The following is a 54,629-nucleotide window of genomic DNA, read 5'->3' as shown; positions in this document are numbered from 1 at the left end:
GGATCTCGGTCACGCCGGCAATGCCTTCCAGGCCGCGCTCGAGCGCGGCGCGCAGGTGTGCACCCACGCGGGTGGCGTTCTCGAGCAGCCCGTCTTCTTCCATGATGCGCAGCGTCTCGACGCCCGCACGCATTGCCAGCGGGTTGCCGCCGAAGGTGGTGCCGTGGTTGCCGGGCTGGAAGATGTTCGCGGCCCGCGGGCCGGCGACGACCGCGCCGATCGGCACGCCCGAGCCCAGGCCCTTGGCCAGGGGCATCACGTCGGGCAGGATGCCGGCCCACTGGTGCGCGAACCACTTGCCGGTGCGGCCCATGCCGCACTGCACCTCGTCGATCATGAGCAGCCAGTCGTTCGCGTCGCAGAGGGCGCGCACCTCTCGCAGGTACTCGGCGCGCATCGGGTTCACGCCGCCTTCGCCCTGGATGGTCTCGAAGAACACCGCCACCACGTCGGGGTTGCCTTCGGTGGCCTGGCGCAGCGCGTCGATATCGTTCAGAGGCACGCGGATGAAGCCCTCGACCAGCGGCTCGAAGCCCTTCTGCACCTTGGCGTTGCCGGTGGCGGACAGGGTGGCGATGCTGCGGCCGTGGAATGCCTTTTCGTACACGACGATCTGCGGACGCGTGATGCCCTTGTCGTGGCCGAACTTGCGGGCCAGCTTGAGCGCGGCTTCGTTCGCTTCCAGACCGCTGGAGCAGAAGAACACGTTGGTGAGGCCCGACAGCTCCACCAGCCTGGCCGCGAGGCGCTCCTGGTCGGGCACGTGGTAGTAGTTGCTGCTGTGGATGATCTTCGTGAGCTGGTCCTGCAGTGCGGGCACCAGCTTGGGGTGGTTGTGCCCCAGCGTGTTCACGGCAATTCCGGCCAGCGCGTCGAGGTACTCTCGCCCGTTGACATCCCACACGCGCACGCCCTGGCCGTGCGACAGCGCGATCGGCACCCGAGCGTAGGTGTTCATGACGTGCGGCGATGCAGCCTCGATCAAAGCCATTCGATCCTCCAGAAATGAAAAGCGGCTCAACGCGTGAGCCGTTGAGGGCCGATTTTAGGCACACGTAACAGGCGCGCTGGTTGATGATTGCGCATCACTGCGATGCCTGCGCCACCCAGCGTCCGGGCCAGCCCGAAGTCTTATATAAGATAGAATACTCGTGCGCCGCAGCGCGAGGCGATCCCTGGCTGCGAAGCGCGGTCCACCTTTGCGATCCGATGGTCTCCAGCACTCCCAAAGAAGTCTTCATTCAAGGCATCACGAGCCAGGGGCGCACCTTCCGGCCCAGCGACTGGGCCGAGCGGCTGGCAGGGGTGATGAGCTCGTTCCGTCCGGGCGGCGCCACTCCGGGTAGCCACCTGAGCTATTCACCGTGGTGCGTGCCGACGGTGATCGGCGGCGTCAAGTGCGTGGTCGTCAACAGCCAGCTGCGCGAGCACGAGCCCATGGCCTGGGACTTCGTGATGAACTTCGCCCGCGACAACGACCTGCAGGTGGGCGAGGCCTGCTTGCTGCCCGAGCGTCGTCCGACGAGCTGAGTTCCCTCGGGGCGGCAGCAGGGGCGCCACCCCGACGAGCACTTTCGCGAACCCCTCGGCCAACAAAAAACCGCCCGAAGGCGGTTCTTGCTTTTTTGCTTGCTGGCAGCGCACCCGTTTCAAACGGCAGGCTCTCGTGCAAAGAGCCCGGGCGGGTGCCTGAATGGCGTCAGGCGGCGGCTTGGGCGGGTGCCAGGGCTTTCACCTTGGCGGACAGGCGGCTCTTGTCGCGGGCGGCCTTGTTCTTGTGGAAGATCTGCTTGTCGGCCACCGTGTCGAGCACGGACTGGGCCTTGGCGAACAGCTCGGTGGCCTTGGCCTTGTCGCCGGCGGCGACGGCCTTCTCGACGTTCTTGACCGCGGTGCGGTAGCGCGAACGCAGCGAGGTGTTGGCAGCGTTGAGTTTGACGTCCTGGCGGGCGCGTTTACGGCCCGACGCGAGGCGCGGGTTCTTTTTCTTGGGCTTGGTGGAAGCCATGTGAATGTTCCTTTGTGTCTGAGGATGTTGCCAGCAAAGCCCGCGATTGTATTCCAGCGCCAAGTCCTGGGGCATCTTGGGGGATGCCCCAGCTAAACTCAACCGGGTGAGCCTATTCAAAGCCGCCTCCACCGTCTCGCTGCTGACGCTTCTGTCCCGCATCACCGGCCTGGCGCGCGACCTGACCATGGCGGCCCTGTTCGGCGCGAACGCGATGACCGACGCGTTCAACGTCGCGTTCCGCATCCCCAACCTGTTCCGTCGCATCTTCGGCGAAGGCGCTTTCAGCCAGGCGTTCGTGCCGGCCCTGGCGCGTGCACAGGCACAGGAAGGCGAGGCGGGCGTGCAGGAGCTGATCGACCACGTCGCGACGCTGCTGGCCTGGATGCTGCTCGCGACATGCATCGTGGGGGTGATCGGCGCGCCCGCGCTGGTGTTCGCCATGGCCAGCGGCCTGCTGGTGGAGCCGCAGGTCAAGGACGCGGCGGTGTTCATGACCCGTGTCATGTTCCCCTACATCGGCTTCATGTCGCTCGTCGCGCTGGCCGCCGGCATCCTGAACACCTGGAAGCGCTTTGCCGTGCCGGCATCCACGCCGGTGCTGCTGAACCTCGCCATGATCGCTTCGGCCTGGCTGGGTACGCCATGGCTCGTCGCGCGCGGCATCGAACCCATCTACGCCCTGGCTGGCGGCGTGATGCTGGGCGGGCTGCTGCAACTGGCGGTGCAGGTGCCGGCCTTGCGGCGCATCGGCCACCTGCCGCGGATCGGGCTGAGCGCAACGCGCGTGCGCGCTGCCTGGCGGCACCCCGGAACCCGGCACGTGGGCTCGATGATGCTGCCGGCCCTGCTCGGTGTCGGGGTGGCGCAGATCTCCCTGCTGATCAACACGCAGATCGCGTCGTGGCTCCCGGCGGGGAGCGTCACCTGGCTCAGCTATGCCGACCGGCTGATGGAGTTTCCCACCGCACTGCTCGGCGTGGCTCTGGGAGTCGTGCTGATGCCGCAACTCGCTGCCGCCCGTGCCGCGGACGACTCCGAACGCTATTCCGCGATGCTCGACTGGGGGCTGCGCCTGGTGGTGCTGCTGGCGGTTCCGAGCTCCGTCGCGCTGCTGGTGTTCGGCGTGCCGCTGGTCGCCTCGCTGTTCCACTACGGCGCGTTCACGCAGCGCGACGTGCTGATGGTCTCGACGGCGCTCACGGGCTATGGCGCCGGCCTGCTCGGGCTGGTCGCCATCAAGGTGCTGGCGCCGGGCTATTACGCCAGCCAGGACATGCGCACGCCGGTGCGCATCGCCATCGTGGTGCTGGTGGCCACGCAGCTGATGAACGTCGCCTTCGTGCCGCTGTTCGGCCATGCTGGACTGGCCCTGTCCATCGGCCTGGGGGCGCTGCTCAACGCCGGGTGGCTGATGGTGGGGCTGTTGCGCCGGCGCAGCTGGGTGCCGAGCCCGGGCTGGGGACGCTTTCTGCTGCAGGTGCTTGCGGCGAGCGCGCTGCTCGCGGTGTTCCTGATGTGGGCTGCGGCAGGTGTCGATTGGGTGCTGCTGCGCGCCGACATCGTGCGCCGGCTGCTGATGCTGGCGGGCGTTCTGCTGGTAGCGGGCCTGGTCTACTTCGGCGCCCTGGCCGCGGCGGGACTGAAGCTGCGCCAGTTTGTAACCCGGTGATACGCGGGCGCGCGTCTTGCTTGACGAGGTGCGGCGGCGGCATTACAACGATTCGATGCAGCTGAACCTCACGCCACCGACGCCACTCGAGTACTTCAGCTCGCTGGTGCAGAGCGATGACCAGCTGCCGCTGCTCGAAGCCGCTGCCAGCATCGCGCAGGACGAATACCCCGAGCTCGATGTGCAGCAGATCCTCGACGAGGTCGATCAGCTGCTCGGGCGGCTCAAGCGACGCATTCCCGCGGATGCACCGGCGCTGCACCGGCTGCGCGCGCTCAACCAGTTCTTCTTCCGCGACCTCAGCTTCGGCGGCAACGTCAACGACTACTGCGACCCCGACAACAGCCACCTCAACGTCGTGCTGCGCACCCGGCGTGGCATCCAGATTTCCCTGGCCGTGCTGTGGCTCGAGCTCGCCCAGGGCGTCGGCCTTCATGCGCGCGGCGTGTGCTTCCCGGGGCACTTCATGGTCAAGGTGAACCTGCCCAAGGGACAGGTGGTGATCGATCCCTTCACCGGCCAGTCGCTCTCGCGCGAAGAGCTTTCCGAACGCCTGGAGCCCTACAAGCGCCGCAGCGGCCTGACCGGTGAATTCGAGGTGCCGCTCGGGCTGTACCTGCAATCGGCGCCGCCGCGCGACGTCATCGCCCGCATGCTGCGCAACCTGAAGGAGATCCACCGCGCACAGGAAGACTGGCAGCGCCTGATTGCGGTGCAGAACCGTTTGATCATCCTGCTGCCCGAAGCCTGGGCCGAGTATCGGGACCGCGGCATCGCCCACGCCGAGCAAGGCCATGCGCAGCATGCCGTCGCCGACCTGGAGGCCTACCTCGCCCACGCGCCCGACGCGCTCGACATCGACGCCGTGGCCGAGCGCCTCGCCGGGCTGCGGCGCGCCAGGTACTGAGCGGCTCGCCCGCGGGTCAGCGCACCTCTACGGGGGCGCCCGCGCCGCGCTCGGCGATCACACCGATTTCGTGCACCGACTCTCCCTGCGCGCGCAGCGTCTCGGCGGTGGCGCCGGCATGGCTGCGATCGACCACCACCACCATTCCGATGCCGTTGTTGAACGTGCGGTTCATCTCCTGCTCGTCGATCGCGGCGGTGCGCTGCAGCCAGGTAAAAAGCTCGGAGCGGGGCCAGCTGCCGGCGCGCAGGTGCGCCGCCGTGCCTTCGGGCAGCACCCGCGGGATGTTCTCCAGCAGCCCGCCGCCGGTGATGTGGGCCAGCGCCTTGATCGGGTGCTGCGCCAGGGCCGCGAGCACGCTCTTCACGTACAAGCGCGTGGGCGCCATCACCGCCTCACGGAACGGTCGCCCGTCGAGCGTCGTGGGCAGCCCGGCGCCGGCGCGCTCGATGCACTTGCGCACCAGCGAGAAACCGTTGGAGTGCACACCCGACGAGGCGAGGCCCAGCACCACGTCACCCGGGCGTACGTCGCGGCCCGTAAGGATCTTCGACTTCTCCACCGCCCCCACGCAGAAGCCCGCCAGGTCGTACTCGCCGGCCGGGTACATGCCCGGCATCTCCGCGGTTTCTCCCCCGATGAGCGCGCAACCCGAGAGCTCGCAGCCACGGGCGATGCCGCCGACCACGGCAGCCGCGGTGTCCACGTCGAGCTTGCCGCAGGCGAAGTAGTCGAGGAAGAAGAGCGGCTCGGCACCCTGCACCAGCACGTCGTTCACGCTCATGGCCACCAGATCGATGCCCACCGTGTCGTGCATGCCCCACTCGAACGCGAGCTTGAGCTTGGTGCCCACGCCGTCGGTCCCGCTGACCAGCACCGGCTCGCGATAGCGTTTGGGCACCTCGAAGAGGGCGCCGAATCCGCCGATGCCCGCCAGCACCCCTTCGCGCATCGTTTTGCGCGCGAGCGGCTTGATGCGCTCGACCAGCGCGTCGCCGGCATCGATATCGACGCCGGCGTCCTTGTAGGAGAGGGGGGCTTGTGTCATGGCACGGAGTGGGGTGGCGGGCGTGGCGCGGCCGGCGGATCGCCGGAGTGGCGGGGGTGGCCCGATAGAATTTGCGGGATTTTACTGACCGTCCCACTCCCTGCGACGCCGACCCCGCCCCCGTGGCGCGGCGGCCGCCCTGCGAACGCATGAAACAGATCGCGCTGGACATCGGCCTTGCCCGCGGACCGACCCTGGCCAGCTTCTGCCCTGGCCCGAACGAGGCGGCGCTGGCCCACCTGCGCCTGTGGAGCGGCAGCCCCACCCGCTCGCCGGTGCCCACCTACCTCTGGGGCGAGAGCGCCAGCGGCAAGACGCACCTGCTCAAGGCTGTCGCCGAGGAACTGCGCGATAGCGGCGCGGCCGTCGGGTGGCTCTCGGCCGGCACCAGCGAGCCACCGCCTTTCGACGAGCGCTGGGCCGTGGTGCTGATGGACGACGTGCACCTCTACACCGCCGCGCAGCAGCATGCCGCCTTCACCTGGTTCATCGAGGCCCAGACGCTGCAGCGGGGCGTGCTCGCCGCGGGCGCGCTGCCGCCGGCGGACCTGCAGCTGCGCGAGGATCTGCGCACCCGCCTGGGTTGGGGCCACGTGTTCCAGTTGCAGGCGCTCACGGAGCCCGAACGACGTGCCGTGCTGCGCCAGGCCGCCGACGCGCGGGGCGTGTTCCTGGCCGACGAAGTCATGGACTACATGCTCAAGCGCTTCTCGCGCGACCTCGGCAGCCTCATGCAACTGCTCGAGCATCTCGACCTGTACGCCCTGCAGACGCAGCGCGCGCTCACCATTCCGCTGATCCGGTCGATGCTGGAAAACGAGTGACACCCTGCCGCCGGCGCCCCCGATGAAACTTGCCCTCTTCGACCTCGACCACACGCTGCTGCCGATCGACTCCGACTACGCCTGGGGCGTATTCACCCAGGAGATCGGCTGGTGCGACCCTGCGCAGTTCCAGGCCCGCAACGACGCGTTCTTCGCGCAGTACCAGGCGGGCACCCTGGACGTGCACGAGTACGTGCGTTTCGCGACCGAGGCCCTGTGCGCGCGCGGACCGAAGGAAGCCGAGGCGGCGCACCTGCGCTTCATGGAATCGGTGGTCCGCCCCGCCATCCTGCCGCAGGCGCGCGCGCTGGTCGATGCGCACCGCGCGGCGGGCGACCAGCTCCTGATCATCACGGCGACCAACGAATTCGTGACGCGCCCCATCGCCGATGCCCTCGGCATCTCCGAGCTGATCGCCGTGCGCCTCGCGCGCGGCGCAGACGGCTGGTACACGGGCGAGATCGACGGCGTGCCGTCGATGCGCGAAGGCAAGGTCGCCCGCTTCGAGGAGTGGCTGGCGGCCCGCGGGCTCGGCTGGGACGACGTGGACACCACCTTCTATTCCGACAGCCTCAACGATCTGCCGCTGCTGGAGAAGGTCCGCCACCCGGTCGCCACCAACCCCGACGCACGGCTGCGCCGGATCGCCCGTGAGCGCGGCTGGCGCATACTCGATCTGTTCAACGAGACCCAATGATCAAGAAATTCATCGACCGGCTGCTGGGTGCAGCCGGCACCGCAAAGAAGCCGAAATTCGGCACCCGCCGCGAGATCGGACGCGAGGAACACGGCATCGACGTGTCGCTGGTCGACGAGCGCGCCTTGAACGTGGTGCACACCCTCAAGGAAGCCGGCCACGAGGCCTACATCGTCGGCGGCGCGGTGCGTGACCTGCTTCTCGGACTGCGACCCAAGGACTTCGACGTGGCCACCAGCGCCACGCCCGAGCAGGTCAAGGGGCTGTTTCGCCGGGCCTTCATCATCGGGCGGCGCTTTCGCATCGTGCACGTGGTCTATGGGCGCGGCCGCGAGCACGAGGTGATCGAGGTCTCCACCTTCCGCGCACACATGGACAACGCCAGCGCCGAGGCGGTGCCCGGCAACGAGCGCACCAGCAGGAGCGAGCTCGCCGGCATGAAGCACGCCGTCGATGCGAGCGGCCGCGTGCTGCGCGACAACGTCTGGGGCCCGCAGGACGAGGACGCCACGCGCCGCGACTTCACCGTCAACGCCATGTACTACGACCCCGAGGCGCAGATCGTGGTCGACTACCACGGCGGCATGCCCGATGCGCGCAAGAAGCTGCTGCGCATGATCGGCGACCCTACGACCCGGTATCGCGAAGACCCGGTGCGCATCATTCGCGCAGTGCGTTTCGCAGCCAAGCTCGCCCCGCTGGGCTTCCGGCTCGAGCCCAAGACCGGCGTGCCCTTGCGGCCGTGCCTGCCGCTGCTGGCCGAGGTACCGCAATCCCGGCTGTTCGACGAGATGCTCAAGCTGCTGCAGACCGGCCACGCACTGGACACCATCGGGCAGCTCAAGGGGCTCGGCCTGGCCGATGGCATCTACCCCTTGCTCACCCTGGTGGTCGAGCGGGCCGAGCAGCCCTTCGTGCGCGCCGCCCTGCAGGACACCGACCGGCGCGTGGGTGAGGGCAAGCCCGTCGCGCCGAGTTTCCTGCTCGCCTGCGTGCTCTGGGCCGATGTGCGCGACGGCTGGGCCCGCCGCATGGCCGACCGCCAGGCCCAGTTTCCGGCGCTGCAGGACGCCATCGAAGACGTATTCGATGCGCGTATCGGCGATGTGTCCGGCCGGGGCAAGCTGGCTGGCGACATGCGCGAGATCTGGATGATGCAGCCGCGTTTCGAGAAGCGCACCGGCAGCACGCCCTTCGGGCTGGTCGATCAGCCGCGCTTCCGTGCCGCCTTCGACTTCATGCGCCTGCGCGCCGACGTGGGCGAGATTGACGTGGTGCTCGCCGACTGGTGGCAGGAGTTCAGCACCGCCAGCGATGCGGTGCGCGAGGACATGGTGGCCCAGCAGCGCGACGAGCAGAGCAAGCGGGGGCCGCGCCGCGTGCGCCCGGCGCGGCTCGCGACCGAATCCGCACCGGCTGCGGCGCGGGTCGCATCGCAGGGGGGCGACGCACGCCGCGGCGATGCCCGCGCCAGCGAAGCCGAAGACGAAGCCCAAGGCGAGGGCGAGGGCGAGCGCGAGGCGGTGCCGGCGGACGGCAGCGACGCACCCGCGCGCAAGCGCCGGCGGCGCCGGCGCAAGCCTTCCGGTGGTGGCGGGGCTTCCGCCGATGCGGGCGGTGGCGAGAACGGCTGACCACGTCGCCAGAGCGGGCTGATGTGACGCAGTCACCGCCACCGCCACCGCCAGGCGAAGCGAACGCAGCGGGCGCCCCGCGCAGCGCGCTGGTGTGCAATTCACCCGTGCGCGAAGCACCGGCGGTCGATTCGCTGCCGCCCGACCGGTCGCCGCCGGATTCGACGCCGCACGAGGCGTCACCGCCCGAGGCGGCGCCGCGCGATCCCGTGCTCGCGTATGTCGCGCTTGGAGCCAACCTGGGGGACGCCCGCGCTGCACTCGAGCGCGCCATCGTGGCGCTCGACTCCTTGCCCCACACCCGCCTGCTGGCCCGCTCCGCGCTCTATCGCACCGCGCCGGTGCAGGCGCTGGGGCCCGATTTCGTGAACGCCGTCGCCGCCGTGTCCACGCGGCTGACTGCGCCGCGGCTGCTCGAAGGACTGCAGGCGCTGGAGCAGCTTGCCGGCCGCGAACGCCCGTATTCCAACGCGCCGCGCACCCTGGACCTCGACCTGCTGCTCTATGGCGATGCACGCATCGAGAGCGCGTCTCTGGTGGTGCCGCATCCGCGGATGCTGGAGCGTGCCTTCGTGCTGGTGCCGCTGGCCGAGATCGCGCCCGAGCGCGTGTGCGCGGAGCATCTGGTGGCGGTGCGGCCGCAGCGGGTGCAGCGGCTGGACTGAAACCTCTCCACCGACCCGCTTGCTGCCTGCGCCGCAGGCCGGAGTTCGAGTCATGCGCTGCATGAGGGCGCCGATGCGGTTACCGGGCGCGGCTTGCAGCATGGGAGTCCAAGACCTGGCCGGCCTTGGAGCGCGCTGCGGCGGCCGCCGCCACAACGCCTGTCAGAACCAGTCCACGAATCCCGACTGCTGCGCGTTCTGCGGGTTGGAGCCGGCGTCGCGCACGCGCTGCAGGGCTGTGGGCGTGTCCAGTCCCAGTGCCTTCAGCACGCATGCCGCCGCGCTGCCCGTACGTCCCAGGCCGGCGGCGCAGTGCAGCAGCACGGACTCGCCGCGCTGGAGCGTGACGGCCACATCGCGCACGCCTTCGCGGAACTCCTCGACGTTCTCCGGCAGGCCGAAGTTGCGCATCGCGAGCTGCGTCCAGCGAAAGGGCAGGCGCCCGCCCACCACCGCCGCGTGGTAGGGCGCTGCGAGCTCCGCCATTTCAGTGCGGGGTGTGAGGCAGACCACCTGGCCGATGCGCGCCGCGCGGGCTTCTTCCAGAAAGGCGCTCCAGGGCTCGAAGCGGCCCGGCATGGACCCCAGCCAGAGCGCTCCGGAAACGTTCGGCGGCAGTTGGACGCGGCGCAGGGTCATGGCGATCAGCGTCCGGCGCTGCTGCGCTGCTGTGCGACGTCCAGCTCGCGCACGGCGCCGGCCCGGTTGCCCCAGGCGGTGCGCACGAAGCTCAGTACCGCAGCGACGTCGGCGTCGCTCAACTCGAGTGCGAACGGGGGCATGCCGAACGGCCGCGGATTGCCCTCGGTTGCGGGAGGAAAGCCGCCGTAGATCACGGCCTGTACCAGGTTCGCGGTGTTGTGCATGGTGACGGCGCGGTTGCCTGCGAGTGCGGGGTATGCGCCAGGCACGCCTTGTCCCTGCTCGCCGTGGCAGCTGGCGCAGTGCTCGCCGTAGAGCCGCGCGCCGCGCTGTGCGAGCTGCGCGCTGACCGGCGCCGGTGCGGGCGCTGTGCCCTCCTGTGCCGGTGGCACCGACTGCAGGAACACCGCCATGGCGCGCAGATCCGCCGGGGTGAGGTGCTGCGTGCTGTGCAGCACGACCTCGGCCATCGGGCCGAGGGTGCTGGCGCCGGTGGTACGGCCGGTGCCCAGGAGCTCGACGATGCGCTCGCGCTCCCAGTGCGCCACGCCGGCCTCCTGCGGCGATGCGAGCGACGGCGCGTACCAGCTCTGCATGGGGATCACCCCGCCGGACAGGTCGAGCAGGTCGCTGCCGCCGAGCGCGTCGCGGGCGCTATGGCACGCAGCGCAGTGCCCGAGCCCGCGCACCAGGTATGCGCCGCGGTTCCATTCGGGGCTGCGTGCCGGATCGTCCCGGTGCACGCCGGGGCGGAAGTAGAGTGCCCGCCACGCCGCCAGGGCCGCCTGCGTGCCGAAGGGCCACCGCAGCGCGTGCGGGATGTTCTCGCGTTCGACCGGGTCCAGCGTGCGCAGATAGGCGAACAGCGCGTCCGAATCGTCGCGGCTGACCTGGGTGTAATGCGTGTAGGGAAAGGCCGGAACCAGCATGCTTCCGTCGCGTGAGCGCCCGTGGTGCAGCGCGCGCCAGAAGTCGTCCTCGGTCCAGGCGCCAAGGCCCGCGCCGGCCGGTGTGAGATTGCTGCCGTAGACGGTGCCGAACGGCGTCTCGAGCGGCCTTCCACCGGCGTAGGGTGCGCCGCCTCGCGCGGTGTGGCAGCTCATGCAGTTGCCGGCGCGGGCGAGATAGGCGCCACGCGCCGCCAGGGTCTCGCTCGCCCGCGCGGACGAAGCGTCGGCACCAGAACCAGTGCCAGAGCCCGGCGTGTTGATGACACCAGCTCCTGTCGCTGCACCGGCAGCGGTGGCGGGCGCTGCGCCATGCAGCTGGGCGCCCGCCGGCGCGTCGCTTTCGCTGAGCCAGAACAGCCAGCCGAACACGCCCGCGAACACCAGCAACGCGAGGAACACCACCAGGAACAGCCGCTTCATGGCGCCGGCCTCCCTGCCGGCAGCACGGCGCTGCCGCAGGCGATCGAAGGGGGCTGCGGCAGCTGTGCCACCGGCTTGGCGTCGGCGGGCACGGGCTGGGCCGCGAGCCAGGTGGTCACCGCCTGCAGGTCCTGCGGCTCGAGGCGCTTGGCCAGCGCGGCCATGCAGTCCGGCGCGTGGGCGCGGCGCTGGCCGCTGCGCCAGGCACCGAGCTGTGCCTTCAGGTAATCGGGTGGCAGCCCCAGCAGCCCGGGCGTGTTGGGCTGCACCCCCGTCAGTGCCGGACCATGGCACTGCGCACAGGAAGGCAGGCCTTTGCGCGTGTCGCCTTCGAGCGCGAGAACGCGTCCGCGCTCGAGCACCGACTGCGGCTCACGCGCCGGCACCGGCTCGGGGTAGGGCAGGTCGAGCGCCGCGAAGTACCGGGCGATCTCGAAGAGGTACTCGTCGGACAGCGGGTCGAGCAGCCGCGTCATGAGACCGTAGTGCCGCCGTCCATCCCGGAAGTGCAGGAGTTGGTTGAAGAGGTAGCCGGCGGGCTTGCCCGCGATGCGCGGGTAGTAGCCGTCGGGTCCGGCGCGACCCTGCGCTCCGTGGCAGGCGGTGCACGCCAGCGTGCGCTGGGCCATGGTGTCTTCGAAAGAAGCCGCGGCGTGCACGAGCGAGGCGGCTGACCAGAGGAGCAGGAGAGCAAGGATCTTCACGGGACAAGCATCATAGGCTGGGCATCTCCAACTCCCGCCCCCACGCCCCCACGCCCCCGCGCCCCCGCGCCCCCGCGCCTGCCCACCGCCGGCGCTGGGCGCCCGGCGCTGGATTCCCCTCGACCGCATGCTCCCTGAGCGCGACGCTCTGACCGGCGCCCCCGCCGCGGGCCGCTCTCCTACAGCTGCGTGCCGACGGGCTGCCTAGAGTGCCTGCATTCCGTCTCATCCCAGGAGGCCTGTATGCCCAAGAAGCCCGCGTCCGCTCCCGATGTGATTCCCCCGCGCGAAAAGCCCGAACCGGTCGTTGGCAGCGACTCCGAAGGCTCCAACGCGGTGCAGCACGAGCCCAATCCGAAGGCCGACCGGGAGCGCGAGCCCACCATGGACGATGGTCGCAAGCTGCGCGGTCCCTATCCGACCGGCAACGTCTGAGCGCATGACCGCCGCGCCGCAGGCCCGCGTCCCCCGCGCCTGACCACACCAGCCGCGACCCATAATCGCCGCACCTTCATTTCGGCAGCTGCGCTGCACCGCCATGGCCTCCAGCTTTTTCGCCCTGTTCGACGACATCGCCAGCCTGCTGGACGACGTGTCGGCCATGACCAAGGTGGCCGCAAAAAAAACCGCCGGCGTGCTGGGAGACGACCTCGCCTTGAACGCCCAGCAGGTGAGCGGCGTGCGCACCGAGCGCGAGTTGCCGGTGGTCTGGGCCGTGGCCAAGGGCTCCTTCGTGAACAAGCTCATCCTCGTGCCCGCGGCTCTCGCGATCAGCGCGCTCGCACCCTGGGCCGTGCTGCCGCTGATGATGGTGGGCGGCGCCTACCTGTGCTTCGAAGGGTTCGAGAAGCTCGCGCACCGGTTCCTGCACAGCCGCGCGGAAGACGAGGCGCACCACGGCCAGCTTGCGCGTGCGCTGGCCGACCCCGCAGTAAACGTTGTGGCGCTCGAGAAGGACAAGATCCGCGGCGCAGTGCGTACCGATTTCATCCTCTCGGCCGAGATCATCGTGATCTCGCTGGGCACCGTGGCGCAGGCGAGCTTCGGCCAGCGTGTCGCGGTGCTGGCCGGCATCGCCGTGCTGATGACGGTCGGTGTGTACGGCCTGGTCGCCGGCATCGTGAAGCTCGACGACCTCGGGTTGTGGCTCAGCCGCCGTGCACATGGCGCGGCGCAAGCGCTGGGCCGCGGCATCTTGTACACGGCTCCCTGGCTCATGAAGGCGCTGTCGGTCGCAGGCACGGCGGCCATGTTCCTGGTGGGCGGCTCCATCCTGTTGCACGGCATTCCGCCGCTGGAGCACCTGCTCCACGGGTGGCTCCATGCGCTGGGCGGCTTCCTGGCGGTGCTGGGCACGATGCTGGCGGAGGGCCTGATCGGCGTGCTTGCGGGCGCGTGCGTGCTGGCCCTCGTCGGCCTGGGGCGCCGCCTCGTTCCCCGGCGCGCGGCTGCGTGAGCGATCAGCCTCTCGTGCAGTGGTCGGAGGGCGGCGACGGTCCGCCGCACCAGGCGCGCTGGCGCTCGGAAGCCGGCTGGGCACCTCCTGCGCGCCTGCTCTGCGCGGACGACAGGCTCGCCGCCGATGCCGCGTACCGGCTGGCCTGTGAAGGCACGGGCCTGGTCTGGCACGGGGACTTCCAGAACGCGCGCCACCTCCTGCAGGCGCTGGCTCGGCGCATCGACCGCAAGCCGCGCCGGCCGTCGGCCCCGCCCGCTTCGGCGGCTTCCCCTTCGGATGCCTTTCACCGGCACCGGCAGGCGCAGGGCCGCAGGGCTCGGCTGCTGGGCATGGTGCTCATCGAGGTGCAGGGGGATGGCCGGATCGCCCTGCGCCGCGCGCCTGATCTGCGGCCCGCGCTGCACGAGGCCTGGGGGCCGCCGACCGGTGAGCCGCAGCTGGTGGCGCTGCGCGAACTGCTGGGGGTGGTCGGGGCGCACGAGTGGCGCAAGAAGGGCGTCGAAGTGCCGGCGCTCGGGCCTGCCCCGGACAACCGCATCCACCCGCACTACGGCGTGTTCTCGCCGGTTCGCGGCGAATACCTGGACCTTCTGGCGCATGCGCCCCTGCCGGCCGACCGCAGGCTGGCGTGGGACATCGGCACGGGCACCGGCGTGGTGGCCGCGCTGCTGGCACGGCGCGGCGTGCAGCACGTGCTGGCGACCGACAACAACCCCCGCGCGCTGGCCTGCGCGAGCGAGAACGTGGCGCGCCTCGGACTGCGCGAGCGTGTCGAGGTCGTCGAGGCCGACCTGTTTCCGCAGGGTGCCGGGACGGCGCCGCTGATCGTGTGCAACCCGCCGTGGCTGCCGGCGCGGCCCGCTTCCTTGCTCGAAAGCGCCGTGTACGACCCCGACGGCCGCATGCTGCGGGGCTTCCTGTCGGGTCTGCGGGTGCGCCTCGACGCTGGGGGGGAGGGCTGGCTGATCCTGTCCGACCTGGCCGAGCACCTGGGCCTGCGCACCCGCGACGAGCTGCTGCGCCTCATCGCCGAAGGCGGCTTGCGCGTGGCCGAGCGACGGGATATTCGTCCACGCCATCCAAAGGCAGCCGACCCGGACGATGCGCTCGCCGCGGCACGGTCGCGCGAACTCACCTCTCTCTGGCGTCTCGCGCCCGGCTGAGGCCGGGAACGCCGAGCGCGACCGCCTCGATCAGCCGACGCTGCCAGCCCGTCGGTGCGCTGTCGGCCGGCTCAGGAGCATCCGAACGCCTCGCGGCCTCTGAGCGTGGGTCCTACGATGCGCCGGCAGCGGGGCGGCTAAGGTGCCGCCGATCATGGATTTCTCCGCACCCTGGATCGACTTCGTGCAGTGGCCCGCAATGGTCGCCACCATCCTTGCCGCCTGGCTGGTCGCCTCGACACGCAAGACCCGGCGCAACGTCGGCTTCTGGATCTTCCTGCTCAGTAATGCGATGTGGGTGGTCTGGGGGCTTCACGCCGGCGCCTGGGCCCTCATCGGCCTGCAGATCGCACTGGCTCTGCTGAACATCCGCGGCGTACGCAAGACGGAAGACCCGGCGCCCGAACCAGCGTCCGGCTGACGTCGCCCAGTTCGGGGCCTTGCGCAGATCTCATTTCACGCAATTCGTGACAGGGCCGTTCCTACAGACCGTACCGCCTTTGCCGCACCCGGCGACACCGCCCCCGACCGTACGCTTTTCCCATGCCTTCAGTGCCCGCCCATGCGCGCACTGGTTCTTTTTCCGAGAGGCGCGGCACATGAAGCATCACCCTACACAGCACGCCCGCACGAGCAGCCCGTGGACCGATTTCCTCGGCGGCACGCGCCAGGGTTTCCTGCTGGCGGCGGCTGCCGTGGTGCTGGCTCTGCCGCCGGGCAATCAGAGTGCGGCCATTGCTTCCACTCCAACCTCTGCCTGGTCGATGCAGCAGGCCCGTCAGGCTGCTACTGCCTCGATGGGCGCGCCGCCCGCTGCGGAGCCCGCGCCGCGCGAGCTGATCCGGCTCGCGCAGTTCGGCGACTCGCCAGCCACGCCCGAAGCGCGACACGTGGCCAACTGGGCGCTGCACTCCGGCGACCACCAAAACCGCTCCGTGGTGGTGGTCGATAAGAAGGACGCACGGGTCTTCGTCTTCGACAAGGACGGGCGGCTGCTGGGCGCCACGCCCGCCCTGCTCGGGTCTGCCATCGGCGACCACACCGTGCCCGGCGTGGGCGACAAGCCCATTGCCCAGGTGCTTCCGGAAGAGCGCACCACGCCGGCCGGGCGGTTCATTGCAGAGCCCGGAATGAACGCCAACGGCGAGGATGTCGTGTGGGTCGATTACGACGCGGCGGTGTCGATGCACCGCGTGCGCGCGACGGTGAAGTCCGAGCGCCGGCTGCAGCGGCTGGCGTCGCCCACCCCGGCCGACAACCGCATCAGCTACGGGTGCATCAACCTGCCCAAAGCCTTCTACGAAGACATCCTGCGCCCGGCCGTGCAGAGCGCCGGGGCCGTGATCTACGTGCTTCCCGAGACGGCCTCGCCCCCCGAGGTCTTCGGCTCGTACGAGGTTCCCCACGCGGACATCCTCGCGCTCTTTGCAAATCCGTCACGGTAGTGAACACACGTTGCGTGAGCCGCGTAACCGGCTGCGCATCTTCGTAAGCTCTTCCCCTAGCATGCCCCTTCGGTAGAGCAAGGGCGTCATGCCTTGCCCTTCCGCCGGGGCGAGGTGCAGTGCCTTGCTGTCCCGGTTGGTGCGAGGCGCGCTGCCTCGCCGTGAACAACGCGTGCCCTGCGCACGCGACAAGACGGGGAATGTGCATGCAGTGGAAAGCCTGGGCGCTCGCAGGGGCGCTGGCGGGTTCGTGTGCGTGGGCGAACGCCCAGGCGCGGGTGGTGCAGATCGATTTCGCGCACACGCGGCCGTCTCAGGATGCACGGGACATGGCCGCGTGGGTGGCAAGCAGCGGGGACGCTTCCGGCAAGCCGTTCGCGATCGTCGACAAGAAGAACGCGCGGCTTTTCCTGTTCGACGCTTCGCACCGCCTGCTCGGCAGCACCGAAGTGTTGCTCGGCTCCACGTTCGGGGATGAGAGCTTCGAAGGCGTCGGCGAGCGCACGCAGACGGGCCAGGTGGGCCTGCACGAGCGCACCACGCCCGCAGGCCGGTTCGAGACCTCGCCCGGACGCAACCCCAGCGGAGAGGACATCGTCTGGCTCGACTTCGATGCGGCCTTTGCGATTCACCGCGTCCGCCCGGGCGCGCAGTTCGCCGAGCGCCTCGCGCGGCTGCGCAGCGCGACGCCGCGCGACAACCGCATCTCGCTCGGATGCGTGGTGGTGCCGGTGGCTTTCTACCTCGAGCAAGTGCAGCCGCTCTTCGGGCGCGGGCAGGGCGTGGTGTATGTGCTGCCGGAGACGCGTACGCTGCAGGCACAGCTCGAGCAACTGTCTCTGTGAGGTCTCGTCACAAATAACCTGCGGCGTCCGCGGTCGTCTTACAAGACCTCCTGAGAAGCTCTGACGCGGCGCGTTCTGGCTCGGCCTAGTCTTGGCGCAGCCGGCGAACCCGTCGGCTCCAATCTCAGGTAAGGAGCTTCAGAATGATTGCATCGACTCTGATCAAAGGGCTGATCGCCAGCGCCGCGTGCGTCGCAGCCGTCGGCACCGCCGTCGCACAGGGAACGCCCCCCACGACCGGGGCAGCCAATCCGGCGATGGGCGCCGGCCAGCGCAGCACCCAGGACACGCCCATGGGCACCACCGGCACCCCCACCGGCAACACCGGCGCCATGGGCGCATCGGGCGCTGCCGGCACGACGGGCACGGGTACGGGCGCTGCGGGCACGACCGGCAGCACCGGCTCGATGGGCACCACGGGCAGCACCGGCACGATGGGCACCACCGGTAGCACGGGCAGCGCAGGCTCCTCCGGCACCATGGGCGCTCCGGGCACCACCGGCGACCGCCTGGGGACCACGGGCACTCCGCCGCGCTCCACCACCGGTGACCGCATGGGCACCATGGGCGCGACCGGCGCGGGCAGCACCATGGGAGGCGGCGACACGGCTGCCGGCATGCGTACCCGCCCCGACCGCAACTAAGGCTGTTGCCCGGGCGAAGGGCCCGGCTGTCTCGCTGCAAACAGCGGGACAGCCGGGCCCTCTTCATTGGAGATGCTTGAGCTCGCGAAGGCGTTCAGGCTGGCGCCGCCGTGTGCACAAGCGCTTCGACGCGCGCATGGCCAGGGGGGTGCGGAACGGACGGTCAGGCGGGCAACCAGGGATTCTCGGTGACCGCGCAGCCGCTGATGCGCCAGCTCTCGTCGGGCTGCTGCTCGAGAATGAACACCGCGAGCCAGGCTTGGTCGTCGCGGTCGGTGATCTCCACGAGCTGGAAAGCACCGTCGGATTTCCGATGCGGCGGATGGAAGCTCACGATGCTCGGCTGGTACACCATCGGATAAGCGCCATGCATCATGGCCAGGAAGCGGCCCGAGCTGCCGATGGCCGCACGCACCGCGGGCGTGGTCGTGTCGAACATGCGCTCGGCATCGTTTTCAGCCATGGCCTGGATCTGCGCGACGATGACATCGCGCACCTGGGTTGCCTCCGAGTCGGACAACAGGAACTGGTGCGTGGCTTCGGTGGGCGCACCCGCCGACGCCTGCGGCGTGGGATCGGTCGATGGGCTCGTCGCGGATGCCGTCGTGGCACTGGCCGCAAGCGCGATCGGAAGCAGCAGTCGGGTGATGAAGGTGTTCATGGGGCTCTCCAGCTTCGTTCCCTCGGAAGGGGAGGCGGCCGGCCGGACCCACTGGACAATGGTCCCGCATATTCGCGACTAGATGCCGCGAAAGGTCTGATCCCTGTCGTCATGGCGCGGGATCCGGCCTGGCACGCACCCAGTGTGGACTCCGGTCCCCCGCGGGCGGCGAAAGTCGCCGGCCTTTCGTCGCGTAGGTGGGGCGCCTTCGTGCCGGCAGTCCGTCTTCGGCCTGACTACTCAGTGGAAAGCCCAGCACTGCGGCGGGAATAACGCCCGTGCGGGTGCCGGATGCCTGCGTCGCCTATCGATGTGGAACGGCCGCGCCCCACACTCGCCTCGCACGCTCGACGCTCGAGTGCTCGGGATGGGACCGCATGAGAAGTGGGAACGGGGGCGGAGGTGCGGGCCAACCGGCTGGGCTGATGCCGATTGCGCCCGCCAGCGCGGCTGACCGGCGCGCCTCGGGGCGCCGCGAAACGGCGGCGCGGTGGCGCGCGGTTACTCCACCAGCGGGCTGCCGGTCTTGCGGATCGTTTCGCGGTCGCGATGTTCGCGGCGCTCGAGCTTGCCGAGCTGCCGATCGAGCACCTTCACCAGGCGCTGCGTCGCGCCACGAATGGCCATGTCGTAATTTTCCGCGCGGTGTTCGGCCACCAGCGGATCGTGTCCCGTCACACGGGCTTCGAGCAGGCATCGCTTGTCTGCCGGCCCGCTCTTGCCGCTGTTCTCGTCCTTGAGCTGCACCTCGATCCCGGTGAGGTCCTGGCGAAAGCGCGCGAGGCTTTCGTTCAGGTGCTCGGTAATCCAGCTCTCCAGGGCTTCGGTCCCATCGACACCATCGCCGGGGTTCACTTGTACTTGCATTCGCTACTCCTTTGCGCATTGCTGCCTCCAGTGTGGAAAGCCGATCGTTGCGCGGCTGTAGGACAATGCCCCCCGAACAATGGATCACACCATGAGCCAGCTGCAAACCATCGAATACGAAACCGCGGCCGACCCCCGCGCCAGCATCATCGTGCTGCACGGCCTGGGCGCCGACGGCAACGATTTCGCGCCCATCGCAGAGTCGATGCGCCTGGAGCCCGTCGGCCCGGTGCGCTTCGTATTCCCCCACGCGCCGGTGATGCCGGTGACCATCAACAACGGCTGGCCCATGCGTGCGTGGTACGACATCCTCGGCACCGAACTGCAACGCAGCGAAGACGAGCCGGGGCTGCGGCGCTCGCGCGACGCCGTCGATGCGCTGTTGCGGCGCGAGCAGGAGCGCGGCGTCCCTTCGGGCCGCATCGTGCTGGTCGGGTTCTCGCAGGGCTGCGCCATGGCGCTGCTGACCGGGTTGCGCCACGCGCAGCCGCTCGCGGGCATCGCCGGGCTCTCCGGCTACCTCCCGCTCGCCGCGCGAACCGCAGAAGAACGCCACGCCGCCAACGCGCGGGTGCCGGTGTTCCTCGGGCATGGAACGCAAGATGCCATCGTCCAGGTCGAGCGAGGTCGCGCAAGCCGGGACCTGCTGCTGTCCCTCGGCCACGAGGTGCAATGGCACGAATACCCCATCGGCCATACGGTCTCCCCGCAGGAGCTCGCGGCGCTCCAGGACTGGCTGCTCCGTGTCCTGGCGCAGCCGGACGCCCGCGCGTGAGCAGGGAAAAAAGTTTGGTGGTACCTTCCAGGGCCACCCTCCGGGCACGCCGAGACCACAGAACATGAGAATTCCCGCAGCCGCCCTGCACAACGTGGACGAGCAGCGCCTCAGGGGCATCCGGCGCGGTGTCGAGAAGGAAAGCCTGCGTGCCACCTCCGACGGTGCCCTGGCGCTGACCCCGCATCCCGTGGCCCTCGGCTCCGCCCTCACGCATCCGCACATCACGACCGACTACAGCGAGTCGCAGCTGGAGTTGATCACCGGCGTGCACGCCACCCCTGAGACCTGCCTGGAGGAGCTGCTGCGCATCCACCAGTTCACGTACCGGTCGCTCGCAGACGAGCTGCTCTGGGTCTCCAGCATGCCCTGCCGGCTGCCGGCCGACGAGACCATTCCCATCGGGCGGTACGGCGCCTCCAACGTGGGCCGCGCCAAGAGCGTCTATCGCCTGGGCCTCGCGCATCGCTACGGGCGCAGGATGCAGACCATCTCGGGCATCCACTACAACTGGTCCATGCCCGGCGTGAGCAGCGAGCAGTACTTCGCTCTGATCCGCAACTTCCGCCGGCACGCCTTCCTGCTGCTCTACCTGTTCGGTGCTTCGCCCGCGGTGTGCTCGTCCTTCGTGGCCGGGCGCGAGCACGAGCTGCAGACCTTGCGCGAGGGCACGCTCTACATGCCGCACGGCACCTCGCTGCGCATGGGCCGGCTCGGCTACCAGAGCGATGCACAGGCCAGCGTCGCGGTCAGCTACAACGGACTCGATGGATACGCCGCCTCGCTGCACGATGCGCTCACGCGCCCGTACCCCGCGTACGAATCGATCGGCGTGATGAATCCGGGCGGCGAATACAACCAGCTCGCCACCACGCTGCTGCAGATCGAGAACGAGTTCTACGGCGTGATCCGCCCCAAACGCGTGACCGGCCCCGGCGAGCGCCCGCTGCATGCGCTGCGCGAGCGGGGTGTCGAGTACATCGAGGTGCGCCTGCTCGATCTCGATCCTTTCGTGCCGGTGGGTATCAAGGCGCAGACCATGCGCTTCCTCGACGTCTTCCTGCTGCACTGCCTGCTGGCCGACAGCCCGCCGGACACGCCCGCCGAGATCGCCCAGATCGGGCGCAACCAGCACCTCACCGCCGCCTATGGCCGCAAGCCGGGCCTCATGCTCGAGCGCGGCGAATCGCAGGTGGCACTGACCCACTGGGGCGCCGAGCTGCTGCGCGAGTGCGCGCCGGCGGCCGAGGCGCTCGACCGTGTGCACGGCGGCGGCGACTACATGGACGCGTTGCGCGGCGCACAGGCGCTGCTGGACGGGCCCGAGCTGCTGCCGTCCGCGCGCGTGCTGGAGACGATGGCCCGTGACTTCGGCAACTCCTTCCTCGACTTCGGCCTCGGCCATTCGCAGATCACGCGCGCGAAGCTGCTGGCACTTCCGTTCAGCGGATCGCAGCAGGCCCGCTTCGCGCTCATGAGCGAGGAGTCGCTGCAGGAGCAGCGTCGCATCGAGGCGTCCGATCGCATTCCCTTCGAGGACTACCGCCAGCAGTACATCGCGCCCGAGCGCCTCGATCTCAGCCGCGTCGCCGTGACGCCCGAGCTGGCATCGGTCTGACTCAGCAAGATCGGCTTGCGGCGCGCTGCGCGTTGCAGGGCGCTTGCGTGCACCGCGAAGGCATCCTTGCGCGCGCGTCCCGGGTCTTGGTCGCCGGGCGTCATGGCTGCAGGAGCGGGAAGTCGCCGCAGCCAGCTGCACGGGAACGCGTCGCAACGCGGCCTCGCCCGTGCCGGGGTTTCCAGCATCGTTCTCCTTCACCTGCACGGCTGTCGCCAGCAGGGCAGCTGCGCCCGCGCCGCCGCGCTACAGTGGCCGGCACATCAACACTGCACCTAGGAGCACTGCGCCATGCCACTGGATTTCACGGGTCGGGTTGCCATCGTCACGGGGGCCGGCGGCGGCCTGGGGCGCCAGCACGCACTGGCGCTCGCGGAGCGCGGCGCACGGGTCATCGTGAATGACCTCGGCGGCGCGGTGGACGGCACCGGCGGCTCCGCCACGGCGGCGCAGGCGGTGGTCGATGAGATACGCGCGCGCGGCGGCGAGGCCCTCGCCAACGGCGCTTCCGTTACGGACTACGCGGCCGTCCAGCAGATGGTTCAGCAGGCACTGGACGCCTGGGGCCGCATCGATGTGCTGGTCAGCAATGCCGGCATCCTGCGCGACAAGAGCTTCGCCAAGATGGATTTGGGGGACTTCCGCCAGGTGCTCGACGTCCATCTCATGGGCGCAGTGCACTGCTGCAAGGCGGCGTGGCCGCACCTGGTGGCCCAGCGCTACGGGCGCATCGTTCTCACCACCTCGTCCTCCGGCCTGTACGGCAATTTCGGACAGAGCAATTACGGCGCAGCCAAGATGGCGCTGGTGGGCCTGATGCAGACCCTGGCGCTCGAAGGCGCGAAGCACGACATCCGCGTGAACTGCCTCGCGCCCACGGCGACCACCCGCATGACCGAGGACCTGTTTCCGCCCGACATGCGCGAGGCCTTCGGCCCTGAGGCGGTGGTTCCGGCCATGCTGGTCCTTGCGGCCGAGTCGGCCCCCAGCCGCACCGTGCTGTGCGCAGGCGCAGGCGCATTCGAGTCGGCGCACGTGACGCTCACGCGCGGCGCATTCATCGGCCGCGGTCCCGACGCCGATGGGCAGCTCGCAGCGCGGCTGGGCGAGGTGCTCGACCGCAGCGGCGGCGAGACGGTCCCCGGCAGCGGCGCCGGCCAGGGTGAGAACGAGCTGCGGCTCGCACGTGGCTCGGCAGCCTGAACGCTCGGATCGGCGCGTCAGGTTACGCCGCATTGCCATGCGGCCGCGCCCGGTGATATGGTGCTTTCGAAGACGCGTTGCGCCTTTCGGGCGCGGCCTTCGTCGGGAGTGTCCAGGTGGCGATTCCATCCGAGCCCAACGACCGAGCAGTCACACGCCTGACGCGGCGCAGAAGCGGCCGCAGCGGGATAGGCGCGGCAAGCGCGCTCGAGGCGATGATTCGCGCCCGACCCCTGGTGCATCGGCCGCAGCCGCCGGAAGAGGGCCTGATTGCGCAGCCCGCGCCGCGTCGCGATGCGCCCGAGGCTACAGCGGACCCGGAAGCGCCTTCAGGCCCAGCCACACGGCCCCGATGACCGCATTCACCGGCACGCTCAGCGCGCCGGGCACATAGAACAGCGCCGACCATCCCGGCGCGTTCAGCGCCAGTTCGACGACGCAGCCGAGCAGGTAGAAGCCCAGTCCCCAGGACCACCAGCGCCGCATGTAGAGCAGCAGCCAGTGCGCCTGCGCCCGGTTGTGGCGCCAGGCGGCGGCGCGCTCGAAGACGTTGCCGCGGTTCACGTCCCTGAAGAGCCAGCCGAAGAAGAAATAGCGGTACAGCAGCGTACCGAAGCTGGGTGGGGAGTCGAGGGGCACGGCGCAAACTCCTTGCGAATGCGCGAAGGCCTCAGCCCTCGCGGGCGAGCCCGATGACGAGGCCCTCGGGCGTCACCGTGATGGCTTGCGGCTGCACGCCGAAGCGCTCGAGGCGCTGGGCCTCCTCGCGGCCCAGCCGATGCACCACCAGGTCGCCGGCGAGTTGACGGGCGAGCGCGTTGATCGCGCCCTCGAGCAGCTCGGCGCTGCGTCCCATCACCATCGGCAGGCGCAGCGACTGCACTTCGAGCTGCTGGGCTCGCAGGGTCTGGTCGGTGGGCTCCCAGCGCAATCCGAACAGCAGATCGAAGGAGCCGTACCAGGTCTGAGGCAGCAGCGGTCCGGATGCGTTGAAGGCGACCTTTGCGGCCAGGCGGTTGCTTTGCGGCAAGGTGCGCACCGCGGCCACGCGGGCATCGACCGAGACGATACCCGGGATGCCGTGCTGCAGCGGCACGTGCTCGCGCAGGCGCTCCTGCAGTTCCTGCGTGCTGATGCGCAGGGCGTCGGGCGCGCCGGGCCAGCCCGCGCAGCCGGCCGCAAGCGCCGATACGAGCGCGAGTGCTGCCAGGTGCAGCGAGGTGGTTCGGCGGGTCCAACCCATGGCGGTCATTGTGGACGTGCTGGACCCGGCCGTGGGGCGCGCGTGCCAAACGGTGACACCGGTGCGCCGGTGCAGCGCGCGGCCCTGGCGCGGGACGTCGCGGCACACGACCATCTGCTTGGTGCCCGGCAGATAGGGCAGGCACAGGATCGAGCGGCACGGCGCGCGCATGACGGCCGGCACCGCCGCGCCACCGGGGAAGCCCCCGCGGCCGGCAGCGCCCGCGCGCAGCACAATGCCGGCCATGACGGCCTCTCCTGCCACCTCCGCGTCCCCTGCGTCTGCTGCGTCTGCTGCGTCTGCTGCGTCTGCTGCGTCCGCTGCAACTCCTTCCGCAGCAGCCACGGCGCAATCCGCCCCGCCGATGGCCCCCGCAGGCGGCGCCCGCTGGCAGTTCTGGATCGACCGCGGCGGCACCTTCACCGACATCGTCGGACGTCGGCCCGACGGCATGCTGCTGACCCACAAGCTGCTGTCGGAGAACCCGGGGCACTACGGCGACGCGGCAGTCGCCGGCATACGGCACCTGCTCGGGCTGGGCAGCGACGAGCCCATCACCCCCGAGCGCGTCGAGTGCGTGAAGATGGGCACCACCGTCGCCACGAACGCCCTGCTCGAGCGCAAGGGCGAGCCGACGCTGTTGGTCACCACGCGCGGCTTCCGCGACGCGCTGCGCATCGCCTACCAGAACCGGCCACGCCTGTTCGACCGCCACATCGTGCTGCCCGAGCTTCTCTATGCCGAGGTCATCGAGGCCCAGGAGCGCGTGGGCGCGCAGGGCGAGGTGGTGCAGCCGCTGGACGAGGCGCATCTGCGCGAGGCGCTGCAGGCTGCACACGGCCGCGGGCTGCGCAGCGTGGCGATCGTCTTCATGCACGGCTGGCGCTACACCGCCCACGAGCAGGCGGCAGCGCGGCTGGCGCGCGAAGCGGGTTTCGAGCAGGTGAGCAGTTCGCATGCGACCAGCCCCATGATGAAGTTCGTCAGCCGCGGCGACACGACCGTGGTCGATGCCTACCTGTCCCCCATCCTGCGCCGCTACGTCGAGCAGGTGGCGCGCGAAATGCCCGGAGTGCGGCTCTTCTTCATGCAGTCCTCGGGCGGGCTCACCGACGCGCATGCCTTCCAGGGCAAGGACGCGATCCTCTCCGGGCCGGCCGGCGGCATCGTGGGCATGGCCCGCACGGCCGCGCTGGGGGGGCACGACCGGGTGATCGGCTTCGACATGGGCGGAACCTCCACCGACGTGTCGCACTTCGCCGGCGAGTTCGAGCGCCAGTTCGAGACCCAGGTGGCCGGCGTGCGCATGCGCGCCCCGATGATGAGCATCCACACGGTGGCCGCAGGGGGCGGGTCCATCCTCGCCTACGACGGCGCGCGCCTGCGGGTCGGACCCCAGAGCGCGGGAGCCCATCCCGGTCCGGCGAGCTACCGCCGGGGCGGCCCGCTCACCATCACCGACGCGAACGTACTGGTCGGCAAGATCCAGCCGGCGTTCTTTCCGGCGGTGTTCGGCCCAGGCGGCGACCAGCCGCTCAGCGCCGAGGTGGTGCGCCAGCAGTTCGACGTCCTCGCCACCGCGGTGGGCCGCGCTCCCGAGGCGGTGGCCGAGGGCTTCATCCAGATCGCGGTGCAGCAGATGGCCAACGCCATCAAGAAGATCAGCATCGCGCGCGGCTACGACGTCACGCGCTACACGCTGCAGTGCTTCGGCGGCGCGGGCGGTCAGCACGCCTGCCTGGTGGCCGCCGCCCTTGGCATGAGCCGGGTGTTCGTGCATCCGCTCGCCGGCGTGCTGTCGGCCTACGGCATGGGGCTGGCGGACCAGACTCTCATGCGCGAGAAAGCCGTGGAGGCGCTGCTCGGGCCGCAGTCGCTGCCCCTCGTGGCGCGCGAGCTCGACGCGCTGGCGGCTGCGGCCTGCGCAGATTTCGCGCGGCAGCAGGCTGGCAGCGGCACCCCGCACATCAAGCGCCGCGTGCACGTGCGCTACCAGGGCAGCGACTCGGCGCTGATCGTTCCGGACGGCGCCCTCGACGACATCGTGGCCGCGTTCGAGGCAGCCTACCTGCAGCGATTCGCCTTCCTGATGCCGGGCAAGCCGCTGATGGTGGAGGCCGTGTCGGTCGAAGCGGTGGTGCCGGGCGATGCGCCGGCCGAGCATGCGAGGCCGATGCATGCACCGCGTGGGATGGTGGCGCGCGAGACCGTGCGCCTGTTCTCCGGCGGGCAGTGGCACGCCGCGGCCCTGGTGGTACGCGAGGACCTGCGCCCGGGCGACGAGATCCGCGGGCCGGCGATCATCGCCGAGAAGAACGCCACCACGGTGGTGGAGCCGCTCTGGCACGCGCAGGTCACCGCGCTGGACCATCTGGTGCTGCAGCGCTGATGCACTGCGGACCGGTTTGCGTCCGAGACCTTTTCCACCTCCGCCGGGTAAATACGGCGTAACAAACATCTGCGCTTTCGGCTGTGGAAGGCGGCCGTTCGCCGGCACGCCCCGGCACGCCGGCGCTGTGCAGTTGTGGGTGGTGGGCGCATTTGTGCGGCGGATGCAGGCACGCAGCGGATGGGCCGGGCTGCTCGCGCCCTTGACGCAGGGCAGATCCCCGCCGCCTTGCGGTTACGCCGTGTGTCCACTTGAACAAGCTCGTCGCTTTGAAATGCAGGCATGCGTGCGCCGGGGCCGATGGTGGTCCGTTCGCGCCGAGCCACCACGGAGGTTTCATGCGCAGTTCATTCCGGTTGAGTCGATGGCACTACGCCAGCCTTTCGGGCCTGTTCGCCCTGACTGCCTGCGGCGGTGGAGGCGGGGACGACGATGGCACAGGCCAGCCGGTCGGCGGCGTTCCCGGCGTTGCCGCCGAAGGGCTCTGGCGCGGGCTCGCCACCGACGGCTCGACCTTGACCCTCGCCGTCCTCGACAACGGCAGAACCTGGGGGTTCTACAACGTGGAGAACACCCTGCGGCGTTCCGTCCAGGGGCAGGTGGCGAGTGGAACGGGTGCGAACTTCAACTTCGCCGGCCAGAGCTACAGCCTGGCAGATAGCAGCATCACGCGCGTGACCCTGACCGGCACGGTGGCCCCGCGCGCGTCCATCGCCGCAGAGTCCTCCAATGGGCACTCGGTGCTGCTGTCGTACCGGCCCGAATACGAGCAAGCGGCATCGCTGGACCAGCTCGCGGGCACCTATTTCTTCGCAGAGGACTTCACCGCCGCCATCGGCAACCAGGGCAACCTCGTGCTGACGGGCCTGAACTGCACCGCCACCGGCACCATGCTTCCCCGCCCCACCGGGGTGAACGTCTTCGACCTGACTGCCGTCGTGCAGGGCGCCGCCTGTCCGATTGCACCCGGGACGCAGCTCACAGGGATCGGCCTGTTGGACACCACCGTCGTGCCGAACCAGCTGATGTTCATGGGTGTTTCGGCGACGGGCAGCGACTGGCTGGCCGGCAACGGGGAGAAGGAGCCCCCCGCCGGAGCGCCTGTCGGAGGCACGCCGCCCCCGCCGCCGCCGGCAGCGCCTGCACCACCGCCACCGCCACCGCCTCCGCCTCCGCCGCCGCCGCCGCCTCCGCCTCCGCCTCCGCCGCCGCCGCCACCACCGCCACCGCCGCCGCCGCCGCCGCCGCCGCCGCCGCCGCCGCCGCCGCCGCCACCGCCACCGCCACCGCCACCACCGCCGCCACCGCCACCGCCGCCGCCGCCGCCGCCGCCGCCTCCGCCGCCGCCGCCGCCGCCGCCGCCTCCGCCGCCTCCGCCGCCGCCGCCGCCGCCGCCGCCGCCGCCGCCGCCGCCGCCGCCGCCGCCGCCGCCGCCACCGCCACCGCCACCGCCGCCGCCGCCGCCGCCACCACCGCCGCCGCCGCCACCACCGCCACCGCCACCGCCACCGCCACCGCCACCGCCACCGCCACCGCCACCGCCACCGCCACCGCCGCCGCCGCCGCCGCCACCGCCGCCACCGCCACCGCCGCCGCCGCCACCGCCGCCACCGCCACCGCCACCGCCTGGCGACGATGAAGACGACGACTGAGCCGTGTGCAGCGCTGTGCAGCACTGCACTGCCAGCGGGACGTCCTGCATGTCCGGGGGCCCCGCGATGCAGGCGCTGGGGCGCAGCCGGCAGGGAGTCGCCGGAGTCGAAGGGGCGCCTACAGCGTCGCAGGCCTTAAAAGAAGAAACCCCGGGCAGTTACCCGGGGCTCAGCGTCACGGCAGCGACGAGCGCGCGGCCGGCCCGGTGGGATCAGGGCTGCTTGATGAACTTGGCCGCGCGCGCGTACTGCGCGATGGAAGCGTCCTCGATGCGCGCCAACTGCCCGTCGGCGCCTACCGTGGCAAACAAGTAGCCGCTCGGCGTGCTGGAGTGGGTCCGGTAGCTGGCCACTGCGAGATCGCCGGCAAGGTTCAGGTGAACCGATCTGTAACTCGTGGGCCCGCTGCCGAGGGCATTGGTGCCGTCTCGCTGCAGTTCGCCGGATCCGGAGGACGGCGCGGCCGCCGAAATGGATCTTGCAGACGCGTCGAACAGGTATGTCTTGACGCCGCCAGGGCCGGACGTCACGAGCACTCGGCCGTTGCGCGTGCTCAGGCCGCTGTGCATTGCGGATGTTGCCATCCGAGTCAGCGGTTCCGGCTCGGCGGCAACCGCAAGCGAATAGGGGATCAGAAAGTTCTCAACGTCCGTCACGAACAGCACATCTTCGGCGATCTCTCCGCCAGTGGCGGCCGCGAACGACAAGCCGATCGGGGGAGATAGGAGGTCTCCCGCTACCTCGAACATCACGGAGCCGTCGTGTACATACCGGCCATCCGGAGAAAACGTCAAGAAGCCAGACCGCGTGGTATCCGTCTGAGAGTTCGATGCCCTGCTCAAAGTGCCTGTGTCAGGAGCGACGTTCCACAGCACCACATACGAGAGCCAATCGTCTTTCTGCACCAACTGCGTGCCCGCCCGATTGATCGCCAGCGACGACGGACGGGCCGACTGCAGCTGGGTGCCCGTTCGTATCGCCCCGACGGGGGTGAGCGTGCCGCGCTGCCAATCGATCCGAAAGGTGGTGATCGCGTCGCCGCCGTGGCAGAAGGGGCGGCCACTGCCGTTGCACTCATAACCCGACGTGACATACAGCCACTTGCCCGAGGGGTGCATGACCGTATCGATGGACGCGTAGTCCGCTCCGATGCTCACCTGCCCCTCGCCGGGAGCATCTGCGCTCGCCGTGACGGTGAAGGTATTTCCATCGAGTACCGAAGCCACCTCCGATGTGAGGGCCGCAGCGCCGCCGTTGGCGAGCTTCAGTTCCACCGTATCTCCAACCTCCAGCCCATGGCTGGGCAGGGTGACGGTGACGAGGCCGTTCACATCGACCTGAGAATAGGTGACGGCGCGTGTGGTCACCGGATCGCGGTACAGCGTGCCGCTTGTGATCGCGCCCGAGGCGGTATCGATGACCGTGAAGGTGTCCTCGTCGATTCTGGTCACGGGGTAGGTGCCACTCGTCGCGCTGCCGCCGGTGCCCGCCGCGAACCGCAGCGGAATCCAGAGCCCGGTGCGGAGGTTGTGGTGCGGCATGTGCACCGTAACGGTGGTGCCGGCGCGCGAATAGCTGCCGGGGATGCCGGGCAACTGCGTGGTGCTGACCAGGGCTGCGCCGTCGCGCGACGCGGTGAACAGGTGCACCGACTTGCGGTCCGTGCCGACCACCAACTCGACGCCGATCGGAAACGTCGTGTTCTTCGCGACCAGCGTGCCGGCTGCGATTCCGCTCAGGATGTCGCCGAGGTCGGCCGTGCTGGGTCCGACATAGACGGCGAGGTTGCGGAGCACGGTCGTCAATGCGCCGGCTGAAGGTGACGTGCTGGGATCGGCGGGTGCGGCGAAGTTGGCGGCGATGGTGCCGTACGCCGTGGCGAAGGAAGCGGCGTCCGGCGCAGTGGCGGCCTGGACCGCGGCGGTGGTGAGCAGCGTGACGGGTGCATCGACCGTACCGTCGGTCGGCGCCGCGAGCACGGTGCGCAGGGTGTGGCTACCCATGGAGACCGGCGTGCCGCCGCCGGCGCAGGCGGTGCCGTCGAAGCTGGATTCGTCGCTGCAGTAGGTGCCGCCGGTGGATTCGACCAGCAGGTCTGCATGGGTGCCGGCCGGCAGGACGATGGAGTAGGTACCGTCTGCGCCGGTGACGACACAACCGTCGGTGACCGAGGGGCCGGACCCCGCCTGCGCTGCCAAGCGGTCGCCGCGGATACCGGCGCTGATCGCGTGGACACAGACTGCTGCGCCATGAACAGGTCCCTTGAAGACCTGACCCTTGACGGTGGCGGTCGCCGCAGCGGGGTCGGAGGGGGCCGCACCGCCGTTGCCGCCGCCGCCACAGGCGGCCAGGACGAGGACTCCGGCAAGTGCGGCGGCTCGCGTTGAAAACAAATGGGGCATATGGCGTCCTCGTCCTTGGAAAACGAGAACTTTAGAGATAAGAGACTGCAACGTCAACGCGGCAGTGAATGGCAGCCGCCCCGCCAAGTCATCGTTTCGAGCGGATGAGGGCCCCGCTGCACGAATGCGGCTCGCCCGTACGGCGCCGTGCCCGGCCCTCCGCGCGCGCCCCGTGCTCAATCCACCTTGGCGCCGGAGTCCAGCACGATCTTTCCCCACTTGGTCGATTCGGCGCGCATGAAGCTGCCGAACTGCTCGGGGCCGCCGGCAACGATCTGCATGCCCAGCCCCTGCAACTTGGTGCGCACCGCGGGCAACTGCAGCGCCTTCGCAACTTCGGCGTGCATGCGGCTCACCACCCCGGGCGGCGTGTTCGCCGGCGCCAGCAGGCCGAACCACTGCAGGGCCTCGAAACCCTGCAGGCCCGAGGCGGCGACGGTCGGCACGTTCGGTGCGACCGGCGAGGGCTGGGCGTCGGTGACGGCGAGCGCGTTGAGCTTGCCGCCCTGCACATGCGGCAGGAATGCGACCGCCGTGCCGAAGGCGACGTGCACGCGGCCCGCGACCAGGTCCAGCGTCATGGGCGTGTCGCCCTTGTACGGTACGTGCTGCATGTTCACGCCGGCCACCGACTTGAAGTATTCGGCGGTCAGGTGCGAGACGCTGCCGTTGCCGGTGGAGCCGAACATCATCTCGCCCGGCTTCGACTTCGCCAGCGCGACGAACTCCGTGACGTTCTTCGCCGGCACCGAGGGATGCACCACCATCAGGATGGTCGCGGTGCCGAGCAGGGTCACGGGGGCGAAGTCGGTGGCGGGGGCGTACGGAAGCTTCGGGTAGAGGCTGGGCGCGATCGCGTGCGTGCTGCTCGTCCCCATGAGGAAGGTGTGGCCGTCGGGCGCGGACTTGGCGACCAAGTCGGAGCCGGTCGTTCCGCCGGCGCCGGCGCGGTTGTCCACGACCACGGGCTGCCCGAGCGACTGCGACAGCTTCTCGGCGATGAGGCGTCCGACCACGTCCGTGGAGCCGCCGGCGGGGAACGGAATCACCAGCCGCACGGGTTTGGTGGGCCAGTCCTTGCCCGCGGCCGTCGCGGGGGTCTGCGCGAGCGCGCCCCCGGTGGCGAGGGCCAGGCCGAGGGCGCAGGCGACGGTGCGGCGGGTCATGGACGGCATGGAAACTCCTTGAGGTGCGGGGACGCGTTGGGGGGACCTGGTCAGGCGCCGGCCAGCGCGTGCGCCTGTGGTGAGGCCGGCGCAGGCTCGCCCAGCAATGCGGAGGCGATGCGTTGCGCAGTGTTGAGCGAGTCGGTGAGGCCCAGGTGTCCGTGCCCGGTCGCGAGCCACAGGCCGTGGTGGCCCGCAGCCGCCCCGACGACCGGCACGGAATCGGGCATGCACGGGCGATGGCCCATCCAGGTGCGCGTCGGCACGCCGTCCAGTCCGGTGAAGGTCTCGCGCGCGATGCGCCCGAGCACCGCGGCGCGGCGCGCGTCGGGCGGGGCGTGCAGCCCACCGATCTCCACCGTGCCGCCGACGCGCAGGCCTTCTTCCATGGGCGTGACGAACACCTTCTTGTCGGCCAGCACCACCGTGCGCGAGACGAGATCGCGCGCCCCCAGGAACTGCAGGTGGTAGCCGCGCTGGGTCTCGAGCGCGAGGTGCACGCCCAGCGGGCCTAGCAGCTCGCGCGACCAGGCGCCGGCTGCGACCACGACGTGATCGCATTCGAGTCCGTCTGCCGCCCCTTCGGCCCGCAGGCGCCAGCTCCCCCCTTCGTGCGCAAGTGCGTTCACCTGCCCGCGCTCGATGCGGCCACCCCTGGCAGCGAAGGCCTGCGCCATCGCCTGCACGTAGCGGAAGGGGTTGAGGATGGTGGCGTGGTCGGCCAGGTACATGCCGACCCGGTAGCGCGCACTGACGTTCGGCTCGAGCGCCTCGATGCCGGCGCGGTCGAGCCGCTCGACCTGGAAGCCGTAGGCCTCGCGCATGCGCCAGCCGCCGGCGTCCTTGGAGAGCGCCGACGCGTCCGGATAGAGGTGCAGGTGCCCGCGGCGCAGGAACAGCTCGGGCACGCCGAGCTCGCGCGTCATCGCTTCATGGGCCTCCAGCGCGCCCGCATGGTGCTCGTGCAGCTTTTTCCCGGCGGCGTCCACGGCCGACGGACGCGCCGACGCAACGAAGCGCATCAGCCACGGCAGCGCGTGCGGAAGGTAGCGCAGCGGCAAGTGCAGCGGGCTCTCGCCGTCGAGCAGCATGCCGGGCACCGAGGCGAGCACGCCGGGCATGGCCAGCGGCGCGACCGAGGCCGGGCTCACCGCGCCGGAGTTGCCGAAGCTGCAGCCGTGTCCCGGCTCGTCCCGGTCGATCAGCACCACGTCGGCGCCGCGCTTGCGCAGCGCAAGGGCGATGCTGGTGCCCACGATGCCGGCGCCGACCACGGCGATGCGGGGAGAGGTCGTCGTGTTCACGTCGGTCGCGCCTTCGCCCGCTTGTCCGATACCACCCGGCCGTCCTTCAGCACGAGCTGCAGCCGGCGCACGTTGTTGATGTCTTCCAGCGGATTCGAGCCGACGACGATCAGGTCGGCGATCTTGCCCGGCTCGATGGTCCCCAACTCGTCGCCCACGCCGCAGATCGCCGCGCCGTTGCGCGTGGCGGCCACCAGGGCCTGCCAGGGCGTGGCGCCGTCGCGCACCCACAGGCCCAGCTCCAGCAGGGCGGCGTCCTTGAGCGGGCGGATGTCCGAGCCGAGCGCCATCTTGACGCCCGCCTTGAGCGCCTTCAGGAAGCCGGCCTGGTGCACGTCGGAAGCGGCGTCGGCGCGGCAGCACAGCGCGTGCGCGAGGTTGCGGTTCTTGACCCAGCGCTGCTCCCAGTCGTTGGTCGCCTGGCCCGGGGTGAGATGGCTGATGGACAGCGTGGGCACGTACCAGCAGTCGTGCTGCAGGAACAGCTCGATGCACTCGTCGTCCAGGATGTAGCCGTGCTCGATGCTGTGCGCGCCGAGCCGGATGGCCGCCTTCACCGCCGGCGGGTTGGTGGCGTGGGCCATGACCTTGAACTCGCGCAGCTTGCAGATGTCGAACGCCGCCTTGAGTTCTTCCTCCAGCAGGAAGGAATGCTTGTGCAGGTCCCAGGCCGGACCCAGGATGCCGCCCGACAGATTGAGCTTGATGTGATCGACGCCGTTCTTGATCTGCTCGCGGATGGCCTTCACCCAGCCATAGGGACCATCGACCTCCAGCGCGTGACCCGAGGTGAGGAAGTGCCCGCCGGTGGTGGTGAGGAAGTGGCCCGAGGCGAACAGGCGCGGGCCGATGTGCTGGCCCGATTCAAATGCGCGCTTCCAGGCCACGTCGATGAAGTGGTGCGCGCCGGCACAGCGAAAGCCCACGATGCCCGAATCGAACAGGGCCGCCTGCAGCCGGTGGCCGAACAGCGTCACCTGGTCGGCCAGCGGCACGTCCGACAGCTGCAGGTAGTCGGGGTGGATGTGCACGTCCCACAGGCCGGGCAGCAGGTAGGCGCCCTGTAGGTCGATCACCTCGGCGTCGCCCACGGCTGGCGTGGCGCCGCCGTGGAAAATCTCCTTGATGCGGCCGTCTTCGAGCAGGACGGCGCAGTCCGGTTGGGCGCGCGGCTCGATGCAGTCGATCAGGTTCGCGCGGGTCAGCAGTGTTCTCATCGGATGGAGGTGGTCAGGAGATGCATGGGAGGGTCGGGCCGCGGGCTCACTCCGCGACTATGCCTATCTTGGCGGCCAGTTCCTTCCACTTCGCCACTTCGCTCTGCACGAAGCGGCCGAATTCGTCGGGCTTCTGCGGCGCGGCGATGATGCCGCGATCGTTGAAGGCCTTCTTCAGCTCGGGCGAATTCAGCGCGGCAACCGTCTCGGCATTGATGCGCTCCACCACGGCGTTCGGTGTCTTGGCCGGGGCGAACAGGCCGAACCAGGTGCCGCCGGTGAACGCGGGCACGCCGGCCTCGGCAAAGGTGGGCACCTGGGGAGCGCTCTCGAGGCGCTGGCGCGTGGCGACGGCGAGCGCACGCAGCTTGCCGCCGCGCACGTGTTCGAGCACCGCGGGCGGCGTGTCGAAGGTGTATTGCACCTGCCCGCCGAGCAGGTCGGTGATCGAGGGTCCGCTGCCCTTGTAGGGGATGTGCGTCGCCTGCACGCCGGTGATCGACTTGAACAGTTCGCCCGCGAGGTGGTTGGACGTGTTGTTGCCGAACGAGGAGTAATTGAGCTTGCCGGGGTTCGCCTTCGCGTGGCTGATGAACTCGGAAAGCGTGGTGGCCGGCACCGACGGGTTGACCACCAGCAGGAACGGCACCTGGCCGACCAGCGTGATGGGCTGCAGGTCGCGCACCGGGTCGTAGGGCATGGACTTCATCGTGATCGGCGCGATGGACACCTCGGGCGACGCGGCCAGCATCAGGGTATAGCCGTCGGGCTCGGCCCGTGTGACGGCGCTCGCGGCGACCGTGCCGCCCGCACCCGGCCGGTTCTCCACCACGACCTGCTGTCCGAGCCGGCGGCTGAGCTGCTCGGCCAGCAGGCGGCCGGCGACGTCGGTGCTGCCGCCGGGCGGGTAGCCGATGAGCATTCGCACCGGACGCAAGGGCCACGCTGCGGGCTGGGCCAGGGCGGTGCCGTGCGCCAGCGCCGCGGCGGAGGTGAGCAGGAAAGTACGACGTTGCATCAGATTCTCCAGGCAAGGCCGCCGCGTGGCGGCGGATCGGTGGACGGACATTGCACTGTAGGCCGCTGGCATATCGCAGCGCAATATGTGAATATCGATCTGCAATAACCCTGGAGTCGATCGATGCCCCGCTTGCTCACCGTCGCCGCAGCCCAGACCGGCAGCGTCGAAGATGGCGACCTGTCCACCATCGAGCAGGCCGCGCACGGCATGCTCGACGAAGCCGCCCGCCGTGGCGTGCGCCTGCTCACCTTCGCGGAGTTGTTCCTCACGCCGTTCTTCGCCAACCGGCTCGAGGAGGACTTCGACCGCTGGTTCATGGACGAGCGCCACGAGGTGCTGCTCGGCCTTCGCGAGAAGGCCCGGCAACACGGCATCGCGCTCGTGCTGCCCTTCGCCGAACGCGCGGCCGACGGCTGGTTCAACAGCGCATTCGTGTACGACGAGGCCGGCCGCGAAATGGGGCGCTACCGCAAGACCCACATACCCGCGTACTTCCCGACGGAAGGGCCCGGCGGCACGGGCAGTTTCGAGAAGTTCTATTTCGCGCCCGGGCCTTCGCTCGGTACCTTCGCGGTGGCGGGCACGCGCATCGGCATCCTGATCTGCAACGACCGGCTGTACCCCGAGGCGGGGCGCGCGCTCGCGCTGGCCGGCGCGGAGCTGGTCGTGATGCCCATCGCGTTTTCCACCTATGCCGACCCGGCGCAACGCAGCTCGATCTGGGAGGTGCCCCTGCGCGCCCGGGCCTACGAAAACGGCGTCTATGTGCTCGCGTGCAACCGGGTCGGCATCGAAGGCCCGCGGCACCATCTCGGGCGCAGCATGGTGGTCGATCCGCGCGGAATGATCGCGGCCGAAGCCGGCAGCCGAGAGCCCGAGCTGCTCACCGCCGAGATCGACCTCGATGCCGTCTCGGCCGCCCGCAAGCAGTTCCCCTGGTGGCGCGACCGTCGCGCCGACCTGTATGCCCCGCTCGTCGCCGGCCGCTGAGCGCACGCGCGTGCCGCCGGCGTCGCCGGCTCCTCGTGCGCCGGGCGGCACACCCCGCGCGCGGCGTGCCGCCGGCGCCACCGAAGGCGAAAGCCGCCTCTTCATGGGCTCGCTCGCCAAGTGCTTCCAGGTGCTGGAGGCGCTCAACGCAGCCGGCCGCGCCGTGGGGCTCACCGAGCTGGCCCAGCTCTCGGGCCTGGACCGCAGTGGCGTGCAGCGCATCACGCACACGCTGCGCGTGCTCGGCTACCTGCGGCAGGACCCGAGCTCGAAGGCATTCCGCCTGTCGGGGCGCATGCTGGAGTTCGGCCACACGGTGCTTGCGACCGACCAGCTGCGCGAACGAGCGCATCCGCACCTCGAGGCGCTGAGCCGGCGCACGGCGGAGACCGTGAACCTGATGGAGCTGGAGGGCAACGAGATCGTGTATGTCGCCCGCTGGCCCAGCGTGCACGCAGTGAGCGTGGATCTGCATGTCGGCTCACGCCTTCCGGCCTTCTGCACCGCGGCCGGCCGCGCCATCCTCTCGCGCATGGACCCCGCGGACGCGCTCGCGCGGCTCAAGGCCACGAGCCGCACCGCCATGACACGCCACACCGTCACCGACCTCGCCGGCCTGCGGGCCGCGCTCGACACCGCGCGCGAGCAGGGCTATGCCCTCAACGACCAGGAAGCCTTCATCGGCGACATCTCCGTGGCCGCGGCGCTGGTGGATCGGGACGGCCAGCCGCTCGGTGCCGTGAACATTGCCGTGCCTTCCCCGCGGTGGCAGCTGCGCGACGTGCTGGCGCGCCTTGCGCCGCAGCTGCTCAAGACCGCCAGCGCGATCAACCGTGACATCCGCTATCTGTAGTTCCTCAACCCGCAACAGGAGAAATCCATGAAGCTCGCTCGATGGTTTGCAACGCTGGCGGCCTGCGCCGGCGCCGCGGTGGTGCCGCTCGCCGCCCACGCCCAGGCCGACAACTACCCCGAACGCACTATCACGGTCGTGGTGCCATGGCCTCCCGGCGGGTTCACCGACAAACTGGGGCGCATGGTCGCCGAGAAGATGGCCGCGAGCCTGGGCAAGCCCGTGGTAGTCGAGAACCGCCCGGGCGCGAGCGCGGGCATCGGCTCGGAGCACGTGATGCGCGTCGCGCCCGACGGCTACACGCTGCTGGTGACCTCCACCGACGGGACCGTGAAGCTGCTGCAGGGCAAGGGAACGGACCCGGTCACGCAGTTCACGCAGATATCGATGCTCGCCTCGCAGCCGGTCACGCTGTCGGTCGGCCCGAAGTTCAAGGGGAACACGCTGGCGCAGTTCGTGGAACAGGCCAAACGCGAGCCGGGTGCCATCGCCTTCGCGTCCAATGGCGAGGGCGGCGCGACGCACTACGGCATGGAGATCTTTGCCCGCCAGGCGGGGATCAAGCTGAACCACATTCCGTACAAGGGCACCGCGCCGGCGCTGCAGGACCTCGTGGGCGGCCAGATCGAGGCCACGCTCGTCAGCCTGCAGGGCGTCGGCGCCCAGCTGCAAAGCGGCCGCGCACGCGCGCTCGCCATCACCTCGCCCAAGCGGGTCGAGGCCGCGCCGAACATTCCCACCTTCGCCGAGTCGGGCTATCCGAACTTCGACCTGACGCTCTGGTACGGCATGGTCGGCCCCAAGGGCATGCCCGAGCCGGTGGTGCGCAAGCTGAACCAGGCTCTGCGGGCCGCCATTGCCGCGCCCGACGTGCAGCAGGCGCTGCGCTCCGCGGCGGCCGAGCCGGTGAGCAGCACGCCCGAAGAAATGCTGTCCTTCGTGCAGAAGGAGGCCGCCCGCTGGAACGGCGTCATCGCCCGATGAGCGCAGACGACCCGTTCCGTCTGCGCCTGGCGGTGCAGGACCGGCTGATCGACTACTGGTGGGACGTGGACGCGAACGGTGCCCGCGGCGCCCTCGCGTTCTACACCGACGATTGCGTCTACGACATGTGCGGGCACGTGATGCGCGGGCCCGCGGCAGTGGGCGACTACTACGCCTTTCGCGACGCCCGCGGGGACCGGCTGGTACGCCACGTGCTCACCAACCTGAGCGCGCGCGTGGTGGACGCGGGCGCCGTAGCGCTGCGGGGCGTGCTCACCGTGTATGCCGCGGACGGGCTGCCCGTCCTGCCCTCGGCGCCCCCCATCCTGATCGCCGACAACCTCGCGCGCTTCGTGCAGTGCCCCGACGGGGTGTGGCGCATGCGCGAGCACACCATCGCGCCGCTGTTTCGCGGCGGGGTGCCGGTGCTGGTGCCGGGGGCCCACGCGTAGGCGGCCGGTTCTGCCCGGCTCGGGCCGGCCCCGGAAAGCCCGACGGAGCAGCCGCGCACGCCGATGCCGGCGGTCCGATGCTGCTCGGGTGGCGTGCGGGCGCCAGCCCCTGCCGCATCGATACCGCTGGCCTGTGCGCACTCCGCACGCCTGCGCCGCCGCACGTACGGCCCTCGGTCGGAACGGTTCTCCGCCCCGCAGAGCTGGCCCGCTGCGGCTGCGATCGGCGACTTTCCTGCTTGCCGCAGTGGCAACGCAGAACCATGTCGGGTTGGCGTCGCAGCACGCGGCGGTGATGAAGCGAAAGACAGGAGTTTCCATAAACAGTCGGGACAAAGCGCATGCCTTCCGCAAGTCGCCACATGGCGATATTCGCGCGCGGTGTGTCGCAGTCGCCGGCCAAGACGTCCTGCGATGCTCGTAAAGCACCGGCAAAGGGATTTGCGACGCGCATCCTCGACCACAGAACTCCACGGTGCGCAATATCCATCGACCCCGGTGGCGACCTGGCGCATTGCGAGCCTTTTGCACATTTCCCGCACCGCGTTCCGGAGAAATGCATCAATTCGACGGGGCGGTGAGGAAATACGTTAAATTCGCGGTTCCAACAACAGCTGGGTGTCCCCATGGCAAGCTACATCGAACTCAAGGAACAGGCTGAAAAACTGATGGCGGAAGCCGAGAAACTGCGCCAGCAGGAACTCGAGCAGGCCATTGCCGATATCAAGCAGAAGATGAAGGACTACGGCATTACGGCGCGCGACCTGGGCTTGCGCGGCGAAGCCGGCACCGGCGCCAAGCGCGCGCCACGCGGGGCAGGCGCCGCGAACAAGGTCGTCAAGTACCGCGGCCCGAACGGAGAAACCTGGTCAGGGGGACGCGGCCGCAAGCCGGACTGGATTTCACGCGCGCTGAAGGAAGGCAAGAACCTCGAGCAGTTCGCGGTATAAGGCCTTCGTTTCGAACAATGCGATGGTGCGCCCGCTCCATCGCATTTTGCTTTTGCGCTTTTCCGCTTCGTGCACGCCGTGCAATTGCCACCCATCCTCGCGACCGGCTGTGCCGACGTGAGTGGCGGGGCAGCATCCTGGCGTTTGCACATCCGTTGCGCACCGGGTCACCGCGCAACACGGTCGGGCGTACGGAAGTGCGGTCAATTTCAATTTGCATCCATCCGGGACTGGCTTGACAAATCTTCGCTGCCCCCGCCTGAATTCCGCCCACATCTCGATTGACGCAGTCGCGCGGCGGGTGCGCCGGTGACCGGGGCCTGGCTCACCCTGGGCGTCACCACGGCGGTGCAGGCGCTGGTAGCGGCCGCGCTTCTGACGCTCCCGGTCATGGCACCGGCCGTGGCGGAATCGCTCGGCATTTCAGCCGGCTATACCGGCCTGTACGTCGCTATCGTGTATCTGGGTGCCATGCTGGCCAGCCTTGCCGGCGGCGGAGCGGTGGCCCGGTTCGGCGCGATCCGGGTAAGTCAGGGAGGACTGGTGCTCTGTGCCTTGGGGCTGGCCCTGTGCGCGCTGCCGACGGCCGCCTCGATTGCCGTCGGCGCCTTCCTCATCGGCCTCGGCTACGGGCCGATCACCCCAGCGAGCTCGCACCTGTTGGCGCGCGGCACGCCCGCACACCGCCTGTCGCTCGTGTTCTCCATCAAGCAGACGGGCGTGCCGCTGGGCGGCGCGCTCGCGGGAGCGGTGGTGCCCAGCCTGATGCTGGCGCTGGGGTGGCAGGGGGCGCTGCTGGCGGTGGCTGCGGCGAACCTCGCCTGTGCCGTGGCGGCGCAGCCGGTGCGCGCGCCGCTGGACGACGACCGCGACCCGAAGCGCTCGCTGGTGATCGCAAACCTCGCGCAACCCGTTCGCCTGGTGCTGTCCCATCCGGTGCTGCGGATGCTCGCCGGCTGCTCCTTCGTCTTCTCGATCACGCAACTCTCCTTCACCTCCTATCTGGTCACGTACCTGCACGGCACGCTGTCGTACACCCTGGTGGCGGCGGGGTTCGTGCTGGCCCTGGCGCAGTTCGGCGGCGTCGCGGGAAGGGTGCTGTGGGGCTGGGCGGCCGACCGCGGCTGGGGTGCACGGCGAACCCTCGCGGGGCTGGGCCTGCTGATGGGGGCTTCGGCAAGTGCCACGGCGCTGCTGCAGCCGGGCTGGCCCTTGGGGCTGGTGGTGGCAATTCTGGTGGTCTTCGGCGGATCGGCAATTGGCTGGAACGGCGTCTACCTGGCCGAGGTGGCGCGGCGTGCGCCAACCGGGCAGGCTGGGCTGGCCACGGGCGGGACACTGGCCGTCACGTTCTTCGGCGTGGTGCTGGGACCGCCGGTGTTCGGTGCACTCTCCAGTTTCTTCGGCAGCTACCGCGCGGGTTTCGCGGCACTGGCCTTAGCCACCTGCTGCTGCGCTTGGGTGTTGCTGCGCGCAGGCGGCTCCATCGTGCGCGAACCTGTCTGAGCGGCGCAGGCGTGGCCGACTGACCTGACGGTCAGGGGCTAGAACGCGTCCTCGAGGAAGCCGGGCCAGAGCAGCTTTAGCCCGATATAGGCCTCGGCAGCCCACAGGATGAGATAGGTCCAGTCTCCAGTGGAGAACAGCTGGATCAGCCCCTTGGTGAGCATGAAGGTGAAGCCGAAGCTGGCGGCGGGCGCCAGCATGATCAGCAGCATGCCCTCGTCGCGCCACGACCTGCCGCCGTGTCGCCGGCGGTATGCGCGATGGTGCGTCACGCGTGCCGGGCGGCTGACGATGGGGGAGGCTGCGTTTTCCATCAGAGCTCCGAGGACGACTGCGCATTCACAGGCGCGAGGCGGGGCTGCGGCAGCCGCCGCCTTGGCGAATGTGTGAACAGCGTAGGCATTCGACGAAACAACCGCTTACAAATTGCGATGGCGGATCGTACTCCATAGGCTCGGCCAACATGCAAGGGTTTTCCGCGTCTGCGCCGAACACGCCGTGCCGCGCCGCGGTGGGCGGCGCGTTCCGCAGGACACAATCGCCCGATGGCCCAAGGCAAACGCATATCGACAGACATCAGCGGCGAGGCTCTTGCGGCCATCCACGAGCTGGGCGCCGCGGCGCGCGCTGCGCGCTTGCGGGCGGGCGAGTCCCAGTCCCATGCGGCGCAGCGGCTGGGCGTGCATGTGCAGACCATCGCGCGCGTCGAATCGGGCGAAGCGGGCGTGGCCGTCGGACATGTGCTGGGTCTGCTGGCGCTGTATGGCGTAGCCGTGCGAACGCTTGCACGACCCGGGCAAGAGCCTGCGGCAACGACGGATTTGCCGGCTCCCTAGCTGACGGTGGCCCGCCGGATGGCACCGAAGCAGGAGGCAGAACCGCAGCGTCCACGCCGCGCCCTGTGGTGCCTTGAAGGGTTCGCGCATGCGCGGGCTGGCGACGCGCTCCGCGGCTCAACTCTCTTGAGTTGTGAATGCCGCGCCAGTGAGCCGCCCCCGATCGGCTACACCGACGACCAGAAGTCGCGAATCGCGTCGCCAAGGGTGTCTTCGCCGGAGCCGAGGTGCGCCACGATCGACATGTGGTTGTGCCCCATGCACTGCAGCACGCGGGGTGCCGTCCCGGCCTGGACGGAGAGGCGGTGTGCGAACTCGAGTCCGTAGACGTCGAGGAGCGGGTTCTCGTACTGGGCGAGGGCCACCATCGCGGGAATTGCGCAGCGGTGTGCATGGGTGACTGGCGAGCGCGCCTCGTAGCAGCCGGTGTCCTCGCCGAAATAGGCCCGCACGCCTGGAGCATTGGGGTTGCGCGGCGATACGTCCGCGCGCAGCCGCCCCGAGACCAGCACCAGCGCGCGCGCGCGGCAGGGCTGCTGTGCCAGCATCGGGTCGCACGCATAAGCGGCTGCGTGCGTGCCGCCGGCCGAGTGGCCCACCAGCAGGATGCGTCCCGGGTCGCCGCCGCAGGTGGCGGCGTTCCGGTGGACCCATTCGAGGGCGGCGGCGAGGTCGAGCGCGCCCTGCGGATAAGGAGCCTCGGGCGCGAGCCGGTATTCCACGTTGACCCCGATGAAGCCGCGCCGCGCGAACCACAGCGGGACGTTGTCGTAGAGGCCCTCGGGCCCGGACTTCGCGCCGCGCACGAAAGCGCCGCCGTGGACGAACACCATCACGTCGGCCTGCGTGGCAGTCATGGGCCGGTACACGTCCAGCACCTGGCGTGGGTGCTCGCCGTAGGAGATGTCGCGGGTGATGTCGATGCCTGCGCGCGGCTGCGCGGCCAGGAGCGGCGCGTAGAGCTCCTTGACCAGCTGGCTGTGTCGCGCGATGTCCTCGGCGTAGCGTGGGCCGAGCGCGTCGAGGGCGGCGCGAACCCGCCCCAGGTCCTCCGGCGGCATCTCGCTCATGCGCGGCAGGCGACGGCCTCGACCTCGACCAGCCAATCAGGGTGCGCCAGCGCCGGCACCACCAGCAGCGTGGACGCGGGGCGGGATTCGCCGAGGAAACGCGCGCGCACGGGGCCGAGCAGCTTCACCTGTGCGGCATCGGTGACGAAGGTGGTGACCTTCACCAGGTCGCCGGCGTCCATGCCGGCCGCGTCGAGCACGTTCAGCAGGTTCTGCCAGGCGGCCTCGGCCTGCGCTTCAAAGCCCTGGGCCAGGCTGCCGTCAGGGCGGATGCCCACCTGGCCGGCGACATGGAGCCAGCGCCCCGCCGCGGGGGCCACGACGCCCTGGCTGTACGGGCCGAGGGGCGCCGCCACGGTCTGCGGATTCAGGCGCTGCAGGCTCATGGCTGCACCAGTCCGGCCTGGCGCAGCACGCCCTGCCACTTGGTGGATTCATCCTGCACATAGCGCGTGTACTGGTCCACGCTGGCGGTCTCCGGCTCGGCGCCGAGGTCCCGCAGGCGCTTTTGCATCTCGGGCGCCTTCAGCACCGCGGTGAGTTCGGTGTTGAGCCGCTGTACCACCGGCGCAGGCGTGCCGGCGGGTGCGAAGATGCCGAACCATGCGGTGACTTCGTAATCGGCGAGGCCGCTCTCGCGTGCCGTGGGCACGTCCGGCAGCAGGGGGCTGCGCTGGCGCGAGGTGACGGCCAGCGCCTTGAGCTTGCCCGACTGCACGTTCGGCACGGCGGTGGCGAGCAGGTCGAACATCATCGGCACGTGGCCGGCCAGCACGTCGTTCAGCGCCGGGGCGCTGCCCTTGTACGGCACGTGCAGCAGCTGCACCTTGGCGGCGCTGCCCAACAGCTCTCCCGCGAGGTGGTTCGAGGTGCCGGGCCCGGCAGAGGCATAGCCCACCTTGCCCGGACTGGCGCGGGCCATGTCCAGCACCTCTTTCACGCTCTTTGCGGGCACCGACGGGTGCGCCACGAGCACGAAAGGAATGGCCGCCACGGGCGAGACCGCAACGAAGTCCTTGATCGGGTCGTAGCCGACCTTGTTCATGCCCGGGTTGATGGCCTGCGAGCTCACCGTGCCCAGGAGCAGGGTGTGGCCGTCGGCCGGCGCGGAAGCGACCGCCTTGGCACCGATCGCGGTGCCGGCGCCCGGCTTGTTGTCCACGATCACGCTCTGCCCCAGCCGCTCCCCGAGCTTCTGTCCGATGGCGCGCGCCAGGATGTCGGCCGATCCGCCGGGCGGGTAGGGCACCACCAGCGACACCGGCTTCGCAGGGTAGGACGCTTGCCCCTGCGCGAACGGCGCGGCGAGGGCGAGCACCGCGGTGGCGGCCAAGGCATGGAGGCGAGGTGCACGGATCATGGCGTTCTCCTGGAGTTGTGGATCGGGTGAATCAGGTGACTTCGGTGGATCAGTGCATGCGTGCGGCCGCATCGACCTCCGGCACGGCCGGGATCTCCACGCCATACGGCGCGACGTCTTCGCGGATCTGCTCGAGAGCGCGCCGGATGATGGCCATCTCCTCGTCGGGGTGCGTGGCACCCAGCCCGTGTTCGGCCGCGAGCGCGCGGTTGCGGCCGGCCCGGCGGCGTTCGTCGTCGGGCAGGTTCACCACCGCATAGACGCCGTTGAGCAGGCTGCCGCGCAGCTTCTTGGCAACCTTTTCGCCCAGCAGGCGCTTTTCCTGTGCGGGCAGCTCGCTGAAGAAGCGCCGCATGATGATCCGGCCGAACTGGATGTGCCGCGCTTCGTCGCGCAGGATCAGCTGGCAGGCGTGGCGGATGGATGCGAAACGCGCGTTCTCGTAGCGCGCCTGCAGCAACTCGCCCGACAGTTGCTCGAACAGCGTGTTCACCGCAAGGCCGGCGAAGAAGCTCATGGCTTTCTCGTCGCGCTCGTCGTGGAAGCGCGGAATGACCGCCTTGAAGTAGTCGGCGCGCGGCTCGGTCTGGTAGCCGCCCAGTGCCTGCGCCACCCGCACCGAAGCATCGTGGTGGCGCAGTTCCTCCACGATGAAGTTGGTGATGTGCTGTTTGATCTCGATAGGCTGGTGGGCAAAGATGGCGTCGCGCAGGCGTTCGGCGCCGTACGGCAGGGCACCGTGCTCCATCCAGGCGCGCAGGCTCCACCACTCGCCCCCGGCCTGCCGCACCTCCTCGGGCAGCTCGGCCGATCGCAGGTCGGAAAAGTCGATATCGGCGGGGCTCCAGGCAAGTTCGCGCGCCTGCTCGCACAGGCGCTGCACTTCGGGGTATTCGGTGGAAAAGCGGATCGGGTACGGATTGGGCACCTGGGCGATTTCTTCGAGCAGGGAGGCTTGCATGGCGGCGTGTCTCGGTCGTTCGATGGGTGGATGGGGATGGAGGCAATCGATCGTGACCGCGATCGGGGCCTTGCGTCCAATACCGTTGCGCCTGCCTGGTGATAGCGGCGCCGTATCACCGAGGGTGCGCCCTCCTAGAATGCGAAATCATGGACCTGCGCCAGCTCCGCCAGTTCGTCGCCGTGGCCGAAGAGCGCAGCTACCGGCGCGCTGCCGAACGGCTGCACATCTCGCAGCCGCCGCTGAGCGTCGCCGTGCAGCGGCTGGAGGCGGATGTCGGCGCCCAGCTGCTCGAGCGCAACCGCCATGGCGTGCGCCTCACGCCGGCGGGAGAGGCCTTCCTGCTCGAAGCGCGGCGCACCCTGGCGCACGCGCAGCTCGCGGTGGAGATCGCCCAGCGCGCGGCCAGCGGCAAGCTGGGGACCCTGCGGCTGTCCTTCGTGCCAAGCGCGGGGTTCGCGGTGGTCCCGAGGCTGCTGCGCGAGTTCCGCAAGAGCCATCCCGACGTGAAGCTGATCCTGTCGGGCGAGACCACCTCGCAGCAGATGGCGGCGCTGGCTCAGGGCAGCACCGACATCGGCCTGGTGGTGCCGCCGCTGCACGAGGCGCGCGAGCTGCGGGTGAAGCTTCTGTGGCAGGAGGACCTGGTGCTTGCCGTGCCGCCCGAGCACCCGCTCGCCGGAGAGCTTCGGGTGCAGCTGCGCGACCTGGCCGACGAGGACTTCGTGGGCTTCCCGCTCAAGGAAGGCCCCGGCTTCGAGAACGTGGTGGTGGCGGCCTGCCAGGAGTGCGGTTTCACGCCCCGCTTCGTCCAGACCGCCTCGCAGATGCAGGCCATCCTCGCGCTGGTGGCCAGCGGCCTGGGCATCGCCCTGGTGCCGCACGCGCTGCGGGTTGTGCACATCGACAGCGTTCGCTTCCTGCAGGTGCGCAAGCGCAATGCGGCCGTGCGCTACGGGCTGGCACTGGCCTACGGCGCCGGCAACGCCAACCCGGCGCTGCATGCGTTCCTGGCCACGGCCGATCGCGTTCGGCGCGGCCGATGACGGAGGCCCTCGCCACCGCCTGGAACGTCGCCGGCGTGGCGGCGGTTTTCGCATTGGCCGGCGCCGTGAAGGGGCTCACCGGCATGGGGTTGCCGACGGTCGCGGTCAGCCTGCTGGGGCTCTGGATGGCCCCACTGCAGGCGGCCGCCCTGCTGGTGGCGCCTTCTCTCGCGACCAACCTGGCGCAGTGCCGCGGACCGCACCTGCGGCGCCTCGCACGCATGCTCTGGCCGGCCTGGCTGGGCCTTGCAGCTGCGACGGTGCTTGCGCCACCGTGGACCGCGGCGGTCGATGCCCGGGTCCTGCTGGGAGTCGTGCTCGTGCTGTACGGCAGCTGGGGGCTCGCGCGTCCGCGCTTGCCCGACCTGCGCGGCAGCGCCGGCCTTGCCGGCTTTGTCGCAGGCAGCGCGACGGGCCTGGTCGCGTCGGCGACAGCCGTCTTCGCCCTGCCGCTCGTGCCTTTCCTGCAGTCGCTGCGGCTGGACAAGGACGAGATGGTGCAGGCCCTCGGTCTCGGCTTCACTGTGGCGACCCTCTCCCTGGCCCTGCGCATCGGCGCGGTCGCGCCCGGGCAGCTCGTGGGGCCGGGTCCTGCGCTCGCGGTGGTCGCCGCATTCCTGGGCATGTGGCTGGGCACACGCCTGCGCGGCCGCATCAGCGCGCAGGCGTTCCAGCGGTCCCTGCTTCTGACGTTCATCCTGCTCGGAGTCGCCAACCTCGCCAAGGGGCTCGCCTGATCGCGCGGCCAATCGACCGTGCCGGCGCCGGGCGGACGCCCCCATGGCTCGCCTGCCCATTGATAAGATGCGCGGCCCCGCTACTTCGTGGCAGGTCGCCGCGAGGGGGCGCGAAATAAGGAAGGTCATGTCAGCTCAGCCGGAAGCGGAATTCCTATCGACCGGAATTCCCGGGCTCGACTCCATTCTCGGTGGGGGCCTCACACCGCACCGCATTTATCTAGTCGAAGGCGAGCCTGGTGCGGGAAAGACCACCACGGGCCTGCAGTTCCTGCTCGAAGGGGTGCAGCGTGGCGAATCGGTCGCCTACATCACCCTGGCCGAGACCCGCGAGGAACTGGAGTGCGTGGCCGAGTCGCACGGCTGGACGCTCGCCGGCATGCACGTGCACGAGGTGCTGCCGGACGAGAAGCTGCTCGATCCCCAGGAGCAGTACTCGATGTTCCACCCGTCCGAGGTGGAGCTGGCCGACACCTTGCGCAACATCCTGGGCATCGTCGAGGAACTGCAGCCCACCCGCGTGGTGCTCGACTCGCTGTCGGAGCTGCAGCTGCTGGCCGAATCGGCCCTGCGCTACCGGCGCCAGGTCCTGGCGCTCAAGCAGTTCTTCTCCAAGCGCCGCTGCACCGTGCTGCTGCTGGACGACCGCACCGCTTCGGCGAACGGTGATCTCCAGGTGCGCAGCATCGCGCATGGGGTGATTCAGCTCGATCACTCGGTCAAGGACTACGGCGTGGAGCGCAGGCGCTTGCGCGTGGTGAAGTTTCGCGGGCGCGCCGTGCTGGGGGGCCTGCACGACTACAACCTCAACAAGGGCGGCCTGATCGTGCACCCGCGGCTGGTGGCCGCGCAGACGCGCTCCATCCTCAGCCGCCAGCAGTTCAGCACGGGTCTGCCGGAGCTGGACACGCTGCTTGGCGGCGGAGTCGAGGAGGGCACCAGCACGCTCATCGTGGGGCCGCCGGGCACGGGCAAGTCCTCGCTCGCGATGCAGCTGGTGACGGCGGCCTACAAGCGCGGCGAACGCGCGGCCATGTTCCTGTTCGAGGAGTCGCAGAGCAATCTGCTGCACCGCGCCGACGGCCTGAAGCAGCCTTTGCGCGAGGCGCTCGAGGTCGGGCGCTTGCTGGTCCGCCAGATCGATCCTGCGGAGCTGTCGCCGGGGCAGTTTGCCAACGCGGTGCGGGAGACGGTCGACGAGGGAGCGAAGCTGGTGGTGATCGACAGCCTGACCGGCTACCTCAATGCCGTGCCCGACGAGCGTTTCCTCACCACCCATCTGCACGAGTTGCTGACCTACCTGGGACAGCACCAGGTGATCACCGTGATGGTGGGTGTGCAGCAGGGCATGCTCGGGGGCAGCATGTCCACGGCGATGGATGCGAGTTACGTGGCCGACAACGTGCTTGTGCTGCGCTACTTCGAGGACAACGGCGAGGTCAGGCAGGCGGTGTCGGTTTTCAAGAAGCGCGGCAGCATGCACGAGCGGACCATCCGCGCTTTTTCGATGACGAAAGATGGCATTCGCGTGGGGCCCGTGCTGCGTGGCTACCGCGGGCTGCTGACGGGAGTGCCGGTGCCGCCCGCCGGCGGTTCAGCGTGAGGGAAGAGGGGCCGCCCGCGTGGACCGCCGTATCCTGATCCGACTGCTGTCCTCACAGGACGCGCGGCTCGCGTGCAGGGTGCTCGAGACTGCCGGCATCGAGGCCGCGGTCTGCGACAGTGACGCGGCGCTCGAGCGCGAGGTCGCCCGCGGTGCCCTGGGCGCGCTGCTGATCGCGGAGGAGTCGTTCTCCGAACCGGTGATGCTCGCTCTGGGCCAGGCCCTGGCGAAGCAGCCTGCCTGGTCCGACCTGCCGGTGCTGGTGCTGACCAAGCGCGGGGCCGACTCGCTGGAGAGCCAGCGCGCCATGGAAAAGCTGGGAAATGTGACGGTGCTGGAGCGGCCGTTGCGCACGATCTCCCTTATCAGCGCGGCGCGCTCGGCGCTGCGAGCGCGCGCACGCCAGTATGAAATGCGCGACCTCAACCGCCGCAAGGACGAATTCCTGGCAACGCTCGCGCACGAGTTGCGCAATCCGCTCGCACCCATCGTGAACGCGATGGCAATCGTGGGACGCCTGCACCCCTCGCCCAAGGTCGATGCCCTGGTGGGCATGGTGGATCGACAGGTGCGCCACCTCACCCGGCTGGTGGACGACTTGCTGGACGTGGCGCGCATCACCAGCGGCAAGCTGCTGCTGCAGCCGGGGCCGACCAGTGCCGCCGAAGTCGTCAACCATGCGGTGGAGATCGCGCAGGAGGTGCTTCTCAACAAAGGGCATCAGGTGCAGGTGCGGCAGCCAAGCGCTCCCATCGCGCTGCAGGCGGACCACGTCCGGCTGGTGCAGGGCATCGCCAACCTGCTGGTCAACGCCGCCAAGTTCACTCCGGCCGGCGGCGAAATCAGCCTCGAGGTGCGGCATGCCGGCCCCCGGCTCGAGTTCGTGGTCACGGACACCGGGCGCGGCATCGCCGCGGCAGACCTCGAGCAGATATTCGAGATGTTCGAGCAGACGCGCGTGGCCGGCGAGCCGAGTAGCGGGCTGGGTCTCGGGCTGCACCTGACCCGTGCCTTCGCGCAGCTGCACGGCGGAGGCGTACGTGCATTCAGCGAGGGTCCCGGCCGGGGCAGCACTTTCGTGCTCTGGATCCAGCACGAGGCCGCGCAGGTATCGGCCGAGCCGGTCGAGCCGGCAGAACCTGAAGCGCTTCCGCAAGCTGCTTCAGGACGGTGAGTGCGCCAGCCCCCGCGCGCACGTCGTCAGGGTGGCGGCAGCTCGATGTCCACCTGCCCACCTCCCAGGGCGCCGCGGCCGAGCGTCATGCGGCCCCGGTGGCTGTCCACCAGGTCCTTCACCACGGCCAGTCCGACGCCGTGGCCGGGCACGCGCTCGTCGCCCCGCACATGCAGCTGCAGCACCCGGTGCGGGTCGCGAAACCCTTCCCCGTCATCCTGCACCTGCACGTGCAGCGCCCCAGCGCCATCGCACCAGGCACGCACCTCGATGCGCTGGCGGGCCCACTTGGCCGCGTTGTCCATGAGGTTGCCGAAGATCTCAAAGGCATCCCCCTCGTCCATGCGCCAGCGCACCTGCGCGGTGCAGTCGATCGAGAAGGCGAGGCTCCTGCCGGCATACACCTTTTCAAGTGACTCCCGGATGCGGTGCAGCACGGGTGCGAGTGCCAGCGGCGCGACGAAGCTCGCGACTCCGGTGGCGGCCGCGCGGCTCAGCTGGTGGTGCACGATGTCGTCCATCCGATCGACCTGCTGCGCGACGGCGGCTCCCAGCTGTTGCGGGTCTCCGAGGGCGGAGCGCAGCACCGCCAGCGGTGTCTTGAGGCTGTGCGCGAGGAAACTGAGGGCTTCCTTGTAGCGGCTCTGGCGCACGCGCTCCTGCTGGATCAGCGCGTTGAGGTTGGCGGTGAGGGCAGCCAGCTCGCTCGGATAGCGCTGCTCGATGCGCGTCTGCTCGCCGCGCTCGATGCGGCGAATCTCCTGGGCGATGCGGCGCAGCGGCGTGAGGGCCCACTGCAGCAGCAAGGTCTGGGTGACCAGCAGCAGCAGTGCGGCGCCGCCGAGCCAGCGCCAGAGCGTGCGGCCGAAGACGCCCAGTTCGCGCTCGAGGATGGCCTCGTCCTGCAGCACCGACAGCACCAGCCGGGCGTCACCCGAGCGCCCGGCCCAGCGCACGGCGTAGCGGGCTGACAGATAGCCGCGCTGGTCGGGACCGCGCAGCGTTTCGAAGGACCAGTCGCCCACTGCGCCCTCGCGTTGCAGGGGCGGAGCAACGCCCACGGTCGATGGCGACTCCCAGGTGCGCCCGGTCTCGGCATTGAAGATGCTGGCGTACAGGCCGGAGCCCGGCAGCGAAAGCCGCGGCTCGGCGACGGAGCGGGGCATCACGAGGGCTCCCGCGTCGTCGAGCTCCGCCGCTGCCAGCAGCAGATAGACGGTAGCTTGCAGCCGAGCGAAATGCGCCGAGCGCACGCTGTTCGCATGCGCGCGCTGCAGGGCGATTCCCGCGCCGACCAGGAACGCCAGCAGCAGCACCGCGGCGCCCAGCAGCAGGCGCGCGCGGATCGATGCGAGCGCCCTCATGCGAGCGTGAAGCGGTATCCGCGACCGCGCAGCGTTTCGATCGGAAGCAGGGTGCCGGCCGGATCGAGCTTGCGACGCAGCCGCCCGATCAGCACCTCCAGCACGTTGCTCTCGCGGTCCTCGTCGTGCGGGTAGAGGTAGTCGGAGAGCTCCTGCTTGGTGACTACCCGGCTGCGGTGTCGCACCAGATAGTCGAGCAGGCGCCACTCGAATGCCGTGAGCTCCAGGAGCTGTCCATCCAGGCGCGCGGCCTGAGCCGCCATATCGATGGCCAGAGGCCCCAGGGTCAGCACGTTGGAGCCGGCCTGGGCGGAGCGCCGCAGCAGGGCACGCAGCCGCGCTGCAAGCTCGGGGTAGTCGAAGGGCTTGACGAGGTAGTCGTCGGCGCCGGCCTCCAGGCCCTGCACCTTGTCCTGCCAGCTGCCACGCGCGGTGAGCACCAGGATCGGCGTGGTGCGGCCCTCCTTGCGCAGCGCCTGGACGAGGGACAGGCCGCTGAGCTTGGGCAAGCCGAGATCGACCACGATCACGTCGCTCGGATACTCGCGCGCCTGGAACAGCCCGTCTTCGCCATCGACGGCGCGATCGACGCGGAAGCCGTCCGCCTCCAGTTGCCTCGCAAGGCTGTCGCGCAGCGCGGCGTCGTCTTCGATCAGCAGCAGGCGCATGGAATGGCGCTTCCGTTCAGAGCGGCCGTCCGCTGGCGGCGTCGATCAGCAGTACGCGGACCTCGCCGCGGGCAGTGAGCAGCTTGACCCGCCAGACCGGCCTGCCGCCCTGGTCGGCAGGCTCCACCAGCAACACGCGCCCGCCGGCGGTGCGCTGCGCCACCGCGGCCGCCTGGTCCGCGCTGACGGCGGCCCACACCGGCGGGGCGAGGAACATCAGGACGGCGCAAGCCAGGGACATCAGCAGTTTCATAAGGGACGGTCGCGTGGGGGTGCCGGGGAATGCTACTACCGCTGCGCGGACAGCACCGGCTCGACGGACACCCGCACCTGCAGGTGGTTGCCGGGGTGCTCGCGCAGGAAGGCGGTGTGGTTCTGGCCGCGGTATTCGTAATCGACGTGGTAGCCGGCGAGCCGGCTCTCCACCGCGTTGACGGTGCGGCACTGCTGCACCTCGCGTTGCTCGTACACCGGCGCCGGCGCCGGTTGGCCCCAGCGATTGCCGTTCGCGTACTGGTCGCCGGCGTAGGCTCCCACCACGGCGCCCAGCACGGTGGCGGCATCGCGGCCGCTGCCCTTGCCGACCTGCCGCCCGAGCGCGGCGCCGGCGACGCCTCCAAGCAGGGCGGGACCGTACTCCTGCATGGGCCCCGCCGCAGCGCCGCGACGGGGCTCGGTCACCCATTGGCTGGTGCACTCCTGACGCGGCACGGTGATGTTCTCGTACTGCGGCTGGACGTTGCGCACCCGTGCGTTATCGACAAAGGTCTGGGCGTTTGCTGCTGCGCCGGCGGCGATCAGCAGCGAAAGGATGGCGAAGCGTTTCATGCGGGGCTCCTTGGTTGGTATGGCCGAAGGATGCGCGGCGGCGAGTGAACGCAAGCTGAACGAATTCGCAGGTGCCGTTGGCGCACAATGAATCGCCGGCACCTGGTCGGCGCCCCTTCGCGAACGAGCTGCCATGAGTTTCGACACGCCTTCCTCCACCACCGCTGCAGCAGCCGTCGATCCGGTGCTGCTGGAGGTGTTCAACAACCTCTTCATGAACATCGCCGAGCAGATGGGGCTGCAGCTGCAGAACACGGCGCACTCGGTGAACATCAAGGAGCGGCTCGATTTCTCCTGCGCCCTCTTCGACGCGCAAGGCCATCTCATCGCCAACGCGCCGCATATGCCCGTGCACCTCGGCTCCATGGGCGAGAGCATCAAGACGGTCATCAGCGACAACGCGGGTGCCATGCGCCGGGGCGACGTGTTCGTGCTGAACGATCCCTTCCACGGGGGCACCCATCTGCCGGACGTGACCGTGATCACGCCGGTCTATCTCGATGCCGAGGACGCGCCCCGGTTCTACGTTGGCAGCCGCGGCCACCATGCCGACATCGGCGGCGTATCGCCCGGTTCCATGCCGCCGTTCTCCACGCGCATCGAGGAGGAGGGGGTGCAGATCAGCAACTTCCGACTGGTCGATGGAGGGCAGCTGCGCGAGCAGGAAATGCTGGACCTTCTGGGAAGCGGCTCGTGGCCGAGCCGCAATCCGCAGCAGAACCTGGCGGACCTGAAGGCGCAGGTGGCGGCCAACGAGAAAGGTGTGCAGGAACTGCGGCGCATGGTCCGCGAGTTCGGCCTCGAGACCGTGCAGGCCTACATGCAGCATGTACAGGACAACGCCGAAGAGTCGGTTCGGCGCGTGATCACGCAACTCACCGACGGCGCCTTCACGCTGCCCCTGGACAACGGCGCATGCATACGGGTTGTGGTGCGGGTGGATGCCGCCGCGCGCAGCGCAGAAATCGACTTCACCGGCACTTCCGCGCAGCAGGACAACAACTTCAATGCGCCCACTGCCGTGTGCATGGCGGCAGTGCTCTATGTGTTTCGCACGCTGGTGGATGACGACATCCCTCTGAACGCAGGGTGCCTCAAGCCGCTCAAGGTGCGCATACCGGAAGGTTCCATGCTCAACCCGAACCCGCCGGCGTCGGTGGTGGCCGGCAACGTGGAGACCTCGATGTGCATCACCAACGCGCTGTACGGCGCGCTCGGCGTGATGGCTTCCAGCCAGTGCACCATGAACAACTTCACCTTCGGCAACGCGACTCACCAGTACTACGAGACCATTTCGGGTGGCAGTGGAGCGGGCGACGGCTTCGACGGCACCTCCGTGGTACAGACCCACATGACGAATTCGCGCCTGACGGATCCGGAGGTGCTCGAGTTCCGTTACCCCGTGAGACTGGAGAGCTATGAGTTGCGCTCCGGCTCGGGCGGCAGCGGACGCTGGCGAGGCGGCGACGGCGGGGTGCGCCGAATACGATTCCTGGAGCCGATGACGGCCAGCATCCTCTCCAACGGGAGACGGGTGCCGGCGTTCGGCATGGCCGGGGGCGAGTCGGGCGAGCGCGGCAGCAACCGCGTCGTTCGCGCGGACGGCACCTGCGAGGAGCTGGACCATATCGCGCAGGTGGAGATGGTCGCCGGGGACGTCTTCGAGATCCACACGCCGGGCGGCGGGGGCTACGGTGCAGCCGCGGGAGAGTAACCAACTGCGTCAGGCATCGGAGGACAGCTCAGCACCCCCATAATCGCGCCTTCGCCGGAAAGCGAGGCCGCCAAAGCGGCAGCGGCAGAAGGGGTTTTCGGGTTGCGTATAATGCGCGCCTTCGCCGACCCTGAGGCGAATTCGGAAGGTGGTTGGCGAATTGCCGATATGTCTTGCGAACCTCTGTAGATTGAGTCCCGTGTAAAAACCGTGGCATAATCGCAGGCTCCGCTGAAAACGGCGAGTCACTGAAAAGTGGTGAGTTGGTCGCTGAATGGCGATTGCGGA

The 54,629-nt window shown here is 69.7% G+C and carries 54 protein-coding genes and 1 pseudogene (1 of these 55 running past the window's edge); 30 read left to right on the top strand and 25 right to left on the bottom strand.

Annotated elements, in window-relative coordinates; all coding sequences use genetic code 11:
* On the bottom strand, positions 1–991 hold the 5' portion of the coding sequence (locus WG922_RS20615) for an aspartate aminotransferase family protein (protein WP_340284886.1). It extends 203 nt beyond the left edge of the window; only the first 991 of its 1,194 coding nucleotides appear in the window; the start codon lies at positions 989–991; its stop codon lies beyond the left edge, outside the window.
* 218 nt (positions 992–1,209) lie between these two features.
* Between WG922_RS20615 and WG922_RS20610 the strand changes: the two genes are divergently transcribed.
* Positions 1,210–1,530: a DUF3579 domain-containing protein gene (locus tag WG922_RS20610; protein ID WP_340284885.1), complete on the top strand. Its 321-nt coding sequence runs from the start codon at positions 1,210–1,212 to the stop codon at positions 1,528–1,530.
* 169 nt (positions 1,531–1,699) lie between these two features.
* Here the strand turns inward: WG922_RS20610 and rpsT are convergent, their stop codons facing one another.
* Entirely contained in the window at positions 1,700–2,008 is a 309-nt protein-coding gene (rpsT, locus tag WG922_RS20605) for a 30S ribosomal protein S20 (RefSeq protein ID WP_340284884.1), read from the bottom strand.
* A gap of 106 nt (positions 2,009–2,114) precedes the next feature.
* On the opposite strand from rpsT, the gene murJ reads away from it, so the two are divergent.
* Complete coding sequence (gene murJ / locus WG922_RS20600) at positions 2,115–3,680, top strand: murein biosynthesis integral membrane protein MurJ (protein ID WP_340284883.1); 1,566 nt, start codon at positions 2,115–2,117, stop codon at positions 3,678–3,680.
* A 55-nt stretch (positions 3,681–3,735) separates the two neighbouring features.
* A complete protein-coding gene (locus WG922_RS20595; protein ID WP_340284882.1) occupies positions 3,736–4,587 on the top strand; it encodes a SirB1 family protein in 852 nt (283 codons plus the stop codon).
* Positions 4,588–4,603: 16 nt separating this feature from the next.
* Here WG922_RS20595 and purM read toward each other — a convergent pair whose 3' ends face one another.
* The gene (gene purM / locus WG922_RS20590) at positions 4,604–5,635 is read right to left on the bottom strand and encodes a phosphoribosylformylglycinamidine cyclo-ligase (RefSeq protein WP_340284881.1); all 1,032 of its coding nucleotides are present in this window, start codon (positions 5,633–5,635) and stop codon (positions 4,604–4,606) included.
* A 149-nt stretch (positions 5,636–5,784) separates the two neighbouring features.
* Between purM and hda the strand changes: the two genes are divergently transcribed.
* From hda to folK, 4 genes are all read left to right on the top strand, one after another.
* Positions 5,785–6,459 (top strand): DnaA regulatory inactivator Hda, encoded by a 675-nt coding sequence (hda, locus tag WG922_RS20585; RefSeq protein WP_340284880.1) that lies wholly within the window; start codon positions 5,785–5,787, stop codon positions 6,457–6,459.
* Positions 6,460–6,481: 22 nt separating this feature from the next.
* Complete coding sequence (locus tag WG922_RS20580) at positions 6,482–7,156, top strand: histidinol-phosphatase (protein ID WP_340284879.1); 675 nt, start codon at positions 6,482–6,484, stop codon at positions 7,154–7,156.
* The gene (gene pcnB, locus WG922_RS20575; protein WP_340284878.1) at positions 7,153–8,790 is read left to right on the top strand and encodes a polynucleotide adenylyltransferase PcnB; all 1,638 of its coding nucleotides are present in this window, start codon (positions 7,153–7,155) and stop codon (positions 8,788–8,790) included. Before WG922_RS20580 ends, pcnB begins: the two co-directional genes overlap by 4 nt.
* A 209-nt stretch (positions 8,791–8,999) precedes the next feature.
* Positions 9,000–9,455 carry a 2-amino-4-hydroxy-6-hydroxymethyldihydropteridine diphosphokinase gene (folK, locus tag WG922_RS20570; protein ID WP_340284928.1) on the top strand — a complete coding sequence of 152 codons (456 nt, stop codon included), beginning with the start codon at positions 9,000–9,002 and terminating at the stop codon, positions 9,453–9,455.
* A gap of 162 nt (positions 9,456–9,617) precedes the next feature.
* Here the strand turns inward: folK and WG922_RS20565 are convergent, their stop codons facing one another.
* The 3 genes from WG922_RS20565 to WG922_RS20555 are packed head-to-tail and all read right to left on the bottom strand — an operon-like array spanning position 9,618 to position 12,165.
* Positions 9,618–10,094 carry a protein-tyrosine phosphatase family protein gene (locus WG922_RS20565; protein WP_340284877.1) on the bottom strand — a complete coding sequence of 159 codons (477 nt, stop codon included), beginning with the start codon at positions 10,092–10,094 and terminating at the stop codon, positions 9,618–9,620.
* 5 nt (positions 10,095–10,099) lie between these two features.
* Positions 10,100–11,467 carry a cytochrome c gene (locus WG922_RS20560; RefSeq protein WP_340284876.1) on the bottom strand — a complete coding sequence of 456 codons (1,368 nt, stop codon included), beginning with the start codon at positions 11,465–11,467 and terminating at the stop codon, positions 10,100–10,102.
* Complete coding sequence (locus WG922_RS20555) at positions 11,464–12,165, bottom strand: c-type cytochrome (RefSeq protein ID WP_445322865.1); 702 nt, start codon at positions 12,163–12,165, stop codon at positions 11,464–11,466. The genes WG922_RS20560 and WG922_RS20555 overlap by 4 nt, the downstream gene beginning before the upstream one ends.
* 249 nt (positions 12,166–12,414) lie before the next feature.
* Between WG922_RS20555 and WG922_RS20550 the strand changes: the two genes are divergently transcribed.
* The 7 genes from WG922_RS20550 (at position 12,415) to WG922_RS20520 (ending at position 17,727) form a co-directional block, all read left to right on the top strand.
* The gene (locus WG922_RS20550) at positions 12,415–12,606 is read left to right on the top strand and encodes a hypothetical protein (RefSeq protein ID WP_340284875.1); all 192 of its coding nucleotides are present in this window, start codon (positions 12,415–12,417) and stop codon (positions 12,604–12,606) included.
* Positions 12,607–12,709: 103 nt separating this feature from the next.
* A complete protein-coding gene (locus tag WG922_RS20545) occupies positions 12,710–13,627 on the top strand; it encodes a DUF808 domain-containing protein (RefSeq protein WP_340284873.1) in 918 nt (305 codons plus the stop codon).
* Positions 13,624–14,793, top strand: a complete 1,170-nt coding sequence (locus WG922_RS20540) for a class I SAM-dependent methyltransferase (RefSeq protein WP_340284872.1) — start codon at positions 13,624–13,626, stop codon at positions 14,791–14,793. The genes WG922_RS20545 and WG922_RS20540 overlap by 4 nt, the downstream gene beginning before the upstream one ends.
* Positions 14,794–14,947: 154 nt before the next feature.
* Positions 14,948–15,214: a hypothetical protein gene (locus WG922_RS20535; RefSeq protein WP_340284871.1), complete on the top strand. Its 267-nt coding sequence runs from the start codon at positions 14,948–14,950 to the stop codon at positions 15,212–15,214.
* Positions 15,215–15,392: 178 nt separating this feature from the next.
* Entirely contained in the window at positions 15,393–16,238 is an 846-nt protein-coding gene (locus WG922_RS20530) for a hypothetical protein (protein ID WP_340284870.1), read from the top strand.
* Positions 16,239–16,444: 206 nt separating this feature from the next.
* Positions 16,445–17,083 carry a L,D-transpeptidase gene (locus WG922_RS20525; protein ID WP_340284869.1) on the top strand — a complete coding sequence of 213 codons (639 nt, stop codon included), beginning with the start codon at positions 16,445–16,447 and terminating at the stop codon, positions 17,081–17,083.
* Between the two features lie 143 nt (positions 17,084–17,226).
* Complete coding sequence (locus WG922_RS20520; protein WP_340284868.1) at positions 17,227–17,727, top strand: hypothetical protein; 501 nt, start codon at positions 17,227–17,229, stop codon at positions 17,725–17,727.
* 163 nt (positions 17,728–17,890) lie between these two features.
* Here the strand turns inward: WG922_RS20520 and WG922_RS20515 are convergent, their stop codons facing one another.
* Positions 17,891–18,388 (bottom strand): DUF4864 domain-containing protein, encoded by a 498-nt coding sequence (locus tag WG922_RS20515; RefSeq protein WP_340284867.1) that lies wholly within the window; start codon positions 18,386–18,388, stop codon positions 17,891–17,893.
* Between the two features lie 501 nt (positions 18,389–18,889).
* Complete coding sequence (locus WG922_RS20510) at positions 18,890–19,255, bottom strand: HPF/RaiA family ribosome-associated protein (protein ID WP_340284866.1); 366 nt, start codon at positions 19,253–19,255, stop codon at positions 18,890–18,892.
* Between the two features lie 91 nt (positions 19,256–19,346).
* Here WG922_RS20510 and WG922_RS20505 point away from each other — a divergent pair, with 91 nt between their 5' ends.
* The 3 genes from WG922_RS20505 to WG922_RS20495 all read left to right on the top strand — a co-directional run bounded on the left by WG922_RS20505 (position 19,347) and on the right by WG922_RS20495 (position 22,851).
* Positions 19,347–20,030 carry an alpha/beta hydrolase gene (locus WG922_RS20505; RefSeq protein ID WP_340284864.1) on the top strand — a complete coding sequence of 228 codons (684 nt, stop codon included), beginning with the start codon at positions 19,347–19,349 and terminating at the stop codon, positions 20,028–20,030.
* Between the two features lie 64 nt (positions 20,031–20,094).
* The gene (gshA, locus tag WG922_RS20500) at positions 20,095–21,648 is read left to right on the top strand and encodes a glutamate--cysteine ligase (protein WP_340284862.1); all 1,554 of its coding nucleotides are present in this window, start codon (positions 20,095–20,097) and stop codon (positions 21,646–21,648) included.
* A gap of 291 nt (positions 21,649–21,939) precedes the next feature.
* Positions 21,940–22,851 carry an SDR family NAD(P)-dependent oxidoreductase gene (locus WG922_RS20495; RefSeq protein WP_340284861.1) on the top strand — a complete coding sequence of 304 codons (912 nt, stop codon included), beginning with the start codon at positions 21,940–21,942 and terminating at the stop codon, positions 22,849–22,851.
* A gap of 306 nt (positions 22,852–23,157) precedes the next feature.
* On the opposite strand, the gene WG922_RS20490 is transcribed toward WG922_RS20495, so the two are convergent.
* Both WG922_RS20490 and WG922_RS20485 read right to left on the bottom strand, forming a co-directional pair.
* Positions 23,158–23,490, bottom strand: a complete 333-nt coding sequence (locus WG922_RS20490) for a hypothetical protein (RefSeq protein ID WP_340284860.1) — start codon at positions 23,488–23,490, stop codon at positions 23,158–23,160.
* 31 nt (positions 23,491–23,521) lie between these two features.
* Positions 23,522–24,340 carry a hypothetical protein gene (locus WG922_RS20485; RefSeq protein ID WP_340284859.1) on the bottom strand — a complete coding sequence of 273 codons (819 nt, stop codon included), beginning with the start codon at positions 24,338–24,340 and terminating at the stop codon, positions 23,522–23,524.
* Between the two features lie 118 nt (positions 24,341–24,458).
* Between WG922_RS20485 and WG922_RS20480 the strand changes: the two genes are divergently transcribed.
* The gene (locus WG922_RS20480; RefSeq protein ID WP_340284858.1) at positions 24,459–26,483 is read left to right on the top strand and encodes a hydantoinase/oxoprolinase family protein; all 2,025 of its coding nucleotides are present in this window, start codon (positions 24,459–24,461) and stop codon (positions 26,481–26,483) included.
* 1,029 nt (positions 26,484–27,512) lie between these two features.
* Here WG922_RS20480 and WG922_RS20475 read toward each other — a convergent pair.
* From WG922_RS20475 to WG922_RS20450, 6 genes are all read right to left on the bottom strand, one after another.
* Positions 27,513–28,106 (bottom strand): hypothetical protein, encoded by a 594-nt coding sequence (locus WG922_RS20475; RefSeq protein WP_340284857.1) that lies wholly within the window; start codon positions 28,104–28,106, stop codon positions 27,513–27,515.
* Between the two features lie 241 nt (positions 28,107–28,347).
* Positions 28,348–30,537, bottom strand: coding sequence for a hypothetical protein (locus WG922_RS20470; RefSeq protein ID WP_340284856.1), 2,190 nt, complete (start codon positions 30,535–30,537; stop codon positions 28,348–28,350).
* Positions 30,538–30,713: 176 nt separating this feature from the next.
* Positions 30,714–31,712 (bottom strand): Bug family tripartite tricarboxylate transporter substrate binding protein, encoded by a 999-nt coding sequence (locus WG922_RS20465; protein WP_340284855.1) that lies wholly within the window; start codon positions 31,710–31,712, stop codon positions 30,714–30,716.
* 41 nt (positions 31,713–31,753) lie between these two features.
* On the bottom strand, positions 31,754–33,007 hold the full coding sequence (locus tag WG922_RS20460) for an NAD(P)/FAD-dependent oxidoreductase (protein ID WP_340284854.1): 1,254 nt from the start codon (positions 33,005–33,007) through the stop codon (positions 31,754–31,756).
* The gene (locus tag WG922_RS20455) at positions 33,004–34,224 is read right to left on the bottom strand and encodes an amidohydrolase family protein (protein WP_340284853.1); all 1,221 of its coding nucleotides are present in this window, start codon (positions 34,222–34,224) and stop codon (positions 33,004–33,006) included. The genes WG922_RS20460 and WG922_RS20455 overlap by 4 nt, the downstream gene beginning before the upstream one ends.
* A gap of 46 nt (positions 34,225–34,270) precedes the next feature.
* Entirely contained in the window at positions 34,271–35,242 is a 972-nt protein-coding gene (locus tag WG922_RS20450; RefSeq protein ID WP_340284852.1) for a Bug family tripartite tricarboxylate transporter substrate binding protein, read from the bottom strand.
* A 123-nt stretch (positions 35,243–35,365) separates the two neighbouring features.
* Between WG922_RS20450 and WG922_RS20445 the strand changes: the two genes are divergently transcribed.
* From WG922_RS20445 to WG922_RS20420, 6 genes are all read left to right on the top strand, one after another.
* Entirely contained in the window at positions 35,366–36,235 is an 870-nt protein-coding gene (locus WG922_RS20445) for a carbon-nitrogen hydrolase family protein (RefSeq protein WP_340284850.1), read from the top strand.
* A gap of 103 nt (positions 36,236–36,338) precedes the next feature.
* Positions 36,339–37,088 (top strand): IclR family transcriptional regulator, encoded by a 750-nt coding sequence (locus WG922_RS20440; RefSeq protein WP_340284849.1) that lies wholly within the window; start codon positions 36,339–36,341, stop codon positions 37,086–37,088.
* Positions 37,089–37,115: 27 nt separating this feature from the next.
* The gene (locus WG922_RS20435; RefSeq protein ID WP_340284847.1) at positions 37,116–38,072 is read left to right on the top strand and encodes a Bug family tripartite tricarboxylate transporter substrate binding protein; all 957 of its coding nucleotides are present in this window, start codon (positions 37,116–37,118) and stop codon (positions 38,070–38,072) included.
* The gene (locus tag WG922_RS20430; RefSeq protein WP_340284845.1) at positions 38,069–38,524 is read left to right on the top strand and encodes a nuclear transport factor 2 family protein; all 456 of its coding nucleotides are present in this window, start codon (positions 38,069–38,071) and stop codon (positions 38,522–38,524) included. The genes WG922_RS20435 and WG922_RS20430 overlap by 4 nt, the downstream gene beginning before the upstream one ends.
* Before the next feature lie 626 nt (positions 38,525–39,150).
* Entirely contained in the window at positions 39,151–39,474 is a 324-nt protein-coding gene (locus tag WG922_RS20425) for an H-NS histone family protein (RefSeq protein WP_340284844.1), read from the top strand.
* A 390-nt stretch (positions 39,475–39,864) separates the two neighbouring features.
* On the top strand, positions 39,865–40,980 hold the full coding sequence (locus WG922_RS20420) for an MFS transporter (RefSeq protein WP_340284843.1): 1,116 nt from the start codon (positions 39,865–39,867) through the stop codon (positions 40,978–40,980).
* A gap of 38 nt (positions 40,981–41,018) precedes the next feature.
* On the opposite strand, the gene WG922_RS20415 is transcribed toward WG922_RS20420, so the two are convergent.
* Entirely contained in the window at positions 41,019–41,294 is a 276-nt protein-coding gene (locus tag WG922_RS20415; RefSeq protein ID WP_340284842.1) for a hypothetical protein, read from the bottom strand.
* Positions 41,295–41,525: 231 nt separating this feature from the next.
* On the opposite strand from WG922_RS20415, the gene WG922_RS20410 reads away from it, so the two are divergent.
* Entirely contained in the window at positions 41,526–41,816 is a 291-nt protein-coding gene (locus tag WG922_RS20410; RefSeq protein ID WP_340284841.1) for a helix-turn-helix domain-containing protein, read from the top strand.
* 167 nt (positions 41,817–41,983) lie between these two features.
* Here the strand turns inward: WG922_RS20410 and WG922_RS20405 are convergent, their stop codons facing one another.
* Genes WG922_RS20405 through WG922_RS20390 form a run of 4 tightly spaced genes read right to left on the bottom strand, consistent with a single transcriptional unit; the run spans position 41,984 to position 45,207 of the window.
* Positions 41,984–42,886 (bottom strand): alpha/beta hydrolase, encoded by a 903-nt coding sequence (locus WG922_RS20405; RefSeq protein WP_340284840.1) that lies wholly within the window; start codon positions 42,884–42,886, stop codon positions 41,984–41,986.
* Positions 42,883–43,272 (bottom strand): RidA family protein, encoded by a 390-nt coding sequence (locus WG922_RS20400; protein WP_340284839.1) that lies wholly within the window; start codon positions 43,270–43,272, stop codon positions 42,883–42,885. Before WG922_RS20400 ends, WG922_RS20405 begins: the two co-directional genes overlap by 4 nt.
* The gene (locus WG922_RS20395; protein ID WP_340284838.1) at positions 43,269–44,246 is read right to left on the bottom strand and encodes a Bug family tripartite tricarboxylate transporter substrate binding protein; all 978 of its coding nucleotides are present in this window, start codon (positions 44,244–44,246) and stop codon (positions 43,269–43,271) included. Before WG922_RS20395 ends, WG922_RS20400 begins: the two co-directional genes overlap by 4 nt.
* A gap of 49 nt (positions 44,247–44,295) precedes the next feature.
* On the bottom strand, positions 44,296–45,207 hold the full coding sequence (locus tag WG922_RS20390; protein WP_340284837.1) for a hypothetical protein: 912 nt from the start codon (positions 45,205–45,207) through the stop codon (positions 44,296–44,298).
* 149 nt (positions 45,208–45,356) lie between these two features.
* On the opposite strand from WG922_RS20390, the gene WG922_RS20385 reads away from it, so the two are divergent.
* The 4 genes from WG922_RS20385 to WG922_RS20370 all read left to right on the top strand — a co-directional run bounded on the left by WG922_RS20385 (position 45,357) and on the right by WG922_RS20370 (position 49,767).
* Positions 45,357–46,253, top strand: a complete 897-nt coding sequence (locus WG922_RS20385; RefSeq protein ID WP_340284836.1) for a LysR family transcriptional regulator — start codon at positions 45,357–45,359, stop codon at positions 46,251–46,253.
* Positions 46,250–46,990: a sulfite exporter TauE/SafE family protein gene (locus WG922_RS20380; protein WP_340284835.1), complete on the top strand. Its 741-nt coding sequence runs from the start codon at positions 46,250–46,252 to the stop codon at positions 46,988–46,990. The genes WG922_RS20385 and WG922_RS20380 overlap by 4 nt, the downstream gene beginning before the upstream one ends.
* A gap of 127 nt (positions 46,991–47,117) precedes the next feature.
* Complete coding sequence (locus WG922_RS20375) at positions 47,118–48,593, top strand: ATPase domain-containing protein (protein ID WP_340284834.1); 1,476 nt, start codon at positions 47,118–47,120, stop codon at positions 48,591–48,593.
* 19 nt (positions 48,594–48,612) lie between these two features.
* The gene (locus tag WG922_RS20370; protein WP_340284833.1) at positions 48,613–49,767 is read left to right on the top strand and encodes a sensor histidine kinase; all 1,155 of its coding nucleotides are present in this window, start codon (positions 48,613–48,615) and stop codon (positions 49,765–49,767) included.
* A gap of 26 nt (positions 49,768–49,793) precedes the next feature.
* On the opposite strand, the gene WG922_RS20365 is transcribed toward WG922_RS20370, so the two are convergent.
* The 4 genes from WG922_RS20365 to WG922_RS20350 are packed head-to-tail and all read right to left on the bottom strand — an operon-like array spanning position 49,794 to position 52,627.
* Positions 49,794–51,131: an ATP-binding protein gene (locus WG922_RS20365; protein WP_340284832.1), complete on the bottom strand. Its 1,338-nt coding sequence runs from the start codon at positions 51,129–51,131 to the stop codon at positions 49,794–49,796.
* A complete protein-coding gene (locus tag WG922_RS20360; protein WP_340284831.1) occupies positions 51,128–51,799 on the bottom strand; it encodes a response regulator transcription factor in 672 nt (223 codons plus the stop codon). The genes WG922_RS20365 and WG922_RS20360 overlap by 4 nt, the downstream gene beginning before the upstream one ends.
* A 16-nt stretch (positions 51,800–51,815) precedes the next feature.
* Positions 51,816–52,052, bottom strand: a complete 237-nt coding sequence (locus tag WG922_RS20355) for a PepSY domain-containing protein (RefSeq protein WP_340284830.1) — start codon at positions 52,050–52,052, stop codon at positions 51,816–51,818.
* A 35-nt stretch (positions 52,053–52,087) separates the two neighbouring features.
* Positions 52,088–52,627: a glycine zipper 2TM domain-containing protein gene (locus WG922_RS20350; RefSeq protein WP_340284829.1), complete on the bottom strand. Its 540-nt coding sequence runs from the start codon at positions 52,625–52,627 to the stop codon at positions 52,088–52,090.
* Positions 52,628–52,790: 163 nt separating this feature from the next.
* Here WG922_RS20350 and WG922_RS20345 point away from each other — a divergent pair.
* Positions 52,791–54,341: pseudogene (locus tag WG922_RS20345) on the top strand (hydantoinase B/oxoprolinase family protein); the annotation flags it as partial.
* Between the last annotated feature and the right edge of the window lie 288 nt (positions 54,342–54,629).

The organism is Ramlibacter sp. AN1015 (genome assembly GCF_037726105.1).
GTDB lineage: Bacteria > Pseudomonadota > Gammaproteobacteria > Burkholderiales > Burkholderiaceae_C > Ramlibacter.
Note: the sequence above shows the minus strand (reverse complement) of the source record. Positions and strands in the feature narration are given on the sequence as shown.

Bases quoted from the DNA above. Each gene is read 5' to 3' on its own strand.
- WG922_RS20610 (WP_340284885.1), top strand. From the start codon at position 1,210: ATGGTCTCCAGCACTCCCAAAGAAGTCTTCATTCAAGGCATCACGAGC.
- rpsT (WP_340284884.1), bottom strand. From the start codon at position 2,008: ATGGCTTCCACCAAGCCCAAGAAAAAGAACCCGCGCCTCGCGTCGGGC.
- WG922_RS20595 (WP_340284882.1), top strand. From the start codon at position 3,736: ATGCAGCTGAACCTCACGCCACCGACGCCACTCGAGTACTTCAGCTCG.
- purM (WP_340284881.1), bottom strand. From the start codon at position 5,635: ATGACACAAGCCCCCCTCTCCTACAAGGACGCCGGCGTCGATATCGAT.
- hda (WP_340284880.1), top strand. From the start codon at position 5,785: ATGAAACAGATCGCGCTGGACATCGGCCTTGCCCGCGGACCGACCCTG.
- WG922_RS20580 (WP_340284879.1), top strand. From the start codon at position 6,482: ATGAAACTTGCCCTCTTCGACCTCGACCACACGCTGCTGCCGATCGAC.
- pcnB (WP_340284878.1), top strand. From the start codon at position 7,153: ATGATCAAGAAATTCATCGACCGGCTGCTGGGTGCAGCCGGCACCGCA.
- WG922_RS20565 (WP_340284877.1), bottom strand. From the start codon at position 10,094: ATGACCCTGCGCCGCGTCCAACTGCCGCCGAACGTTTCCGGAGCGCTC.
- WG922_RS20560 (WP_340284876.1), bottom strand. From the start codon at position 11,467: ATGAAGCGGCTGTTCCTGGTGGTGTTCCTCGCGTTGCTGGTGTTCGCG.
- WG922_RS20550 (WP_340284875.1), top strand. From the start codon at position 12,415: ATGCCCAAGAAGCCCGCGTCCGCTCCCGATGTGATTCCCCCGCGCGAA.
- WG922_RS20545 (WP_340284873.1), top strand. From the start codon at position 12,710: ATGGCCTCCAGCTTTTTCGCCCTGTTCGACGACATCGCCAGCCTGCTG.
- WG922_RS20535 (WP_340284871.1), top strand. From the start codon at position 14,948: ATGGATTTCTCCGCACCCTGGATCGACTTCGTGCAGTGGCCCGCAATG.
- WG922_RS20530 (WP_340284870.1), top strand. From the start codon at position 15,393: ATGAAGCATCACCCTACACAGCACGCCCGCACGAGCAGCCCGTGGACC.
- WG922_RS20525 (WP_340284869.1), top strand. From the start codon at position 16,445: ATGCAGTGGAAAGCCTGGGCGCTCGCAGGGGCGCTGGCGGGTTCGTGT.
- WG922_RS20520 (WP_340284868.1), top strand. From the start codon at position 17,227: ATGATTGCATCGACTCTGATCAAAGGGCTGATCGCCAGCGCCGCGTGC.
- WG922_RS20515 (WP_340284867.1), bottom strand. From the start codon at position 18,388: ATGAACACCTTCATCACCCGACTGCTGCTTCCGATCGCGCTTGCGGCC.
- WG922_RS20510 (WP_340284866.1), bottom strand. From the start codon at position 19,255: ATGCAAGTACAAGTGAACCCCGGCGATGGTGTCGATGGGACCGAAGCC.
- WG922_RS20505 (WP_340284864.1), top strand. From the start codon at position 19,347: ATGAGCCAGCTGCAAACCATCGAATACGAAACCGCGGCCGACCCCCGC.
- gshA (WP_340284862.1), top strand. From the start codon at position 20,095: ATGAGAATTCCCGCAGCCGCCCTGCACAACGTGGACGAGCAGCGCCTC.
- WG922_RS20495 (WP_340284861.1), top strand. From the start codon at position 21,940: ATGCCACTGGATTTCACGGGTCGGGTTGCCATCGTCACGGGGGCCGGC.
- WG922_RS20485 (WP_340284859.1), bottom strand. From the start codon at position 24,340: ATGGCCGGCATTGTGCTGCGCGCGGGCGCTGCCGGCCGCGGGGGCTTC.
- WG922_RS20480 (WP_340284858.1), top strand. From the start codon at position 24,459: ATGGCCCCCGCAGGCGGCGCCCGCTGGCAGTTCTGGATCGACCGCGGC.
- WG922_RS20470 (WP_340284856.1), bottom strand. From the start codon at position 30,537: ATGCCCCATTTGTTTTCAACGCGAGCCGCCGCACTTGCCGGAGTCCTC.
- WG922_RS20465 (WP_340284855.1), bottom strand. From the start codon at position 31,712: ATGCCGTCCATGACCCGCCGCACCGTCGCCTGCGCCCTCGGCCTGGCC.
- WG922_RS20455 (WP_340284853.1), bottom strand. From the start codon at position 34,224: ATGAGAACACTGCTGACCCGCGCGAACCTGATCGACTGCATCGAGCCG.
- WG922_RS20450 (WP_340284852.1), bottom strand. From the start codon at position 35,242: ATGCAACGTCGTACTTTCCTGCTCACCTCCGCCGCGGCGCTGGCGCAC.
- WG922_RS20445 (WP_340284850.1), top strand. From the start codon at position 35,366: ATGCCCCGCTTGCTCACCGTCGCCGCAGCCCAGACCGGCAGCGTCGAA.
- WG922_RS20440 (WP_340284849.1), top strand. From the start codon at position 36,339: ATGGGCTCGCTCGCCAAGTGCTTCCAGGTGCTGGAGGCGCTCAACGCA.
- WG922_RS20435 (WP_340284847.1), top strand. From the start codon at position 37,116: ATGAAGCTCGCTCGATGGTTTGCAACGCTGGCGGCCTGCGCCGGCGCC.
- WG922_RS20430 (WP_340284845.1), top strand. From the start codon at position 38,069: ATGAGCGCAGACGACCCGTTCCGTCTGCGCCTGGCGGTGCAGGACCGG.
- WG922_RS20425 (WP_340284844.1), top strand. From the start codon at position 39,151: ATGGCAAGCTACATCGAACTCAAGGAACAGGCTGAAAAACTGATGGCG.
- WG922_RS20420 (WP_340284843.1), top strand. From the start codon at position 39,865: ATGGCACCGGCCGTGGCGGAATCGCTCGGCATTTCAGCCGGCTATACC.
- WG922_RS20415 (WP_340284842.1), bottom strand. From the start codon at position 41,294: ATGGAAAACGCAGCCTCCCCCATCGTCAGCCGCCCGGCACGCGTGACG.
- WG922_RS20410 (WP_340284841.1), top strand. From the start codon at position 41,526: ATGGCCCAAGGCAAACGCATATCGACAGACATCAGCGGCGAGGCTCTT.
- WG922_RS20405 (WP_340284840.1), bottom strand. From the start codon at position 42,886: ATGAGCGAGATGCCGCCGGAGGACCTGGGGCGGGTTCGCGCCGCCCTC.
- WG922_RS20400 (WP_340284839.1), bottom strand. From the start codon at position 43,272: ATGAGCCTGCAGCGCCTGAATCCGCAGACCGTGGCGGCGCCCCTCGGC.
- WG922_RS20395 (WP_340284838.1), bottom strand. From the start codon at position 44,246: ATGATCCGTGCACCTCGCCTCCATGCCTTGGCCGCCACCGCGGTGCTC.
- WG922_RS20390 (WP_340284837.1), bottom strand. From the start codon at position 45,207: ATGCAAGCCTCCCTGCTCGAAGAAATCGCCCAGGTGCCCAATCCGTAC.
- WG922_RS20385 (WP_340284836.1), top strand. From the start codon at position 45,357: ATGGACCTGCGCCAGCTCCGCCAGTTCGTCGCCGTGGCCGAAGAGCGC.
- WG922_RS20380 (WP_340284835.1), top strand. From the start codon at position 46,250: ATGACGGAGGCCCTCGCCACCGCCTGGAACGTCGCCGGCGTGGCGGCG.
- WG922_RS20375 (WP_340284834.1), top strand. From the start codon at position 47,118: ATGTCAGCTCAGCCGGAAGCGGAATTCCTATCGACCGGAATTCCCGGG.
- WG922_RS20365 (WP_340284832.1), bottom strand. From the start codon at position 51,131: ATGAGGGCGCTCGCATCGATCCGCGCGCGCCTGCTGCTGGGCGCCGCG.
- WG922_RS20360 (WP_340284831.1), bottom strand. From the start codon at position 51,799: ATGCGCCTGCTGCTGATCGAAGACGACGCCGCGCTGCGCGACAGCCTT.
- WG922_RS20355 (WP_340284830.1), bottom strand. From the start codon at position 52,052: ATGAAACTGCTGATGTCCCTGGCTTGCGCCGTCCTGATGTTCCTCGCC.
- WG922_RS20350 (WP_340284829.1), bottom strand. From the start codon at position 52,627: ATGAAACGCTTCGCCATCCTTTCGCTGCTGATCGCCGCCGGCGCAGCA.